This is a genomic window from Kitasatospora sp. NPDC032150 (assembly GCF_055579945.1).
Window position 1 is genome coordinate 1 of sequence record NZ_JBVIMH010000043.1, and the last position, 51999, is coordinate 51999.

Annotated in this window: 54 protein-coding genes and 1 pseudogene; 27 read left to right on the forward strand and 28 right to left on the reverse strand. The window is 72.2% G+C overall.

All coding sequences use genetic code 11. The features are described from left to right. Positions 1 to 190: 190 nt before the first annotated feature. Positions 191 to 919: a 4'-phosphopantetheinyl transferase family protein gene (locus ACZ5ON_RS31925; protein WP_465599978.1), complete on the reverse strand. Its 729-nt coding sequence runs from the start codon at positions 917 to 919 to the stop codon at positions 191 to 193. Between the two features lie 185 nt (positions 920 to 1104). Here ACZ5ON_RS31925 and ACZ5ON_RS31930 point away from each other — a divergent pair, with 185 nt between their 5' ends. Next, positions 1105 to 2004 (forward strand): alpha/beta fold hydrolase, encoded by a 900-nt coding sequence (locus ACZ5ON_RS31930; protein WP_465599980.1) that lies wholly within the window; start codon positions 1105 to 1107, stop codon positions 2002 to 2004. Between the two features lie 86 nt (positions 2005 to 2090). On the opposite strand, the gene ACZ5ON_RS31935 is transcribed toward ACZ5ON_RS31930, so the two are convergent. Beyond that, positions 2091 to 2495 carry a VOC family protein gene (locus ACZ5ON_RS31935; protein ID WP_465599982.1) on the reverse strand — a complete coding sequence of 135 codons (405 nt, stop codon included), beginning with the start codon at positions 2493 to 2495 and terminating at the stop codon, positions 2091 to 2093. Positions 2496 to 2553: 58 nt separating this feature from the next. Between ACZ5ON_RS31935 and ACZ5ON_RS31940 the strand changes: the two genes are divergently transcribed. Further along, positions 2554 to 2991, forward strand: a complete 438-nt coding sequence (locus ACZ5ON_RS31940; protein ID WP_465599984.1) for a MarR family winged helix-turn-helix transcriptional regulator — start codon at positions 2554 to 2556, stop codon at positions 2989 to 2991. A gap of 58 nt (positions 2992 to 3049) precedes the next feature. On the opposite strand, the gene ACZ5ON_RS31945 is transcribed toward ACZ5ON_RS31940, so the two are convergent. After that, positions 3050 to 3616: a type 1 glutamine amidotransferase domain-containing protein gene (locus tag ACZ5ON_RS31945; protein WP_465599986.1), complete on the reverse strand. Its 567-nt coding sequence runs from the start codon at positions 3614 to 3616 to the stop codon at positions 3050 to 3052. Between the two features lie 231 nt (positions 3617 to 3847). Here ACZ5ON_RS31945 and ACZ5ON_RS31950 point away from each other — a divergent pair, with 231 nt between their 5' ends. After that, the gene (locus ACZ5ON_RS31950; protein ID WP_465599988.1) at positions 3848 to 4417 is read left to right on the forward strand and encodes a ferritin-like domain-containing protein; all 570 of its coding nucleotides are present in this window, start codon (positions 3848 to 3850) and stop codon (positions 4415 to 4417) included. A 67-nt stretch (positions 4418 to 4484) separates the two neighbouring features. Here the strand turns inward: ACZ5ON_RS31950 and qcrB are convergent, their stop codons facing one another. Beyond that, positions 4485 to 6176 carry a cytochrome bc1 complex cytochrome b subunit gene (gene qcrB, locus ACZ5ON_RS31955; protein ID WP_465599990.1) on the reverse strand — a complete coding sequence of 564 codons (1692 nt, stop codon included), beginning with the start codon at positions 6174 to 6176 and terminating at the stop codon, positions 4485 to 4487. An 893-nt stretch (positions 6177 to 7069) separates the two neighbouring features. Here qcrB and ACZ5ON_RS31960 point away from each other — a divergent pair. The 4 genes from ACZ5ON_RS31960 (at position 7070) to ACZ5ON_RS31975 (ending at position 9692) form a co-directional block, all read left to right on the forward strand. Next, on the forward strand, positions 7070 to 7237 hold the full coding sequence (locus ACZ5ON_RS31960) for a hypothetical protein (protein ID WP_465599992.1): 168 nt from the start codon (positions 7070 to 7072) through the stop codon (positions 7235 to 7237). Beyond that, entirely contained in the window at positions 7234 to 8433 is a 1200-nt protein-coding gene (locus tag ACZ5ON_RS31965) for an AI-2E family transporter (protein WP_465599994.1), read from the forward strand. Before ACZ5ON_RS31960 ends, ACZ5ON_RS31965 begins: the two co-directional genes overlap by 4 nt. Before the next feature lie 71 nt (positions 8434 to 8504). Next, complete coding sequence (locus ACZ5ON_RS31970) at positions 8505 to 9020, forward strand: DinB family protein (protein ID WP_465599996.1); 516 nt, start codon at positions 8505 to 8507, stop codon at positions 9018 to 9020. Between the two features lie 165 nt (positions 9021 to 9185). After that, on the forward strand, positions 9186 to 9692 hold the full coding sequence (locus ACZ5ON_RS31975; RefSeq protein ID WP_465599998.1) for an MFS transporter: 507 nt from the start codon (positions 9186 to 9188) through the stop codon (positions 9690 to 9692). Here the strand turns inward: ACZ5ON_RS31975 and ACZ5ON_RS31980 are convergent. Then, positions 9634 to 10299, reverse strand: coding sequence for an SDR family oxidoreductase (locus ACZ5ON_RS31980; RefSeq protein ID WP_465600000.1), 666 nt, complete (start codon positions 10297 to 10299; stop codon positions 9634 to 9636). The two genes, ACZ5ON_RS31975 and ACZ5ON_RS31980, sit on opposite strands and share 59 nt — an antisense overlap. A 250-nt stretch (positions 10300 to 10549) precedes the next feature. Continuing rightward, complete coding sequence (locus ACZ5ON_RS31985) at positions 10550 to 11116, reverse strand: DJ-1/PfpI family protein (protein WP_465600002.1); 567 nt, start codon at positions 11114 to 11116, stop codon at positions 10550 to 10552. A gap of 429 nt (positions 11117 to 11545) precedes the next feature. On the opposite strand from ACZ5ON_RS31985, the gene ACZ5ON_RS31990 reads away from it, so the two are divergent. The 3 genes from ACZ5ON_RS31990 (at position 11546) to ACZ5ON_RS32000 (ending at position 14575) form a co-directional block, all read left to right on the forward strand. Further along, complete coding sequence (locus tag ACZ5ON_RS31990; RefSeq protein ID WP_465600004.1) at positions 11546 to 12340, forward strand: tyrosine-protein phosphatase; 795 nt, start codon at positions 11546 to 11548, stop codon at positions 12338 to 12340. A 195-nt stretch (positions 12341 to 12535) separates the two neighbouring features. Then, positions 12536 to 13000, forward strand: a complete 465-nt coding sequence (locus ACZ5ON_RS31995; RefSeq protein ID WP_465600006.1) for a helix-turn-helix domain-containing protein — start codon at positions 12536 to 12538, stop codon at positions 12998 to 13000. 87 nt (positions 13001 to 13087) lie between these two features. Further along, positions 13088 to 14575: an MFS transporter gene (locus tag ACZ5ON_RS32000; protein ID WP_465600008.1), complete on the forward strand. Its 1488-nt coding sequence runs from the start codon at positions 13088 to 13090 to the stop codon at positions 14573 to 14575. Positions 14576 to 14653: 78 nt separating this feature from the next. Here ACZ5ON_RS32000 and ACZ5ON_RS32005 read toward each other — a convergent pair whose 3' ends face one another. The 3 genes from ACZ5ON_RS32005 to ACZ5ON_RS32015 form a co-directional block, all read right to left on the reverse strand. After that, entirely contained in the window at positions 14654 to 15193 is a 540-nt protein-coding gene (locus ACZ5ON_RS32005) for a hypothetical protein (protein WP_465600010.1), read from the reverse strand. A gap of 130 nt (positions 15194 to 15323) precedes the next feature. Then, entirely contained in the window at positions 15324 to 16754 is a 1431-nt protein-coding gene (gene purB / locus ACZ5ON_RS32010; protein ID WP_465600012.1) for an adenylosuccinate lyase, read from the reverse strand. 11 nt (positions 16755 to 16765) lie between these two features. Next, on the reverse strand, positions 16766 to 16999 hold the full coding sequence (locus ACZ5ON_RS32015; protein WP_465600014.1) for a hypothetical protein: 234 nt from the start codon (positions 16997 to 16999) through the stop codon (positions 16766 to 16768). 440 nt (positions 17000 to 17439) lie between these two features. On the opposite strand from ACZ5ON_RS32015, the gene ACZ5ON_RS32020 reads away from it, so the two are divergent. After that, complete coding sequence (locus tag ACZ5ON_RS32020; RefSeq protein ID WP_465600016.1) at positions 17440 to 17829, forward strand: SCO5389 family protein; 390 nt, start codon at positions 17440 to 17442, stop codon at positions 17827 to 17829. A gap of 27 nt (positions 17830 to 17856) precedes the next feature. Here the strand turns inward: ACZ5ON_RS32020 and kdpC are convergent, their stop codons facing one another. From kdpC to kdpF, 4 genes are read right to left on the reverse strand one after another with little or no spacing between them, the layout of a single operon-like run. Next, entirely contained in the window at positions 17857 to 18492 is a 636-nt protein-coding gene (gene kdpC, locus ACZ5ON_RS32025) for a potassium-transporting ATPase subunit KdpC (protein ID WP_465600018.1), read from the reverse strand. 19 nt (positions 18493 to 18511) lie between these two features. Next, entirely contained in the window at positions 18512 to 20605 is a 2094-nt protein-coding gene (kdpB, locus tag ACZ5ON_RS32030; protein ID WP_465600020.1) for a potassium-transporting ATPase subunit KdpB, read from the reverse strand. After that, positions 20605 to 22266: a potassium-transporting ATPase subunit KdpA gene (gene kdpA, locus ACZ5ON_RS32035; protein ID WP_465600022.1), complete on the reverse strand. Its 1662-nt coding sequence runs from the start codon at positions 22264 to 22266 to the stop codon at positions 20605 to 20607. Before kdpA ends, kdpB begins: the two co-directional genes overlap by 1 nt. 1 nt (position 22267) lies before the next feature. Further along, the gene (kdpF, locus tag ACZ5ON_RS32040) at positions 22268 to 22357 is read right to left on the reverse strand and encodes a K(+)-transporting ATPase subunit F (RefSeq protein ID WP_465600024.1); all 90 of its coding nucleotides are present in this window, start codon (positions 22355 to 22357) and stop codon (positions 22268 to 22270) included. 344 nt (positions 22358 to 22701) lie between these two features. Here kdpF and ACZ5ON_RS32045 point away from each other — a divergent pair, with 344 nt between their 5' ends. Continuing rightward, positions 22702 to 23454, forward strand: coding sequence for a DUF4118 domain-containing protein (locus ACZ5ON_RS32045; RefSeq protein WP_465600027.1), 753 nt, complete (start codon positions 22702 to 22704; stop codon positions 23452 to 23454). 147 nt (positions 23455 to 23601) lie between these two features. On the opposite strand, the gene ACZ5ON_RS32050 is transcribed toward ACZ5ON_RS32045, so the two are convergent. Together ACZ5ON_RS32050 and ACZ5ON_RS32055 are read right to left on the reverse strand one after the other, a co-directional pair. Next, entirely contained in the window at positions 23602 to 23814 is a 213-nt protein-coding gene (locus tag ACZ5ON_RS32050; RefSeq protein WP_465600029.1) for a hypothetical protein, read from the reverse strand. A gap of 44 nt (positions 23815 to 23858) precedes the next feature. Further along, a complete protein-coding gene (locus ACZ5ON_RS32055) occupies positions 23859 to 24494 on the reverse strand; it encodes a DUF4360 domain-containing protein (protein WP_465600031.1) in 636 nt (211 codons plus the stop codon). Positions 24495 to 25077: 583 nt separating this feature from the next. Here ACZ5ON_RS32055 and ACZ5ON_RS32060 point away from each other — a divergent pair. From ACZ5ON_RS32060 to ACZ5ON_RS32090, 7 genes are all read left to right on the forward strand, one after another. Next, on the forward strand, positions 25078 to 25212 hold the full coding sequence (locus ACZ5ON_RS32060) for a hypothetical protein (protein WP_465600033.1): 135 nt from the start codon (positions 25078 to 25080) through the stop codon (positions 25210 to 25212). Positions 25213 to 25638: 426 nt separating this feature from the next. Continuing rightward, a complete protein-coding gene (locus ACZ5ON_RS32065) occupies positions 25639 to 25953 on the forward strand; it encodes a type VII secretion target (RefSeq protein WP_465600035.1) in 315 nt (104 codons plus the stop codon). Further along, the gene (locus ACZ5ON_RS32070; protein ID WP_465600038.1) at positions 25950 to 27686 is read left to right on the forward strand and encodes a WXG100 family type VII secretion target; all 1737 of its coding nucleotides are present in this window, start codon (positions 25950 to 25952) and stop codon (positions 27684 to 27686) included. The genes ACZ5ON_RS32065 and ACZ5ON_RS32070 overlap by 4 nt, the downstream gene beginning before the upstream one ends. A gap of 558 nt (positions 27687 to 28244) precedes the next feature. Next, positions 28245 to 29072: a hypothetical protein gene (locus ACZ5ON_RS32075; RefSeq protein ID WP_465600040.1), complete on the forward strand. Its 828-nt coding sequence runs from the start codon at positions 28245 to 28247 to the stop codon at positions 29070 to 29072. A 231-nt stretch (positions 29073 to 29303) separates the two neighbouring features. Then, complete coding sequence (locus ACZ5ON_RS32080; RefSeq protein WP_465600042.1) at positions 29304 to 29720, forward strand: SRPBCC family protein; 417 nt, start codon at positions 29304 to 29306, stop codon at positions 29718 to 29720. Further along, positions 29720 to 30148 carry a MarR family winged helix-turn-helix transcriptional regulator gene (locus tag ACZ5ON_RS32085; protein WP_465600044.1) on the forward strand — a complete coding sequence of 143 codons (429 nt, stop codon included), beginning with the start codon at positions 29720 to 29722 and terminating at the stop codon, positions 30146 to 30148. Before ACZ5ON_RS32080 ends, ACZ5ON_RS32085 begins: the two co-directional genes overlap by 1 nt. A 465-nt stretch (positions 30149 to 30613) precedes the next feature. Then, entirely contained in the window at positions 30614 to 30844 is a 231-nt protein-coding gene (locus ACZ5ON_RS32090; protein WP_465600046.1) for a GntR family transcriptional regulator, read from the forward strand. A 203-nt stretch (positions 30845 to 31047) separates the two neighbouring features. Here ACZ5ON_RS32090 and ACZ5ON_RS32095 read toward each other — a convergent pair whose 3' ends face one another. Continuing rightward, positions 31048 to 31668 (reverse strand): hypothetical protein, encoded by a 621-nt coding sequence (locus ACZ5ON_RS32095; RefSeq protein ID WP_465600048.1) that lies wholly within the window; start codon positions 31666 to 31668, stop codon positions 31048 to 31050. A 153-nt stretch (positions 31669 to 31821) separates the two neighbouring features. Between ACZ5ON_RS32095 and ACZ5ON_RS32100 the strand changes: the two genes are divergently transcribed. Further along, positions 31822 to 32298 carry a hypothetical protein gene (locus ACZ5ON_RS32100; RefSeq protein ID WP_465600050.1) on the forward strand — a complete coding sequence of 159 codons (477 nt, stop codon included), beginning with the start codon at positions 31822 to 31824 and terminating at the stop codon, positions 32296 to 32298. A 92-nt stretch (positions 32299 to 32390) separates the two neighbouring features. On the opposite strand, the pseudogene ACZ5ON_RS32105 reads toward ACZ5ON_RS32100, so the two are convergent. Together ACZ5ON_RS32105 and ACZ5ON_RS32110 are read right to left on the reverse strand one after the other, a co-directional pair. Next, positions 32391 to 32678, reverse strand: a pseudogene (locus ACZ5ON_RS32105) (MFS transporter); the annotation flags it as partial. 94 nt (positions 32679 to 32772) lie between these two features. Next, positions 32773 to 33732, reverse strand: coding sequence for a phosphatidylinositol-specific phospholipase C (locus ACZ5ON_RS32110; protein ID WP_465600052.1), 960 nt, complete (start codon positions 33730 to 33732; stop codon positions 32773 to 32775). 438 nt (positions 33733 to 34170) lie between these two features. Between ACZ5ON_RS32110 and ACZ5ON_RS32115 the strand changes: the two genes are divergently transcribed. Then, positions 34171 to 35700 carry an SDR family NAD(P)-dependent oxidoreductase gene (locus ACZ5ON_RS32115; RefSeq protein WP_465600054.1) on the forward strand — a complete coding sequence of 510 codons (1530 nt, stop codon included), beginning with the start codon at positions 34171 to 34173 and terminating at the stop codon, positions 35698 to 35700. A gap of 65 nt (positions 35701 to 35765) precedes the next feature. Next, on the forward strand, positions 35766 to 36215 hold the full coding sequence (locus ACZ5ON_RS32120) for a nucleotide triphosphate diphosphatase NUDT15 (RefSeq protein WP_465600056.1): 450 nt from the start codon (positions 35766 to 35768) through the stop codon (positions 36213 to 36215). Positions 36216 to 36803: 588 nt separating this feature from the next. Here ACZ5ON_RS32120 and ACZ5ON_RS32125 read toward each other — a convergent pair. Then, the gene (locus ACZ5ON_RS32125) at positions 36804 to 37064 is read right to left on the reverse strand and encodes a hypothetical protein (protein WP_465600058.1); all 261 of its coding nucleotides are present in this window, start codon (positions 37062 to 37064) and stop codon (positions 36804 to 36806) included. 202 nt (positions 37065 to 37266) lie between these two features. Between ACZ5ON_RS32125 and ACZ5ON_RS32130 the strand changes: the two genes are divergently transcribed. Next, complete coding sequence (locus ACZ5ON_RS32130; protein WP_465600060.1) at positions 37267 to 39066, forward strand: ABC transporter ATP-binding protein; 1800 nt, start codon at positions 37267 to 37269, stop codon at positions 39064 to 39066. A 1-nt stretch (position 39067) separates the two neighbouring features. Here the strand turns inward: ACZ5ON_RS32130 and ACZ5ON_RS32135 are convergent, their stop codons facing one another. Both ACZ5ON_RS32135 and ACZ5ON_RS32140 read right to left on the reverse strand, forming a co-directional pair. After that, positions 39068 to 40009, reverse strand: a complete 942-nt coding sequence (locus tag ACZ5ON_RS32135; RefSeq protein ID WP_465600062.1) for a hypothetical protein — start codon at positions 40007 to 40009, stop codon at positions 39068 to 39070. 117 nt (positions 40010 to 40126) lie between these two features. Continuing rightward, a complete protein-coding gene (locus tag ACZ5ON_RS32140) occupies positions 40127 to 41122 on the reverse strand; it encodes a DUF4190 domain-containing protein (RefSeq protein WP_465600064.1) in 996 nt (331 codons plus the stop codon). Between the two features lie 236 nt (positions 41123 to 41358). On the opposite strand from ACZ5ON_RS32140, the gene ACZ5ON_RS32145 reads away from it, so the two are divergent. Together ACZ5ON_RS32145 and ACZ5ON_RS32150 are read left to right on the forward strand one after the other, a co-directional pair. Then, positions 41359 to 41604, forward strand: a complete 246-nt coding sequence (locus tag ACZ5ON_RS32145) for a ribosomal protein L7/L12 (RefSeq protein ID WP_465600066.1) — start codon at positions 41359 to 41361, stop codon at positions 41602 to 41604. A 90-nt stretch (positions 41605 to 41694) separates the two neighbouring features. Next, positions 41695 to 42282 (forward strand): hypothetical protein, encoded by a 588-nt coding sequence (locus ACZ5ON_RS32150; RefSeq protein ID WP_465600068.1) that lies wholly within the window; start codon positions 41695 to 41697, stop codon positions 42280 to 42282. A 125-nt stretch (positions 42283 to 42407) separates the two neighbouring features. On the opposite strand, the gene ACZ5ON_RS32155 is transcribed toward ACZ5ON_RS32150, so the two are convergent. Continuing rightward, on the reverse strand, positions 42408 to 43580 hold the full coding sequence (locus tag ACZ5ON_RS32155; RefSeq protein WP_465600070.1) for a TerD family protein: 1173 nt from the start codon (positions 43578 to 43580) through the stop codon (positions 42408 to 42410). A 334-nt stretch (positions 43581 to 43914) separates the two neighbouring features. On the opposite strand from ACZ5ON_RS32155, the gene ACZ5ON_RS32160 reads away from it, so the two are divergent. After that, complete coding sequence (locus tag ACZ5ON_RS32160) at positions 43915 to 44781, forward strand: universal stress protein (protein WP_465600071.1); 867 nt, start codon at positions 43915 to 43917, stop codon at positions 44779 to 44781. 67 nt (positions 44782 to 44848) lie between these two features. On the opposite strand, the gene ACZ5ON_RS32165 is transcribed toward ACZ5ON_RS32160, so the two are convergent. Next, positions 44849 to 48442 carry a hydantoinase B/oxoprolinase family protein gene (locus tag ACZ5ON_RS32165; RefSeq protein WP_465600072.1) on the reverse strand — a complete coding sequence of 1198 codons (3594 nt, stop codon included), beginning with the start codon at positions 48440 to 48442 and terminating at the stop codon, positions 44849 to 44851. Here ACZ5ON_RS32165 and ACZ5ON_RS32170 point away from each other — a divergent pair. Then, entirely contained in the window at positions 48387 to 48860 is a 474-nt protein-coding gene (locus tag ACZ5ON_RS32170) for a hypothetical protein (protein WP_465600074.1), read from the forward strand. The genes ACZ5ON_RS32165 and ACZ5ON_RS32170 overlap by 56 nt on opposite strands. Positions 48861 to 48952: 92 nt before the next feature. On the opposite strand, the gene ACZ5ON_RS32175 is transcribed toward ACZ5ON_RS32170, so the two are convergent. The 5 genes from ACZ5ON_RS32175 to ACZ5ON_RS32195 all read right to left on the reverse strand — a co-directional run bounded on the left by ACZ5ON_RS32175 (position 48953) and on the right by ACZ5ON_RS32195 (position 51839). Then, positions 48953 to 49579, reverse strand: a complete 627-nt coding sequence (locus tag ACZ5ON_RS32175) for a PhoU domain-containing protein (RefSeq protein WP_465600076.1) — start codon at positions 49577 to 49579, stop codon at positions 48953 to 48955. Positions 49580 to 49581: 2 nt separating this feature from the next. After that, entirely contained in the window at positions 49582 to 49965 is a 384-nt protein-coding gene (locus ACZ5ON_RS32180; protein WP_465600078.1) for an avidin/streptavidin family protein, read from the reverse strand. Between the two features lie 185 nt (positions 49966 to 50150). After that, entirely contained in the window at positions 50151 to 50867 is a 717-nt protein-coding gene (locus ACZ5ON_RS32185) for a maleylpyruvate isomerase family mycothiol-dependent enzyme (protein ID WP_465600080.1), read from the reverse strand. A 67-nt stretch (positions 50868 to 50934) separates the two neighbouring features. Further along, a complete protein-coding gene (locus tag ACZ5ON_RS32190; RefSeq protein ID WP_465600082.1) occupies positions 50935 to 51108 on the reverse strand; it encodes a hypothetical protein in 174 nt (57 codons plus the stop codon). A gap of 128 nt (positions 51109 to 51236) precedes the next feature. Beyond that, positions 51237 to 51839: a hypothetical protein gene (locus ACZ5ON_RS32195; protein WP_465600084.1), complete on the reverse strand. Its 603-nt coding sequence runs from the start codon at positions 51837 to 51839 to the stop codon at positions 51237 to 51239. Positions 51840 to 51999: the final 160 nt, after the last annotated feature.

Below are 51999 nucleotides of genomic sequence, written 5' to 3' on the forward strand. Positions count from 1 at the left end.
CCTGCCGCCGCCCAGAAGTACACCCTCCACGCCGAGGTCGTGATCATGGAAGACGGGCTTGTGCCCCGGCCGCGACGATAAACGCAGCGGCGTTGCTCATCACCGTGTGCGGCGGTCATCGGAGTGACCACGAAGTCAGCCACGGCCATCCTCCCCGGGGCTCAGCGTCTTCCGCCAACCTACCGCGCCGTCAGCCGACCAGGTCCGCGAGTTCCGCCAGGTCGATCGCCCGAGGTTCGTCCAGGCTCACCACGGCCGCCGTGGCCTGGTACTTCTCGTCGTCCCAGTCGAGCAGGTGCAGTTCCTCGTAGCGGCTGCGCAGCGGCACCCCGTCGACGGCGGCGAGCGGCAGGGCGGAGAGGTCGACCGCGCCCATGGTGTCCAGGGTGAGTCGGCCGATCTTGATCAGCGCCTCCTTGCGCACCCACTGGCGCAGGAACGCCCGCTGCGGGTCCGCGTGCTTCTCGACCAGCCGCAACTCGCCCTCGGTGAGCACCCGTTCCAGCACGTCGGGGTGCGTCCCGGTCCGCTCCGCCAGCTCCACGTCGACCCCGACCTCCCGGTGGCCGGCGGCCGCGGCGACCACGCCCTTGGTGTGCGAGATGCTGACGTGGACTCCGGGGTGGTCCGGCAGGTACGGCTTGCCGTGGTCGGCCTTCCCGCACCCGGGGCAGGACTGGGCCAGCGTCACGTCGGCGGCGGTGGTGCCGATCAGCCGTGCGGCGCACAGCCGGACCAGGATGTGCGCCGCCACGAAGTCCCGACGGGTGGCCTCCTGCCGGAACCGTGCCGCGCGCTCGCGTTCCCCGTCCGTGAGCAGGCGCTCGTCGGTCCGGGGGTGCCGCAGCACCTCCGCGCTGGCGGCGACCACAGCCAGCGGGCCGCCTCCCCTGCGGTCCGTGTCCGTGCCGTGCTGCATCCCGCCGCCTCTCGTCGTCCGCCCCGGCACGCTGCCGAGGGCCGAGGGACAACCTATGAGGCGGCGCAGGCACGGATCAATCCGTATCCGCCACACCTCTCGCTCACTAATGCATTTCTAGCTATTGACGCATTAGCAACGGCCTCGATAGAACATCCTCGACACCCAGCCACCAGGAGGCCGCCGTGGCAGTCCCGACCGTTCCCCGCGTGCTCCACCACCACCTCGACGTCGACGGCGTGCGCGTCTTCTACCGCGAGTCGGTTCCCACCGGGGCTCGCGACGACGCACCGACCATGCTGCTGCTGCACGGCTTCCCCTCGGCCTCGCACCAGTACCGCCGCCTGATCGACGCCCTCGGCTCCCACTACCACCTGATCGCCCCCGACTACCCGGGCTTCGGCCACAGCGACGTGCCCGCCTCGACCACCGACGGCGGCGTCTTCAGCTACACCTTCGACCACCTCGCCGACATCACCGAGCGCTTCGTCCAGGAGCTCGGCCTCACCCGATTCGCGCTCTACGCCTTCGACTTCGGCGCACCCGTGGGCTTCCGACTGGCCTCCCGCCACCCCGAGTGGATCACCGGACTGGTCATCCAGAACGCGAACGCGTACGAGGAAGGGCTCTCCGAGGCGGCCAGGTCGTTCATCGCGCTGCGCCCGGAGACCGGGGGCGCCGAGCGGACCATCCGCGAGCTGCTCACCCTCCCGGCCACCCGGGGCCAGTACGAGGGCGGGACCACCGATCCCCGTCTGGTCGCACCGGACGGCTGGACGCTCGACCAGCACTTCCTCGACCTGCCGGGCCGCACCCGCCCCCAGCTGGACCTGGCCTTCGACTACCACTCCAACGTCGCCCGCTATCCCGAGTGGCAACAGTGGCTGCGCACCCACACCCCACCGGCCCTGATCCTCTGGGGCCGCAACGACCCTTTCTTCCCCGAGCCCGGCGCCCGCGCCTACCTCCGCGACCTCCCGGACGCCGAGCTCCACCTCTTCGACACCGGCCACTTCGCACTGGAGGAGAACCTGCCCGAGATCGCCCCGCTGATCGCCGACTTCCTCGACCGCCTGGATCCCTGAACCCGTCGACCCGGTGCTGGGACCCTGCTCGCCGTCCCGACCCACCGTCGACCCTCCTGCCCCGCAGCGCCTACACCCAAATCCTCTCAGTACGACTGGAGTTCGAGCAGACTGCCGTCCGGATCGCGCAGGTGCGCGGTCCGCATGCCCGGACCCCACTCGGGCCGGTCGGCGGGCACAGCCACCGCCAACCCGCCGTGCCGCAGGCAGAGTTCGAACCCGGCGTCCACATCGACGACCCGGCTGACCAGCATCGCCCGGTCCTGGGCCGCCGCCTCGGCGGGCAGCCCCGCGGCACCGACGACCTCGGCCATCGCCCCCCGGTCGAAGATCCGCAGCACCCCCTCATCCCCGACGTCCCAACTGGCGTACGGGCCGGCCTCGGTGCCGCCGGTCCGCCGGGCACCGATAAGCGCAGTCAGCACGGCGTCGTAGAAGCGGAAGCAGTCCGCGAAGCGGTGCACCAGCAAGCGCGTGTGAAGGGCATCCATCCATGCCTCCAAATTAGTAGGTGAAGACCCATCATTGGCGCGAGCCTACAATATGCCCGTGAGCGACACCGAGACCCCGCCGAGCCTGACCGCACTGACCACCTACCTGCTCTCCAAGGTCGGCAAGACCGCCCGCACCCGGCTCGCCGAGCGGCTGGCCGAACACGGGCAGCGCCTGTGGCACATGGCGGTACTCGCCGCCCTCGCCGACTTCGGCCCGGCCGCGCAGCGCGACCTCGCCGCCCGGCTCGGCATCGACCCGAGCGACATGGTCAAGATCGTCGACGAGCTGGCCGCCGCCGGACAGGTCGAACGCAACCGGGACCAGGCCGACCGCCGGCGCGTCTCGGTCACACTCACCCCTGCCGGACGGAGCGCGCTGGCCGCCCTCACCACCGAGGCCAACGCCGTCCAGGACGCCGTCCTTGCCCCGCTCACCGAGCGGGAGCGCGCCCAGCTGCACGCCCTGCTGACCCGTGTCCACCAGGGTGGCTGAGCCCGGCCGCGCAGAGACCTGACCGGCGTCTGACCACCCCACCGCCCCGCCGCAACCGTCAGCGACCCCCGCGTTCCCGGGCGAGCACGGTCACCAACGCGTCCTCGAACAGCGGCAGGTCGGCCGGCCTGCGGCTGGTGATCAGGGTGTTCGGGCCGTCGGCGCAGATCCGCACCTCCTCGTCGACCCAGGTGGCCCCCGCGTTGACCAGGTCCGTCCGCAGGCTCGGCCAGGAGGTGAGCGTACGGCCGCGGACCACGCCGGCCTCCACCAGCAACCACGGGGCGTGGCAGATCGCCGCGACCGGCTTCCCCCGGGCGAAGAAGTCCCGCACCAGGTCCACGGCCGCCCGGTCCAGACGCAGGAAGTCGGGGTTGGCCACACCACCGGGCAGCACCAGTCCGGCGTACGGCTCGGCGGTGACCTCCGCGACCGTGGCGTCCACCGCGAAGGTGTCCGCCTTGTCGAGGTGTCTGAAGGCCTGGACCCGCCCCGGTCCGGTCGAGATCAGCCTGGGCGTGCCGCCGGCCTCCAGGACGGCCTGCCACGGCCCGGTCAGCTCGCGCTGCTCCGCCCCCTGCCGGGCGACCAGGAAGGCGACGGTGAGTCCCTGCAGTGTGACCATGGCGACTCGCTCCTCTCCGGGCCCCTCACTACCGAAGGGGCACCCGTATCAAGGGTGCGCAATGACGCGCCCGGCGGCAGCCGCTCCGCCGGCGGGGCCCGCTCATCCCGCGCCGTCCGGTTTTGACGGCGGACACCCGGACATACCTTCTGCCATGACCTCGGCGGGCCCCGGCCCGCACCGGCACCCGCCCGAAACGCCGCCGCCCGACCCCGCGAAGGAAGGACGCCCATGACCGCCAGCCTGGCCCTTGACGTGGACCGGATCCGCCGAGAGGCCCAACGGACCATCGACGCCGGACCGGTACGGAGCGCGTACGGGCCGGACATCGAACGGGTGATCAGCGTCCTCAACAACGTGGTGGCCGCGGAGGTGGTCGGCTGGCTCCGCTGCACCCGGCAGGCGATCCTGGCGCAGGGTACCGCCCCCGCCGGCGCGCTGTTCGACGCCCAGGCGGACCGGAAGATGCGCCACGCGGTCGCGCTGGCCGACCGGATCGTCCAGCTCGGCGGGCAGCCCAACTTCGACCCGGCGACCCTCGCCCAGCGGGCCCAGACGGACTACTCCACCGCGGACGACGCCGCGCTGCGCGCCATGCTGGAGCAGAACCTGCTGGCCGCCCGCGTCGTCGTCCCCACCTATCGCCAGATCGCCGGCTGGCTCGGCGACCGCGACCCGGCCAGCCGCCGGCTGATCGAGTCGGTCCTCGCCGACGAGCAGCAGACCGCCGCCGACCTCGCGGCCCTGCTCGAAACCCCGGCGCCCCCGACCGCCCCGGCACCCCGCCCCGCCCCACGGTGACCCCGGGCCGCTGACCCGACGAGTGAGGGCCCGTCACGGACGACGGGCCCTCACTCGAACTCGGCGGTCAGTGATGGCCGCTGGTCACCTTGTGGTACTCCTCGGCGCTCGGCCTGGCGATCTGGCCGTACGAGCCGAAGTAGTACTTCGACAGCCTGGCCCGCAGCCGGGTCGTCCGGCTCAGCTTGCGGGCGACCCCGTTCTCGTCCACCTCCGGGGGCAGCTCGATCGGGGCGTACTGCTCGTACGCCGTGTACGTGTACCGCTGTTCGGGCGTCAGCGGCGTGTGCACCTCGATGAACTCGCCGTGCGGCTTCCGCACGATGATGCCGCTCTCCCGGCCGTGCAGGACCTTCTCCCGGTCACGGCGCTGCAGCCCCAGGCACCAGCGCTTGGTGATGAAGAAGATCACCACCGGGACCACGAAGAAGCCGATCCGGCAGGCCCAGGAGATCGCGTTGAGCGACACGTGGAAGTGCGTGGCGAACAGGTCGTTGCCACCGCCCACCAGCAGCACCACGTACAGGCCCATCCAGGCGGCACCGAACGCGGTCCGCACCGGCGCGTTGCGCGGCTTGTCCAGGATGTGGTGCTCGCGCTTGTCACCGATCACCCAGTTCTCGAAGAACGGGTACAGCCAGATCGACAGCAGTACCAGCGGGAAGACCACCAGCGGGATGAACACGCCCAGGTTCAGCGTGTGTCCCAGGAACCGGATCTCCCATCCGGGCATCAACCGGATCAGCCCCTCGGAGTAACCCATGTACCAGTCGGGCTGGGCGTCGGTGGACACCTGGTCCGGCCGGTACGGGCCGTACCGCCAGATGGGGTTGACCGTGGCGATCGCGGAGATCGCCGAGACGAGGCCGAACACCAGGAAGAAGAACCCGCCGGCCTTGGCCATGTAGACCGGCATCAGCGGCATGCCGACCACGTTCTTCTCGGTGCGTCCGGGGCCGGCCCACTGGGTGTGCTTGTGGTAGAAGACCAGGATCAGATGGGCCACCAGCAGCCCCAGCATGATGCCCGGGATCAGCAGGACGTGGACGGTGAACAGCCGGGGGATGATCACGGTCCCCGGGAACTGCCCGCCGTAGAGGAAGAACATCAGGTACGTACCGATGATCGGTACCGCCAGGATCGCGCCCTCCATGAACCGCAGACCGGTACCGGAGAGCAGGTCGTCCGGCAGCGAGTACCCCATGAAGCCGTCGAACATCCCGAGGATCAGCAGACCCGCGCCGAACAGCCAGTTGAGCTCGCGCGGCTTGCGGAAGGCCCCGGTGAAGAAGACCCGCATCATGTGGACGTACATCGACGCGACGAAGAGGATCGCCGCCCAGTGGTGGATCTGACGGATCAGCAGGCCGCCGCGGATGTCGAAGCTGATGTCCAGGGTCGAGGAGTACGCCTCCGACATCCGGATGCCGTTCAACGGCAGGTACTTCCCGTGGTAGACGGTCTCGCCCATGCTCGGGACGAAGAACATCGTCAGCCACACCCCCGTCAGGATGATGATGACGAAGGTGTAGAGCGCGATCTCGCCCAGCATGAACGACCAGTGGTCCGGAAAGATCTTGCGCAGATTGGCCTTGGCGAGGGAGTAGATGCCGAGCCGGCCGTCGGTCCAGTCGGCTGCCGCCTCCCACTTGTTGTCGGGATCGGCCCTGGAACCCGGTGCGTCCGCACTGGTACTCGTGCCCGAGGGCGCGCCCGCCTTCCTGCGTGCGCCGGGCGGGGGGCTGGTTTCGGCGCTCATGCGCTGCACCCCCGGGCGGCCGTGGCCGGGGGGCGGGGGGCGGGGCGCGGGGCTGGCGGAGGGATCATCGGGGCTCTCTCGGTGTTGGGCGGTCAGATGCGCAAGGCCGACGAGAGTGAACCGACTGGCTCGGCGGCCGGATCGTGGTGGAGGACGGCCGGTGACCACCGGACGGGGCGGGTGCGGGGTCGTCGACGGTGCCCTCGACTTCGGATTCTCGTTGCGAACCGCGCTGCCCGCCCGTCCACCGAGGCGGACCGGGCCTCCACCGCAGAGTCGGGCCGTCACGGCGACGGACCTCCCGGACCGGCTTCGGGCACGGCACTGCTGGACCATGCTGCCGGGCGGCCGACCGGCTTGCACGTCCATCCGGTCCGCCCGGACGTGTCGTTGGGCCGATGGGGGTACCCCCGGCCGCCGCCGGCCGACCGGTGGGGACGCCGTGGGGCGACGGCCCCGTACGCTGTCCGCCGACCGGTGCAAACCTCCTGGGCCCGCGGGTGCGGATGCCGCGCGACCTGCCTAGCGTGATCCCGTGACCGAGCAGCCGACCAAGACCGGGCGGACAGCGAATCAACTCCCGCGCCGGATCGCGGTCCGGTTTCCCGAACGGCCGGGGCCACGGCGATGAACGCCGTGTCCGGACCGCCACGCACCGCCGGGTGGTCACCTGGCAGGCCGTCGGTCGGTGTCGAGGAGGAGCACCTGCTCGCCGATGCCGGCACCCGTGAAGTCCCTCCGGACGGGGCAGCGGTGGTCGAGCGTGCGGCGGTGGGGCTCGGAGAGCGGGTGTCCCCGGAGCTCCCCCGGTTCCGGGCCGGGGCGAGGCCCCGGCCGCGCGGCGCCGAACGGTAGCTCGTTCCGGAGGACTCGTTCGGGACTGGGAGGTCCGGATGCCCATCTCTCGCCGACGACTGCCGGCCGCCGCGACCCACCCGCTGCTGGCCGGCTGCGCCGCCGCGCCATGGACGGCGGGCACGCGGAACACCTCGAGCGCGCTGCGGATCGGGCCGGAGCACGGCCCCGGCGATGGCCGCTCGCATCCGGGCGCCGCACGGTGACCCCGGACGACGGCCGCCCGTCCGGCCCACCGCCGGACCGCCGCCTGGACACGGACGCGGGGACCGCCCGGCCGCGCCGCCGCGCGCGGCCGGGCGGCCGGGTCCGGCGGACCGTCACCCGACGGGTGCGCCCGCACGCCCCGTCCCCGCACGTCCGGGGCGAAGGGGTGGTCTCCCCCGGACTGCGCCGGGCGGCCGGGTACGCGTGGCGGCTGCTGGTCCTCGGGGTGGCGGGCTACGCCGCGTTCACCGTACTGGAGCGGCTCCAGCTGCCGGCCGTCGCGATCTTCCTCGCCCTGGTGGTGACCTCCGTACTGCGGCCGGTGGCCGATCTGCTGGACCGGGCGGTGCCCCGGCCGCTCGCGGTGCTGATCGCCCTGCTGGGCGCCGTCCTGCTGCTGGCCGGTCTGTTCACCCTGGTCGGGGAGGTGGTGGCGAGTCAGTCGGCGCAGCTCGGGAGGGAGTTCCACGGCGGGATCGGGCGGATCGAGCAGTGGCTCGAGGGGCCGCCGCTGAACATCGACCCCGCGACGGTCGCCGGTCTGCAGGGGAAGATCGCCGACTTTCTCTCCAGGCACCGGTCGATGCTGATCAGCACGGCGGTCACCGGGGCCAGCCGGCTGGTGGAGGCGGCCACGATCGCCGCGCTGGCGCTGTTCCTCTCGGTCTTCTTCATCCACTCGGGTGACCGGATGTGGGGCTGGTTCCTGCGGCTGCTGCCCGCCGGCAGCCGCACGACCTGCTCGCTGGCCGGCCGGGTGGCCTGGGGGACGTTCGCCGGCTACACCCGGGGCATCGTCATCGTGGCGGCCAGCAACGCCGTCCTGGTCGGGCTGGCGCTGTGGGCGCTCCGGGTGCCGCTTGCCCTGCCGCTGACGCTGCTGGAGTTCTTCGCCACCCTGGTTCCGCTGGTCGGGTCCCCGATCGCGATGACGATCGCCGCGGTGGTGGCCCTCGCGACCCGGGGGCCGGTCACCGCGCTGATCGTTCTCGGCCTGATCGTGGTGATCGGCCAGATCGAGGGGCACCTGCTGCACCCGCTGGTGATGAGCTGGGCGGTCCGGATCCACCCGGTGGCGGTCGCGCTGTCGGTGACGGCCGGGGCGGTGCTCGCGGGCGTGATCGGCGCGGTTGTGGCGGTCCCGCTCGTCTCGGTCGCCTGGGCGGTGGTCAGCGAACTCCGCAGCCGTACCTGAGCCTCGCCGCACACCGGATCTCCGCAGAAAAGGGGTCGCTAGGCGGCTCCGGAGCGCGGGATCATCATCGGATGACCTGGACAGCACCTGAAGTCACCCGTGTCGCGGGCTCTCTGGTCGCCGGCGAACGCGAGATGCTCGAAGGCTATCTCGCCTGGCAGCGCACCACCCTGCTGCACAAGTGCGCCGGCCTGACGGGCGAGCAGCTCGCCGACCGCACCGTGCCCCCGTCGAACCTCTCCTTGCTCGGACTGCTGCGGCACATGGCCAAGGTCGAACGGATCTGGTTCCGGGAGCGGTTCGCGGGTGAACAGGTGGAGCGGCTGCACGACACCGCCGACTCCAAGGCCGCCGACTTCGCCGCGCTGGACCCGTCCCGCGCCGCCGAGGACTACGCCCGTCTGGCCGAGGAGTGCCGCCTCGCGGACGCCGCCGTCGCGGGCGCGAAGCTGGATGACACCTGTACGCACGACGGCGAGGTCCTCTCGCTGCGCCTGATCTACCTCCACATGATCACCGAGTACGCGCGCCACCTCGGGCACGCCGATCTGCTGCGGGAGCGGACGGACGGTGTCACCGGCGGCTGACGCCCGCTCCATCGAACGCAGTGACGCACCATCACCGACCCGACCGGGTTCCGCCTGCCGGATCGAGGAATATCCTCCGACCATGAGAGAAACCGCGACCGCCCCTGACCGTTCCACGGCCCGGTCCGCCGAGTCGGCACGGCGTCCGGTCCTGGCGGTGCCGTCTTGAACGCGGCCAGCAGGAAGGTGCTGACGGTCTGTCTGGCCGGTGGCCTCACCACCATGCTGGACAACTCGGTTCTCAACATCGCGGTACCGGCGCTGCGGAGCTCGCTGCACGCCGGTGCCACCCAGGTGCAGTGGCTGGTCGCCGGGTACTCGCTGGCCTTCGGGCTGGCGCTGGTACCCGGTGGTCGGCTCGGCGACGAGCGCGGCCGCAAACCGTTCTTCGTCGCGGGCATCGCGGTGTTCTTCACGGCCGGGCTGCTGGCGAGCACCGTGCGAATACCCGAACTCCTGGTACTGCTAAGGCTGTTGCAGGGCGCCGGGGCCGGCCTGGTCAACTCACAGATGATCGGGACCATCCAGGACGTCTTCACCGGTCCGGAACGCACCCGGGCGCTCGGCCTCTACCAGGTGGTCTGCGGGGTCGGCGTGAGCGCGGCGGGCGCGGTCAGCCGGTGGAGAGCACCGCTCTCAGGGCTTCGGTCACCGACTCACTGCCCGAGGTGAGTTCGAGGGTGCGCCCGGCCGAGGACGGGGTGTCCAGGAGGGCGAGCAGCACCTGGGCGACGTCGTCGCGCGGTACGGAGCCGCTGGGCAGCGGCGGTGCGGCCAGGCGGACCAGCCCGCTGCCCTGCTCGTCCGTCAGGCGACCGGGCCGCAGGATCGTCCAGGCCAGGTCGCGGTGGCGCAGCTCCTCCTCGGCGAGGGCCTTGGCCCGGAGGTAGGCGGCGAACTCCGGTTCGGTACCCGGGTCGTCGGCGCGGTCCAGGCCCATGGTGCTGATCATCAGATAGCGGCCGACCCCGGCGAGGCCCGCGGCGTCGGCGAGCAGGACGGCGGCGGCCCGGTCGACGGTCTCCTTGCGCGCGCTGCCGCTGGCCGGGCCCGCGCCTGCGGCGAAGAGCACCGCGTCGGCACCGTGCAGGTGTTTGGCGAGATCGGCCGCCGGGGTCCATTCCAGATCGCAGACGACCGCCTGGGCGCCCAGCGACTCCAGGTCGTGGACCTGTTCGGGATTGCGGATCAGCCCGGTCACGGTGTCGCCGCGCTCGGCGAGCAGGCGTTCCAGGCGACGGGCGATCTGGCCGTGTCCACCGGCGATGACGACATGCATAGCGGCGACGGTACCGCCGCACCCAGGACGCGCCGCTGACCGACACCGATGCCTTTCGCAGAGCGCCGCTTCGCATCGAGCTCCGGGCGAGGCGGCGCCGGCGCGGGGGCCGCACACCTCCCTGGCGTGCCGGTCGCACGGCCCCCGGCCGCTGCCCGAGGCAGCGGCCGTCAGCGGTAACCCGCTTCCGTCTGGGCCAGTTGATGTCACAGCAGGCCACCGAGGGGCGCTGCCCGGCCGGAACCGCCCGTCAGTCGACCGGTGCCTTCTCGCGGAGGACCTCGACGAAGGCACGCATCCAGCCCGGGTGGTCCGGCCAGGCCCGGGCCGAGACCAGGACGCCGTCCACCACCGCGTCCCCGTCCCGGTAGTCGGCGCCGCCCGCCTTCACGTCCGGCTCCAGCGCGGGGTAGGCCGCGCTGCGGCGGCCTGCCAGCGAGCCGGCGGCCAGGGTGATCAGCGGCCCGTGGCAGATCTGGGCGACCGGCTTGTCGGCCTCGAGGAAGTGGGCCACGATCCGTTTCACCTCGGCGTCGTTGCGCAGGTACTCGGGGGCCCGGCCGCCGGGCAGCACCAGGGCGGCGTACTGCGCCGGATCCACCTCCGCGAAGGCGGTGTCGGCGTCCCAGGTGTAGCCGGGCTTCTCGGTGTAGGTGTCGAAGCCCTCGACGAAGTCGTGCACCACGAACTGCAGCTTCTTGCGCGCCGGCGCCGCGATGTGGACTTCGTAGCCCTCCTCCAGCAGCCGCTGGTACGGGTAGAGGACCTCCAGCGACTCCGCCGCGTCGCCGGTGATGATCAGGATCTTGGGTGCCATAACGGGTTGGGTCCCCCTCCGTCCGCCCACCTGCTGGGGGGCCATGCACACCCTGCCGTCCGACCGGCGGTCCGGGCAATCCGCCACCGGCTCCGCACCTGGTCTGCGCCCCCGGGGTGCCCCCGTGCGCCCGGATGCTCCCCCACCCACCTGCCGGGGTACCGGATCAGACCGACCGGACGTACTCCGCGCGCGTCCGCGCCATGGTCGGCCTACGGTGCTGACGAGGCTGGTCAGTGCCCTGCAGAGGGACCCGACCCGGTCCGGCGCCACATTGCCCGGGAACCGTGCCGACCGGCACCCCGGGGGTGTCCGGCATCCCGCGTCACGCCGGCACGAACGCCGGGCGACCCGGACACCGCCCGGCACCCACATCGCTCCCATCGGATCCATCGCGTGCAGCGAGACCATCACGCACAGGAGGTTGCCATGCCGAACTCCCAGGTCGTCGAGTCCGCAACCGTCACCAACTTCAGGGACCTCGGCGGTATATCCCTGCCCAACGGCGGCCGGGTGCGCCCCCGAACCGCCTTCCGCTCCGGTCAGCTGGACCGGTTGGACCTGCGGGGCGATCCCGCGGTAGCGGCGCTCGGAATCCGTACCGTGGTGGACCTCCGGACGGCCTTCGAACGCGCCTCCCGCCCCGACCGGGTCCCGGCCGGGGCGAACCTGCTGGTCGCGGACGTGATGGCGGACACCTCCGGCGCGGGCGCCGCCAACCGGCTCGGCGCCGCCATGGCCGATCCCGCCACTGCCAACCGCACCCTCGGCGGCGGCCGGGCCCGGCAGGCGCTGGAGAAGGACTACCGCGGCTTCGTCACCAGCGCCTCCGCCCGCGCCGCGTACAAGCAGCTGCTGACCGCGCTGGCCCGGCCCGAGGGCGGTCCGGTGCTCTTCCACTGCACGGCGGGCAAGGACCGTACCGGCTGGGGCGCCAGCCTGATCCTGCTGCTGCTCGGCGCGGACCGGCAGACCGTGCTGGCCGAGTACCTGGCCGCCGGACCGGCGGTGCGCGCGGCCTTCGCCCCGCAGGTCGCGGCCTTCACCAGCGCCGGCGGCGACCCGGAGATCGCCGACGCCGTGATCGGCGTCCACCCGTCCTACCTGGAGGCGGCGATCGAGACCATGACCGACACGTGGGGCGACGTCGAGAGCTACGCCCGGGCCGGCCTGGGCCTCAAGGACGAGACCGTCGACGCGTTGCGCGCCCGGCTCACCGCCTGACCGGACCGCCCCTCCGACACCGCCGTCCGTACCCGTGGCCCGCGACCGCCCCCGGGGTACGGGCGGCGCACGGCTGCCCCGCCCCGAATCCCCTTGCGGGCAGGGCGGTTTGACCGGCTCGACATTCCGGGGATATCTGTCCATGACAACCCGCTGCGAGGCTTCTGACGGTCCGTCCACCCCACTGGAGGTCCCGTGTCCCTCAGCCCGCACATGCCCGGACTCCCCCTGTACGAGCGGCAGTCGGCGGCCTCCGCGCACGCCAGGTTCGGCGACCGGCTGCGGCACTGGCGCCGCCTGCGCGGACTGAGCCAGGCTGAGCTCGGCCGCCGGCTCGGCTACCACGACTCGCACATCAGCCGGGTCGAGACCACCCGCCGCTGGCCGCCGGCCGGGATGGCCGAGCGAACCGACCAACTCCTGGAAACCGGAGGCGAACTGAGCGTCCTCTGGCCGGCCGTGGAGCGCGAGCGGCGGTCCCAGCGCAGACGGCGGAGCACCGACCGCGTCCCGCCGCAGCCGCTGGAGCAACTGCTCGACGCGGCCCGGCTGGCGGGCTGGAGCCCGCTCGGTGCGAACGAGGCCCCGCACGGGCAAGTGATCGGCACGGTCATGGAGTTGCTGGGCGACGGCGCCCGGCGGGGACCAGCCGTCGGATAGCTACGGCCGCACCGTGACCGGCGGAATTCCGGGAAGACCGCGCCACGCGGGGGTGCGCCGGCCCCCGTACTGGCGGAGGATCGGGACGTGACCACGGATGACACCGCCGGCACCCTGCGCCTGGGCACCGCACAGGGCCGGTGGGTAGTTCTCGCAACGGCCCTCGGTTCCGGTATGGCGTTGCTCGACGGCACGGTGGTGAACGTCGCGCTCCCCCGGATCGGCGCCGACCTCGGGGCCTCGTTGGCGGCCCTCCAGTGGACGGTCAACGCCTACCTGCTCACCCTGGCCGGCCTGATCCTGCTGGGCGGCTCGCTCGGCGACCGCTACGGCCGGCGCAGGGTCTTCCTGATCGGCGTCTGCTGGTTCGCCGCGGCCTCCGCCGCCTGCGCTGCCGCGCCCGGCATCGAGCTGCTGATCATCGCCCGCGCCCTGCAGGGCATCGGCGGTGCCCTGTTGACCCCCGGCTCGCTCGCGATGCTGCAGGCGTCCTTCCGTCCCGACGACCGCTCGGGGGCCGTCGGCGTCTGGTCGGGGCTCGGCGGGGTGTCGGCCGCCGTCGGGCCGTTCCTCGGCGGCTGGCTGGTGGGCGGGCCCGGCTGGCGCTGGATCTTCCTGCTGAACGTACCGCTGGCCGTGGTCGTCACCTGGGTGACGCTCCGCCACGTCCCCGAGAGCCGGGACGAGTCCGCCACCGGCCGCTTCGACGTCCGGGGTGCGGCGCTCGCCGCGTTCGCCCTCGGCGGGGTGACGTACGCGCTGACCGAGGGCGGCCGCGGCCTGTCCGGCATCGCCGGCGCGGTCGGCCTGCTGCTCGGTGTGCTCTTCGTGCGGGCGGAGCGGCGCAACCCGCAGCCGATGCTGCCGCTGGAGCTGTTCTCCTCCCGCCTGTTCACGGCGGTCAACCTGGTGACGCTCTGCGTGTACGGGGCGTTCAGCGGGATCTTCCTGCTGCTGATGGTCCAGCTGCAGACGGTGGCCGGGTTCGAACCGCTGGTGGCGGGGCTCGCACTGCTGCCGACCACGCTGCTGATGCTGGCGTTCTCCGGCCAGGCCGGGAGGCTGGGCCGCCGGATCGGTCCCAGGATCCCGCTCTTCGTCGGGCCGCTGGTCTGCGCGGGCGGCGTCCTACTGATGCTGCGGATCGGCCCGGGCGCCTCGTACTGGGCCGACGTGCTGCCCGCCGTGGTGCTGCTGGGCCTGGGGATGACCACCCTGGTGGCGCCGCTGACGGCGACCGTCCTGGCGGCCGTCGAGGTACGCCGGGCCGGCATCGCCAGCGGGGTGAACAACGCCGCCGCCCGGGCCGCCGGCCTGCTCGCGGTCGCCGCCCTGCCCGCACTCTCCGGTCTGAGCGGCGATGCCTACCGGGTGCCGAGCGAGGTGGACGCCGGGTTCCGTACCGCGATGCTGATCTGCGCCGGCCTGCTCACCGCGGGCGGTCTGCTGGCCCTGGCCACGGTCCGCGGCGACGCCCTAGCCCCGGACCGCCCGAAGGCCGAACCCGACTGCGAGTGGTACTGCGCCCCGACCAGTCCCCCGATCGACCCGGGCCACGAGCCGAAGTCGCCCTGAGCGGTCGGCTCACCGCGGCGAGCGCCCCGGGGCGCCACCCTCGGTCGACCGCCGATCCGCCGTCGGCCCCGGCCCGGGTCAGCCCACGATCGCCTTCATCTGCACCATGCCCAGCCGGGCGAAGAGCACCGACACCGGCAGCTCCTTCGCCCCGCTCGGAACGTTCAGGTGCTGCAGCACGACGTGGTACCCGTCCGCCGTCCCGAAGGTGACCGGGCTGCCCGGCGGCAGCAGCACCCCCACCGGCGGCACGGTTGCGGCGCTGCCGGGCGCCTTGAGCACCGCGCGGCCCGTCGCGGTGGACGAGACCATCACCAGGTGCTCCTGGATGGTGCTGTCGTTGCGCACCACCATCGCCAGCTCGCCCTCACCGTCGGCACCCGGGTGGACAGTGGCTCCGGTGATCGTGATCGCCGGCATGTCCTCCGTGCTGCCGGTCCTGATGCTCAGCTGCCCGGGGGCCGAGGACTCGTGCACCTCGCGCGCGGGCACCGGCCTGTGGTCTCCTTCGGAGCAGCCGGTGGTGACGAGCGCGGCCACCGCCAGCACCGCCCCAGCCCGTACGGCGCGCGCCGTCTTGGTCCGCCCCTGCCACAAACGCGCTCGCTGCGCCCGCATGAAAACCTCTCCTCTGACCGATTCCTCTGCATCGTAGGCGTCCTTATGCCTGCGACACGCGAAGGGCCCCACCGGAGCGGGGCCCTTTCGGCTCGGATCCGCGAGCGGGTCCGTCACAGCATGGGGACCGTTACAGGATGTCGCCCGGCGCGTACTTCGCCGCGGCGGGGTGGGCGGCCGCGACGGCCTCCACCCGGCGGACCACCTCGGCGACCTGCGCACCGGCCGCACCGGTGAAGGAGAGCCGGTCGGCGAGCAGCGCGTCCAGCTCGGCGCGGTCCAGCGGGATCCGGCCGTCGGCGGCGAGCCGGTCCAGCAGCGCGTTCTCGCGGGCGCCCTCGCGCATCGCCAGCGCGGAGGCCACCGCGTGCTCCTTGATGACCTCGTGCGCGGTCTCCCGGCCGACGCCGGCCCGCACCGCGCCCATCAGCACCTTGGTGGTGGCCAGGAACGGCAGGTAGCGGTCCAGCTCCGCCTCGACCACGGCCGGGAAGGCGCCGAACTCGTCGAGCACGGTCAGGAAGGTCTCCAGCAGGCCGTCGAAGGCGAAAAAGGCGTCCGGCAGCGCGACCCGGCGGACCACCGAGCAGGAGACGTCGCCCTCGTTCCACTGGTCGCCGCCCAGCTCGGCGGTCATCGACGCGTAGCCGCGCAGGATCACGGCCAGGCCGTTGACGCGCTCGCAGGAGCGGGTGTTCATCTTGTGCGGCATGGCCGAGGAGCCGACCTGGCCGGCCTTGAAGCCCTCGGTGACCAGCTCGTGACCGGCCATCAGGCGGATGGTCTTGGCCAGGCTGGAGGGCGCGGCGGCGAGCTGGACCAGGGCGGTGACCACCTCGAAGTCCAGCGAGCGCGGGTAGACCTGGCCGACGCTGGTGAGCACGTTCTCGAAACCGAGGTGGCCGGCCACCCGGCGCTCCAGATCGGCCAGCTTGTCGGCATCGCCGCCGAGCAGGTCCAGCATGTCCTGGGCGGTGCCGACCGGGCCCTTGATCCCGCGCAGCGGGTAGCGGGCGATCAGCTCCTCCAGGCGCTGGAAGGCCACCAGCAGCTCGTCCGCGACGGTCGCGAAGCGCTTGCCGAGGGTGGTGGCCTGCGCGGCGACGTTGTGCGAACGGCCGGCCATGACCAGCTCCGCGTGCTGCGCGGCCAGGCTGCCGAGGCGGACCAGGACGGCGACCGTACGGTCCCGGACGTGCTCCAGGGACTGCCGGATCTGCAGCTGCTCGACGTTCTCGGTGAGATCCCGGGAAGTCATGCCCTTGTGGATCTGCTCGTGCCCGGCGAGTTCGCAGAACTCCTCGATCCGGGCCTTCACGTCGTGCCGGGTGACCCGCTCGCGGGCGGCGATGGAGCCGAGGTCGACCTGGTCGACCACCCGCTCGTAGTCGGCGACGGCCTCGGCCGGCACCTCGATGCCCAGGTCCTGCTGGGCCTTCAGGACGGCGAGCCACAGGTGGCGCTCGAGGACCACCTTGTGCTCGGGGGACCACAGCTGGGCCAGGGTCGCCGAGGCGTACCGAGAGGCCAGGACATTGGGAATCTGGGGCTTCGCGCTCACGCTTCGCTAGCCTAACAGCCGAGGTCAGCCGGATCGGCAGGGCGGCCGTCCGCCCGACCGTCGGCCAGGCGTCCGAGCACCGCGGGCAGCGGACCGCTGCGCACGACGCCCAGCCGTTGGGTGGCCCGGGTCAGCGCGGCGTAGGGATCGCCGAACCCCCGCGGCGATCCGTCGGCGATCCCAGCCGGCTCCACCACCAGGACGGCGTCGGACCCCAGGCCCTTTGACTGCTTCGGGCTGAGCACCACGACCGGGCTCGGCGCCTGAGGTCCTCACCGATCCGGGCGGTCGTAACGGCTGCGGTCACGGCGTCGCCCAGCTCGGCCAGCCTCGCCTCGGGCACGATCACCGCCAGCCGCCGCCCTTCCGGCCCGGCGGCCTCCCCGGCCGCGATCTCTCCCAACCGCCACGGCAGTTCGACCGACCCGACCTCCCAGCACCGCGGGTGGACGCCGGTGGCCCGGACCGACCGCGGCACCTGGAAGGCCGCGTCCAGGCCGACCGGTGCGTCCGCGGCGACCGCCATGACCTCAGCCGGCAAGCACACCTGTTCGACGCACCTTCGCCGCGAACGCCGGGGTGCGCCCCGAGCCCCCCATTCCACTCCGCAGGGAACTTGACAAAGCATCAGCCGCTATCGCTAATGGTTTTCATCTTCGTTAAGTCCTTCCGAAGGGATCCCGCCATGTCACTCGACGTCTCCCCCGCCCTCCTCGCCAAGGCCGAGAACGGCACGGTCGACGAGGCCGACTTCATCGAGACCGTACGCACCTCGCTCCCCTACGCCTACCGGGTGGTCGCCGGGCTCAGCACCGAACTCGCCTCCTCCGCCGCCGAGTTCGCCGACGACAACACCACTCCGACCGACCAGGAGCGCGCCCAGCTGTTGCGCGCCCTGGCCAGCAACGCCATCCGCGGCAGCCTGGAGCGGCACTTCGGAGTGCGGCTCGCCTTCATGAACTGCCACCGCGTGGCCGCCTTCCGCCCCGGCACCGAACAGGGCGACGCCTACCGGGAGTTCACCTCGCTGCGCGCCCAGCTCCTCAACCAGACACCGGAGCTGCGCAGCTGCTGATCCCGCCCCGGTGCACCCCGCCGCTGATCAACCGAGCCGCGAGAGCGCGAGGTTGAGGGCGAGGACGTTCACCCGGGGCTGCCCCAGGAAGCCCAGGACGCGTCCCTGGACGTGGTCCTCGACCAGTCGCCGGACCACCGCCGGGTCCAGACCGCGGGCCGTTGCGACCCGGTTTACCTGCTGGTGGGCGTAGGCCGGGGAGATCTGCGGGTCGAGCCCGGAGCCGCTGGCCGTGACCGCGTCCGGGGGGACCTGTTCGGGCGTCACGCCGTCGAAGGCGGCGACGGCCGCGCGGCGGTCCCTGACGCTCGTGGTCAGGCCGGCGTCGTCGGGACCGAGGTTGGAGGCGCCCGAGGCGGTCGGGTCGTACCCGCTGCCCGCCGCAGAGGGCCGTGGCTGGAACCACCTGGCATCGGGCCTGGCCGGCTCCTTCGGATCGGCGGGGTTGCGTTTGGGCAGGTCGAAGGTCTGGCCCAGCAGGCGGGAGCCCACCACCTGCCCGTCCCGCTCCAACCGCGATCCGTTGGCCTGCCCGTCCAGGGCCAACTGGGAGAACCCGGTGATCAGCAGCGGGTAGGCCAGCCCGCAGAGCACGGTGAAGACGAGCAGCAGCCGCAGGGCGGCCAGGTGCAGCCGGATCTGCACCAGCAGTGGCGTCGGCACGTGGGCTCTCCTTCCGTCGTCAGCTCAGCCCGGGCACGAACTGCACCAGGAGGTCGATCAGCTTGATCCCGATGAACGGCAGGACCAGACCGCCCGCGCCGTAGACGCCGAGGTTGCGCCGCAGCAGCGCGGAGGCCGAGGAGGGGCGGTAGCGCACGCCGCGCAGGGCGAGCGGGATCAGCGCCACGATGACCAAGGCGTTGAAGATGATCGCCGAGGTGATCGCCGAGGTCGGGCTGTGCAGCGCCATGATGTTCAGGTGTCTCAGGCCCGGGTACGCACCGGCGAACATCGCCGGGATGATCGCGAAGTACTTGGCGACGTCGTTGGCGATCGAGAAGGTTGTCAACGCCCCTCGGGTGATCAGCAGTTGTTTGCCGATCTCGACGATTTCGATCAGCTTGGTCGGGTTGGAGTCCAGGTCCACCATGTTCCCGGCTTCCTTGGCGGCCGAGGTCCCGGTGTTCATCGCCACTCCGACGTCCGCCTGGGCCAGGGCCGGGGCGTCGTTGGTACCGTCCCCGGTCATCGCGACCAGCTTCCCCGCGCCCTGCTCCTGCCGGATCAGGGCCATCTTGTCCTCGGGGGTGGCCTCGGCCAGGAAGTCGTCCACCCCGGCCTCGCCCGCGATCGCCCTGGCGGTCAGCGGGTTATCCCCCGTGATCATGACGGTCCGGATGCCCATCCGGCGCAGGTCGTCGAACCGGTCCCGAATGCCGTGCTTGACCACGTCCTTGAGGTGGATGACCCCCAGGACCCGGGCCGGCTCGCCGCCGTACTGGACGGCCACCACCAGCGGCGTACCGCCCGCCCCCGAGATCCCGTCGACGAGCGGACCGAGCTCGCCGCCGGGGCTGCCGCCGTGCTCCTCGACCCAGCGGACGACCGCGCCGAACGCCCCCTTGCGGATCCGCCGGGTACCGCCGTCCTCCTGCAGATCCGCACCGCTCATCCGGGTCTGCGCGGAGAACCCGATCCACTCGCCGTGCCCGATCTCCGCCTGGGTCCGGGCGCGCAGCCCGTACCGCTCCTTCGCCAGCACGACGATGGAGCGTCCCTCCGGCGTCTCGTCGGCGAGGCTGGAGAGCTGTGCGGCGTCGGCCAGTTGCCGCAGGTCGGTCCCGCCGACCGGGGTGAACTCCGCCGCCTGCCGGTTGCCGAAGGTGATGGTGCCGGTCTTGTCCAGCAGCAGCGTCGAGACGTCGCCGGCGGCCTCGACCGCGCGGCCGGACATCGCCAGCACGTTGCGCTGCACCAGCCGGTCCATGCCGGCGATGCCGATCGCGGAGAGCAGCGCGCCGATGGTGGTCGGGATCAGCGCCACCAGCAGCGCGACCAGGACCACGATCGGCTGCTCGGCACCGGCGAAGGTCGCCATCGGCTGCAGGGTGACGACGGCGAGCAGGAAGATGATGGTCAGCGAGGCCAGCAGGATGTCGAGCGCGATCTCGTTGGGCGTCTTCTGCCGGGCGGCGCCCTCGACCAGCGCGATCATCCGGTCGATGAAGGTCTCCCCCGGCCTGGAGGTGATCTTCACGATGATCCGGTCGGAGAGCACCGTGGTGCCACCGGTGACGGCGGAGCGGTCCCCGCCGGACTCGCGGATGACCGGGGCGGACTCACCGGTGATCGCCGACTCGTCCACCGAGGCCGCGCCCTCGACCACGTCGCCGTCACCCGGGATGAGCTGCCCCGCCTCCACGATCACGTGGTCGCCGAGCCGCAGCTCCGCCGCGCGCACGGTCTCCTCCGGCGGCCGGGCCAGGCCGGGGCGCCACTGCGTGGTGATCCGCCTGGCGACGGCCTCGGTCCTGGCCCGGCGCAGGGTCTGTGCCTGGGCCTTGCCCCGGCCCTCCGCCACGGCCTCGGCCAGATTGGCGAAGAGCACCGTGAGCCAGAGCCAGGCGGTGATCACCCAGGCGAACACACCGGGGTGCCGGACCGCCGAGTAGACGGTGAGCAGCGCGCCGATCTCCACCACGAACATGACCGGGTGGCGCACCATCACCCGGGGGTCGAGCTTGCGCAGCGCGTCGGGGAGGGAGAGCAGCAGTTGCTTCGGGTCCAGCACCCCGGCCGAGACGCGGTGCGCCTGGTGCGCGGGCGGCGGCATCAGCGCAGCCCTTCAGCCAGCGGCCCCAGGGCCAGGGCCGGGAAGTAGGTGAGCCCGACGACGATCAGGACCACGCCGAGGAGCATCCCCACGAACAGCGGCCGGTGGGTGGGCAGCGTCCCGGCGGTCGCCGGCACCGGGCTCTGTCCGGCCAGGGATCCGGCGAGCGCCAGCACGAAGACCATCGGCAGCAGCCGGCCGAACAGCATGGCCAGGCCGAGCGCGGTGTTCCACCAGGTGCTGGTGGCGGTGAGGCCGGCGAAGGCCGAGCCGTTGTTGTTGGCCGCCGAGGTGAAGGCGTAGAGCACCTCGGAGAAGCCGTGCGGGCCGGTGTTCAGGATGCCGGCCCGTCCCGCCGTGAGGGCGATCGCCGTACCGGTGCCGACCAGTACGATCGCCGGGGTGGTCAGGATGTAGAGGGAGGCGAACTTGATCTCCCGGCCGCCCAGCTTCTTGCCCAGGTACTCGGGCGTGCGGCCGACCATCAGCCCGGCCACGAACACCGTCACGACGGCCAGGATCAGCATGCCGTAGAGGCCCGAGCCCACGCCGCCGGGCGCGATCTCACCGAGCATCATGTCCAGCAGCAGCACGCCGCCGCCCAGCGGTGAGTACGAGTCGTGCGCGGAGTTGGTCGCGCCGGTCGAGGTGAGCGTGGTCGAGGCGGCGAACAGGGTGGAGCCGGAGATGCCGAACCGCACCTCCTTGCCCTCCATCGCCGCACCGGCCGCACGCAGGGCGCTGCCGTGGTGCTGCCACTCGAACAGCGTCAGCAGGCCGGCGGAGCCGCTCCAGATCAGCGCCATCACGGCCGCGATCGCATGGCCCTGGCGCCGGTCGCCGACCATCGTGCCGAAGGTCCGGGGCAGCGCGAAGGCGATCACCAGCAGCAGGTAGACCTCGAGCCAGTTGGTCAGCGGGTTCGGGTTCTCGAAGGGGTGCGTGGAGTTGGCGTTGTAGAAGCCGCCGCCGTTGGTGCCGAGTTCCTTGATCACCTCCTGCGAGGCGACCGGGCCGCCGGTGATGGTCTGCGAGCCGCCGTTCAGGGTGGTGACGGCCACGGGAGCGTGCAGGTTCTCGATCGCTCCGGCCGCCACCAGGACGATCGCGAAGACCACCGACACCGGCAGCAGCAGCCGTACCGTCACCCGGACCACGTCCACCCAGAAGTTGCCCACCCGGTCGGTCCGGCTGCGGCCGAAGCCCCGGACCAGCGCCGCCGCCACCGAGATGCCCACGGCGGCGGAGAGGAAGTTCTGCACCGCCAGGCCGGCCATCTGCACCAGGTGGCCCATGGTCGACTCGCCGGAGTACGACTGCCAGTTGGTGTTGGTGATGAAGGAGACCGCGGTGTTCCACGCCGTCGCCGCGGGCACGGCGGGGAAGCCCAGCGACAGCCAGAGGTGGTTCTGCAGCCGCAGGAAGGCGTAGAGGAAGAGCACCGAGACGGCCGAGAAGGCGAGCACTCCGCGCAGATATGCCTGCCAGGTCTGCTCGAAGTCGGGGTTGACCCCGATCAGCCGGTACAGGCCCCGTTCGATCCTCAGGTGCCGCCGGCTGGTCAGCAGGTGCGCCAGGTAGTCGCCCAGGGGCCGGTACGACAGCGCGAGCGCCGCCGCCAGGGCGAGCGCCTGCAGCAGGCCCGCGAGGCCGGGGCCCACCTCAGAACCTCTCCGGGTGGATCAGCGCCAGTACCAGGTAGACCACGATGACGCTGGAGACGACCAGTCCGACGATGTTGTCCGTGCTCATCCCCTCCTCCGCTCCGGTCCGGCCGGACCGGCCTGCCGGCTGCGGGCGGCCCGGCCGTTCACAGGCGTCCCACTCCCCTGGTGACCAGGGCGAGGACGGCGAACGACAGCACCGTCACACCGACATAGGCCAGGTCCATCATGCCGACCACGCTCCGCCACTCACCGGGTCACACTCGGTCACGGCGATTCTCCGGCGGCGCGCCGCGGCATGGTGACTTTTCCTAGGCCGTCAGGGGCCTGCGCCGGGGCGGTCGCGCTCGACCGCTAAGGCTGCGTCAACGGTTGGGCTCAGCACTTGCGCCGGGCCATCGGGCTGCTACACCGGAAGCCAGGAGGTGCGTCATGCTCCGGTACCTCACCAGGGATACGCTCTCGCTGGTCGCGGCGGTCCTCGGCCCGGCCGCTCTGTGCGCGGTGCTGCTGCCGCTTCGCGACCGGCTGGCGAACACCAATGTCACGCTGCTGCTGGTGGTGGTGGTCGTCGCGGTGGCCGCGCTGGGCCGCCGGCTGGCAGGGGCGCTCGCCGCGGTGTCCGCCGCCGTGTGGTTCGACTTCTTCTTCACCCCGCCGTACGAGCGCTTCGCGATCAGCAAGTCGTCCGACCTCACCACTGCCGTCCTGCTGCTGCTCGTCGGCCTGGCGGTCTCCCAACTGGCCTTCCACGCCCGCCGGTTGCAGGTCGTCGCGATCACCGACGCCGACTACCTGGCCCGGATCCACGCCACCGCCGTACTCGCCCGCTCGGCCAACTCGGCCATCACCGTGGTCGACCACGTCCGGGACCAGCTGATCGAGCTGCTCCGGTTGCGCGACTGCCGGTTCGAGTACGGCTCCCTGCTCGGCCACCCGCCGCGCCTGGAGCACGACGGCTCCGTCGTCATCGGCCGCAGGCCCTGGGACGCGGACCGTCTCGGCCTGCCCGACCAGGACGTGGAGCTGCGGCTGTTCGGCAACGGCAAGTACATCGGCCGCTTCATGCTCGAACCGACGCCCGGCACCGTGCCCTCGCGCCAGGCCCGTCTCGTCGCGGTGACCCTGGCCGACCAGGCCGGCGCAGTCCTCGACTCGCTGCGACCCCCGGCGCACACCGCCTGAACCCCGACGGTCGGCGCCTCGCGAGGTGGCGAGGGCTGACGGCCCGTCGGCGCCGCCAGCACCCTCTCGGCGGGGCGGCCCGGAGCCGGGCGCACGCCGAGCGGGCGTGCGCCCGTCAACGGCCCGGCATGGTGGGGGTGCCAGGCCTCACGGGGCCGGCATGTGGGCCGCTCCCGGAAGACACCCGGTCATGCCGAGGCGGCGGTGGGTCGCGATGGCGGGCGCGTTGTCGGCGGGTGCCATGAGCGCGGCGCGCCCGTACCGGCGGACGAAGTCGTCCACGGCGATCCACAGCGATCCACAGCGCAGCGACGGCGGCCGTACGGGGTCCGTGCCGCCGGACGCGGCGGCGCCCTCCACTCCGGATGCGGAGGGGAGGGCGCACCGGGCGTTCCGAGGGGAACTCAGGGGCACTGCTTCCAGGCCAGGTGGTAGGTGGTGTTGATGTTGCCGTCGGTGGAGTCCATGGTCATGAAGCTGGTCGTCTTCGTCGGGTCGGAGGTGCCGGCACTCACTCGCAGTTCGGTGTTGATGTTGAAGTTGCGCTCCTCACCGCAGGGTGCGAAGACGAGGGCCGCGACGTCGACCGCGTCGGTGGCCTGCCAGTTGTTGTCGTACCCACCGTTGAACCGGTGGCTCTTCGAGGTGGTCTGCGACTGTCCCTGGAAGTAGTAGCTCGCCTGTTGGACGCCGGTGGCCCCCGACTCCAGGTGGGCGTAGCCGCGGTAGTCGGCGGAGGCGATCGCGTAGGTGAAGCCCTGGGGGACGTGGACGTTGAGGTCGAGCTGGCAGTTCTTCCGGAAGTCGGTCGGCTTGGCGCCGACGCCCACCTGGGCGAGGTAGTCGCTGTACGTCACGGTGAAGGCCGTGTTGTCCGGCGAGACCGCGACGGCGGCGGTACCGGCCGGGCAGCCGGAGCCGTTGACCGTCGCCACGTCGATGACGATCTTGTCCGGCGGCGGAGTCATTCCCCAGGCGAAGCCCGAGGAGCCGAGCAGCGACACGGCGACGCCGCCGACGGCCAGCATGCGTGACAGCATGACTTTCCCTTCCGATCGCCCACGGATCCCGTGGGATGCGTCAGTGTTGTGAGCGGTGGTGATTCGGGAGGAGACTTGGCGCGTCCATGTCACCACAGCCGCACGCCCGCGTACAGAGGCGCGACAGCAATTTACTGACGGTAAATCAGGGCGCCTGATAGCGACGGCAGTTACGGCCGAGGATCACCCGTTCAGCAGCTTCGCGCGGAGACCGCCGACGACGACGGACAGCTCGAACCGGAAAGCCTCGTCCCGCTGCTCCACCGGAATCCGGCCGACCTTGCGAGCCTGCTCATCCAGGACGAGGCTTCCTGCCGGAGGGGGTCGGGCCGGCGCCGGACGACTGGGCGGCGACGCGAGAGCGGCTGCTGGAGCTCCTCGACGGCTGGCACCCGGATCTGGTCGAGCTGGTCCGGCGGTCGGACGTGGTGAACAGCACGCCCATCACGATCCGCCGGGCCAAGCCGGTATCGCACTGGGGCACTCGCCCGGCCACCCTGCTCGGCGACGCCATCCACGTCATGCCGCCCAGCGGCGGCAGGGCGCCAACACCGCCTTCCGGGACGCCGCGTTGCTCTGCCGCATGCTCACCGCGGCACACCGCGGCGAGGCCGAGCTGCTGACCGCAGTGGAGCGGTACGAACGGGAGATGCTCGACTACGGCTTCGCCGCGGTGGAGGAGAGCGTGGCGAAGCCGCCGGTCTTCGCCGCCCGATGAAACGTCCGCCGGAGCCGACGGCCTCGGCCTGACCGCACCTGCCATACCGTCAGCGTCCGGTCAACATTCACGATCTTGCGCATTGTCCCGACAGTCGTCCCCGGCTCTCCTCAATTCCGCCACGAGCAGCCTCGTCGGCCGACCATGGACCGGAAGCGAATTGAAGTCAACATAACTGAAATGTAGGGGATTTCACGGAACGCCCGCACTCCAGACGAGTCGGCGGGTACGGATCCGGCCGATCAGCGGCCGTCCGTCCCGGCGGGCCGCCCGACGAAGTCTTTACCTTCCCGGTCCCGGCTCCGCCAAGGATGCGTCCTCCGCGCGCTGTGGGCCGGCTCCAGAAGTGGTCCTGGGTAAGGCCGTTCGACGCCGCGTCAGTAGGATGAGCCGCTCAACGAGCGGTCATAACGAAAGGCCAAGACCATGGGGGACAACGGGTTTCGGGTTCAGCCCGAAGCTCTAGGTCGGTATGCGTCGACGACCAGCGAGCAGCAGGAGCAGCTCGCCCGGGTCCAGATGACGATATCCAGCATTACCATCTCGTCCGACGCCTTCGGCCACCTGCCGAACGCACAGAACCTGGCGCAGAGCTACCGGGAACACGCCGACGCGAGTCGGCAGAACCTCGCCGACCTCATGGAGGCGCTCTCGGGGACCGCCGAAGGGCTCAACGTGACGGCGCAGAACTACGCCCAGCACGACAGCACCGTCAGCGCCGACCTCGGGGGTGGACAGTGAGCAGCGGCTCCAGCGGGCACTCGTCGAGCCACGGCACGTCGTCCGGCGGCCACCACCAGAACCCGGCACCGGCGCCGCACCCCACACCTGCGCCGCATCCGGCCCCGCACCCCAGCCCCGCGCCGGCACCCCACCCCGGGCCCGCGCCGGCACCGCATCCGGGACCGGCCCCTGCGCCGCACCCCGGACCCGCGCCTGAGCCGCACCCCGGGCCCGCACCGGCACCGCATCCGGCCCCCGCCCCCGACCCCGACAACGGCGGGGAGCAGCCGTCGGGCGAGGACCCGCGGTCGAGCTGGCTCGGGGACTTCGCCCGCAAGACGGGTGAGCACATCAAGGACAAGGGCTCCGAGGCGATCGGCGACTGGGCCGTCGGCAAGGCCAAGGACGCACTCGGCATCAAGGATCAGGAAGAGTCCAAGGGCGGCGGCGAGGGCTCGACCGGAGGCGAGAACCCGGCCGGCGGCGGCGAGGGCGGCGAGTCCGGCGGAGGGTCGACCGGCGAGGCCATCGGCGCGGTGGCAGGCTCGGTCGCCGGTTCGGCCTTCGGCCCGGGGGCCGGTTCGGCGTTCGGCGGGTCGGGGGAGGTGACCACCGGCCTGACCCGGCTGACGCCCGGCACCCCGAGCCCGTACGGCGGCGGGCCCGGCCTGTCGCTGGCCGGAGGCGCGGGGATGTCCGGCGGCTCGTCGGCGTACTACTGGGCGCAGAACAACAACCCTGCCCCGGCGGACTCGCTCACCCCGGCGGAGCACCCGTCCAGGCACGGCCTGGAGGGCTCGCTGGACAAGGCGGTCGTGTACGCGATCGAAAAAGTCGGCCTGATGAAGGAGCTCGAGAAGGTCACCGGGAACCTCGCCGAGCTGAACGCCGCCGCCGAGGAGTGGCAGGCCCAGGCCAAGGCCGTGCAGAGCGTCGCCGAGCAGCTGCGCGGCAACGTCATGCCGCTGTCCGCGCAGTGGGAGGGAACCGCCTCCGACTCCTTCGGGCGCCACATGGGCGAGGTTGTCGATGCCCTCGACTCCACCGCCGAGGGCATGCTGCAGACCGCCCAGCTCATCAACCAGGCGGCCCAGGAGTGCGCGCTCGCCGAGAGCATGATCATCGAGATCATCAGCGACGCGATCGAGGCACTCATCGTCTCACTGGCGGCAGAGGCGGTGATCGCGGTTCTGACGGCGGGCATCGGAGTTATCGCCGACGCGCTGATCACCGAGGCGGAGATCGCGGTGTTCGTCGCCCGGGTCGCCAAGGTGTCCACCGAGCTGGCCGAGAACCTGGAGAAGATCCTCAAGGCCCTCAAGGAGCTCGGCTCCGCGGTCAAGGCCGTCCGGAAGCTGGAGCACGCCAAGGCGCTCGCGGGCGACATCAAGAAGGTCAAGACGGCGGCCCAGGGCCTGCGGGAGTTCGAGCAGGGGGCCGGTAGCGGTCTCAAGGACAAGGCGGTCCGCAAGGCCGTCGGCTGGGCCGACGGCAAGGTGACCGACTACGCCAAGGGCCAGTTCGCCGACGCCCTGGGGATCGACAAGGACGACGTCAGGACCGGGAACCCCGGCAAGGCCGCCTGGGAGGCGGCCCGGGACCGGGCCAAGGGGGAGTTCAGCGGCGATGACAGCAACAAGGATTTCTGGAAAAACGCCGCCAAGAGCGAGGTGACCCACGACCTGGGTATGGACCACGACCCCGGCCCGTACCGGGTCGATCGCTCCCGCATCGAGCAGGCCTTCGGCTGATCCCGCCACGGCGTGACAACGGCCCGACGGGGCACCGTGCCTGACATGGTGCCTCTCGGGCTGCTCGGGCTGCTCGGGCCGTTCAGGTTGGTTCGGTGGACCGCTCCGGCTGGGCGTCGGCTCCCGCCTCGTCAATCCGGCAGGGCCGGCTGGGCCGGCAGCCGCTGCGTCAGGTGACGAGCGTTCGGCAGCTCCCTTGACGCGTCGCCCGAGACGCTGATGCCCGAGACCCTCGACCGAAGCCGCGGGGGCCGGTCGCCCTGGTCACCGGCCACCGACACATGACCGATGGCGTCAGGGTGCGGCTGAAGCCCTGTATCGCCCATGGCGCGTGTCCTTCCTGACCGGGTGTTGAGCAGCTCGACCGACTGACGTGCTCGCGGGCACGGCGGGCGGAAAGCGGGTTCAAGACGCGGTGAGTGAGCGGGGAGCCGCCAGGGATGCCCGCCCCGGCCGGAGGCGGGCGTCCCTGCGATAGGTTTTCCCGCGCATCAGTTCGAACTTCTCGCGCCGCAGTCGGATGCCGCACCGGTCATCACATGATCTAGGAGATCCTTTTTGAGTAGCCTCAGACTCATCGTCATCGGCATCCTCGTGGTCCTCGGGGGTGCCCTCGTCGTGCTCGGCATGATGAGGGACTCCGGCGAGGACGAGTCTTCCGACCAGTACCCCGTGCCGGGTGTCAACCCTGCGGCAGTCGGCCCCCGGGCGCTGATACAGACCGCGGCTCCGCATCTGCTCCCGGGCGAGACGCTCCTCGGCGTGTTCGCAGTCGACCTGGATCCCCTTCTGCCGCTCTACTTCCACCGGGAGTACTTCAAGGAACAGATCGCCCTGCTTCCCCTGAGGATCCTCTGGGACATCGTGCGCGCGACCTGGTCGGTGATCTGGAGGACGCTCTCGCCCAAGTGGCTGGTGGAACTGCTCTCCACCGACGTGCGGTACCGCCGGCGGCACAGCTACGGGCTGAGTCCGGTCCGGCGGTCGTACCGGGCAATCAGGCGGCCGCTCCACGGCGGCTCCTGGAGCGGCGGCAAGGAGAGCATGGCAGGACACCTGTGGAAGGCCGTGCGGACCGCACCCAGCCGGTACCTCAGGGTCGACCAGCGCGCGTTCACCCTGGTGCTGACCGACCGTCGGATGCTCATCCTGAGCTGGGAGACACACCCGAAGAACGAGCCCTTCGCGGCGGCGCCCTTGCTCCAATGGCCTCGCGGCACGTTCGGGCTGCGCCGCGAGACGCCCAACTCGTGGTTCACCTACCGGCTTGACCTGGCCTTCAGCGACGGCTCGTGGATCGCACTCAACGCGCACGAGAAGGTTCTCCGACTCGACAGGGACACGGCCCTGAAGAAGGTGAAGCAGATCTCCGCCATGCTGGGCTGATACCGCCGTGGCGTGACAACGGCCGGAGGGGGCACCGCACTTGACACGGTGCCCCCTCCGGCCGTTCTCGCACCCTCGACCCGGCAGGGCCGGCAGTCGCCGCCCGTCTCCCGTCCGCCCGTTCTCCGCCGGCCCCGCGGACGGGGCATTGGATGCCGACAGGCCATGGACAGACAGTCTTCGCGGAGATAATCTTCCCGCAGACAGTGTTTCCGACCGGGGAGGTCACTCATGTGGGTGTACGAGCACAGTGTCGACACCACCGCCGCGCCCGAGGCGATCTGGCGGCTGTGGGCCGACGTGGAGAACTGGGGAGACTGGAACCCCGGCATCGAGAGCATCCGGATCGACGGCCCGTTCGCGGCCGGTACCGAGTTCACGATGACCCCGCCCGGACAGGACCCGGTGCGGCTGCTCATCTCCGAGGCGAGCACCGGTGAACTGTTCGTCGACGAGGCCCGGATCGAGGGCCTGGTCCTTCGCACCATCCACCGGATCGACCGCCTCGACGACCGGAACGCGCGGGTGGTGTACCGGATGGAGATCACCGGTGCCGCAGCCGACGAGGTCGGTCCTCATCTCGGCCCGGACATCACCGCCGACTGGCCCGAGACCATGGCGGCGCTGGTCGAACTGGCAGGCGCCTGATGGCTCTCGGCCCGGGCGACAGCCCCGGGTTCCTGCTCTGGCACGCCACACTGCGCTGGCAGCGCGACATCGCGTCGGCCCTCGGCCCGCTCGGCCTCACCCATGTCCAGTTCGTACTGCTCGCCTGCACCTGGTGGCTCAACTCACAGGGCGAGCACCCCAACCAGCTGGCCCTGGCCCGCCAGGCCGGCACCGATGTCAAGATGACCTCCCAGGTCCTGCGCGCGCTGGAGAGCAAGGGGCTGATCGAGCGCGAGACCGACCCCGCCGACACCCGCGCCAAGCGCCTGCGGGTCACCGACGCCGGGACCGAGCTGGCTCCTCTCGCGATCGCCGCCGTCGAACAGGTCGACGAGTCCTTCTTCGCGCCCGTGGCCCGTGCGGAGGCGCTCGCCCTGCTCGGCCGACTGGCTCATCCGGAGCACTGAGCCACCTGACTCGGCCATCGTCTTCTCCCAAGCCCGCAGGTCGGCATCGATTGCGGCCGCCCAGGCATGTTCCCACCCATGCCTGGGCGGTGAAGTCACCAGCCAGGCAAGGGCGATGATGGTGCGCGGTGCCCGCGGCAGGAGCGCGGGGCCGGCAGGCAGAGTTGACAGCGCGGGGAGCATGACGACTCACGGGGCGCCGACAGCGGCATGGTGCATGAACTTCCCTTTCTAGCGGAAGAGTTGTTCCACAGCTCAACAGGCCGCCGGCTGAGCATCCACTGCCTGGTGCCGCACGGACGGGTGGACGCCCTACTTGGACCGACGGCAATAGGGCCCGCGGCGTCGCGTGCCGATAGCTCTCTCTCCCTCCTTGCCCGCCATCGGGCGGGGATCCCCCGGGCCGTCGGGCTGGGGGAAGAGCCCCCGCACGATGCGGCTGGCCTTCAGGGCTATGGTCGAGGGGTGTTCGAGTTCAGCCCTGCCTGCTCAAAGTGGGAACAGATTGCCGAGATCGTCACGGAGCGGATCGCAACCGTGGAACTCCGCCCGGACGACAAGTTGACCGAGGAATTCGACGTGGACCGCAAAACGGTCCGCACGGCAGTTGCCGCCCTCCGCGCCGACCGCTTGGCACTCACTCGCACCGGCATGGGGAGCTTCGTCACCCATCTGACCGCCCGCAGCGACAACTAGGCCACGCCGTAACGGAGTTCACCAGCAGGACGGGGCCACAGAGGCACAGGTAGGCATGGACCGTCGCTCCAGCCCTCCGAAGTGCCCTGATGAGGCTGAGGTGATGCTCAACCGTCGCAACCCGTAGGTCCAGCGTCCCTAGGGTCTGTGTCGGCCAATTCGGAGGGCGGTCAACGTGGTTGGTGACATCCTTCCGGCTTGGGTCAGGCTAGGACGAGTTCGGTGGCGCGCTGGCCGAGGTCTGCGGCGCCGGGGATGCCACGTCGGGACCAACTCGTCATTGTGGTACGGACGTTGTGAAGGTCCTTCTTGTGCCGGCCAGAGGCGACGCCGTCCATGAAGTCCAGGGACTGGCTCCAGATCCCCACGGCTTCGTCGTGGCGGCGCTGGGCGGCGACGGACCGGGCAAGGTTGCCAAGCGTCAGGGCGTGAATGCGCCGGAACGCCTCGGGGTCGCGACCCGCGAGGGCGGCGCGGTGGTGGCGTTCGGCTGCCTGGTGGTCTTCCAGCTCGGCCAGAGTCTTGGCGGTGTGGGAGGCGACGGTGGCCGCCACCGGCCCAGTGGCCGCCGTGAAGGACGCGGGCGGCGCCGCGGTGTCGAGCATGGCGTCCTCGGCCGCGAGAAGCGCCGCTGCGGCCTTCTGGCCGTTCCCGGTGGCCCCGTACGCCCTGGCGCTCGTGATCAGCGGCAGGGCCTCGGTCTGCGGGTCGACTTTCCCGCGCGCCCGGCGCAGGGACTCCTCTGCCAGTTCGACACAGAACTCCGGTTGCTTGAGGCAACGAGTTCTACGTCGAGACCGAGCGGGCGGGCGGACGGCGGTCACCCTGCCAGCGGTGGCGGCGGCCCAGGTGTCCGCGGACGGTCGGACGCGTTCAAGCGATTGTCGGGAGAGCGTCTGAACCGCCCGGTCTCCGGTGATCGGGTGATGGCTGGCTCCGCACCGGTACACCCAGGGTGACGGCTCGTTGCACAGAGCATGACCAGTCCAGGGGGTGAACGAAGGGGACCGACGCCGGTCCTGTGGGCGTTCGTCGTCCGCGAGTCCGCGCCGGGAACGCCGCCGTCCGCAGAGGCGATCGTGGAGATCGGCCCGGCGCAGTACCCGCAGTTGCTGGAGGACGCGATGGCCAGCGGCTTCACCATGGCCGTCGGTGAGCCGCCACTGACCACCGCCGAGATCCACGTCCGTGACGGCCTGCTGACCGAGCTCAGTCTGGTCGGTGGTCACCGGGTGTGGGAGCCGGCACCGCCCGCACCGGTCTCACCCGAATGGGTGTCGGCCGCCGTGGGGCGGTCCGGTGTGCTGGTCATCCTCGTCCCGCCCGGTACCTGGCCCGAGGACGCGCGGGACCTCGGACCCGTCGACCTCGCGGAGGCGTTCACCGCCAATCTGCGCGAGGCCCGGGCGGACGGCCTGGTCCAGCACGGCGCCGCCCAGTTGGTCCTCCGTTGAGACACCGGCCGCCGGACCACGCCCTCCCGACGGCGCCGCCGGCCCACGAGCCAGGCCCACAAGCCCGTCGCGCGGTACGCCCTGCCGGTTCGTCAGCCGTCGTGGCCGGGCGGGACCCGAGCGGCGGACTGCCCGCGGTGTGCTCCGCCGGTGGCGGCCTCGGGCAGGTCGGGCTCGGGCAGCCGGCGCAGCAGGAGCCAGTCGAGGGCGGGCAGGACGATCAGCGGTGCGAGGCCGGTCTGCAGCGAGGTGACGTCGGCGACGGCACCGATGACGGGGCTCGCGACGCCACCCACGCTGACCGCGAGGCCCAGCGTGACACCACTGGCGGTCCCCACCCGCCGGGGCAGGTAGTCCTGGCCGAGGGTGACGTGCGTTGACATCCTCCCCGTGCTTCAGCGCGGGGATTCCGGCCGCGCCTGCGGCCCGGGGCTTGTGCCCCGTACCGTTGGCGTTCCCGGCCTCGTGCGGCCATCAGGGTGCGCCCTGGGCGTTCCAGTTCAGCAGGGTCGAGGTCAGCGCGGGCGCGTGACGTTCGGGGAAGTCCATGACCAGGACGCCGAGCGGCGGGTGACCGTGGCTCGCGGCAAAGGAGCCGAGGTAGTCCTGGACGTGCGGGTTGACATAGGCCGCGCAGTCGGTGGGGAAGCAGCCCGCGCTCGAACCGCTCAGGAAGTTGACGGACAGCGGGCCGCCGGAGCCGGTGGCGGCCGCCCGGTTGATCTGGTTGACGACGTCCTGGTACTTGCGCGGACGGTCGAAGAGCGTGGGAACGGTCCAGTTGTCCTGGAGGTCGAGCTGGGAGCTCCACCAGCCGACGGCCGGCAGGGTCGGGACATCGGAGATCAGCACCACCCGACCCCTGGCCGCACCGAGCGCGGGCAGGGCGTCGCCCAGGTGGAACAGGCCCCGCCAACCCCGCTTGTCCAGGTAGTCGTTGAAGACGGCGAGGAAGTCCGCGTCGCTCGCCTGCGAGTACTCCTGCTTCACCCGCATCAGGACGGTCTCGCCCGGGTGAGCGGCCAGGAAGGCGGCGCAGGCGACGAGTACGTCACCGAACATCTGCTGCTGGTACACCGGGCCGTGGTGGATCGCGAAGGAACCGTCGATGGAGCGGCAGCGGATGTCGAGGAAGCGGATACCCGACTCCAACTGCTGTGATATGGAAAGAGTCTGACACTCAGTCAGCGCTCCGCCGTAGCGCGCGCAGGACTCGTGAGTGCCCGGGATGGCAAGCCGGGACAGCGGCACGGCGTCACCGAGTGCGGACATCCAGTCGCCCGGCGCGGTCGCGGCCGCCGGCGCGATCCCGACCGCGGCCCCGGTCGCGGTGCCGGTCGCGGCCGACGCCGGTGCGGCGGCCCGCCAGGCGACCGCACCGGCGGCCGCCGCCGCGAGCGATGCTCTCAGGAACCCCCTGCGGTCGACCCTCATCTGCCCTCCACCTGTCCGGCGCCGACATCCACTCGCTGTTCTACCGGACTTCGGGGCCTCGGCCCAGCCCCTGCGCACCGGCTCCAGCGGACAGCCCGCTGGACTCGAAGAGCTCGCGGACGCGCCGCCACGCGTCGGCTGCCGCGGCCGAGCCGGCCGGCTTCTCTTGGCAGGTACCACTGCTGTTGGCGGTCCCAGCTGCGCTGCCAGGCATTCCAGCGCTGCGCGTCGACGCTCACGGCCATACCCCACCCCTTGACATTGGCAATGGACCGCCTCGGTGATCGGCCCATTACCGATGTAGGCAGAGCCGGTAAGCAGTGCAATGCTTATAGACCCATTACATCTCGGCCGTCTTTCGCCCCTCGCCCGTGCTCTCACGTAGAGTTCGCCGGTACGGCTGATACGGGCAGGACGAGCGGGAAGCAGTAATCGGGCATGACGGCGGGAGCGGCCAAGCAGGTGGAACAGCAGGCGGACGAGCGGGCGGCAGGGGCTGCGGGCGAGCAGGAGGAGATCGAGTTCGGTCCCGGCATCGACCCCGAGCGGCTGGAGCTCTGCCTGAGCGTGCTCGCCGAGCTCGACGAGCTCCACGTGGACCACCCGGACGCGATCACCGTCCGCAAGGCCGTGGGCGGCATCTTCCGTACGCTCAAGCAGCGCCGCCGCCAGGAGACGCGCGCCCGCAAGACGGCCAACGACCGGAAGGTCACCGCTCGGACCGCCACCGGCGCGCCCGGCCGGATAGACGACGAGACCCGGGGTGTGTTCGGCCTGAGCACGGTCACCACGACCGAGATCGCCGGGATACTCGAGCGCCCGCGCAGCTGCTACACCTGCAAGGATCGCTTTGTCGAGGTCGACGCCTTCTACCACCAGCTCTGCCGTCAGTGCGCCGAGTTCAACCACACCCGCCGCAACGCCCGGACCGATCTGACCGGACGCCGCGCCCTGCTCACCGGCGGCCGGGCCAAGATCGGCATGTACATCGCGCTGATGCTGCTCCGCGACGGTGCGCACACCACCATCACCACCCGCTTCCCGAACGACGCGATCCGCCGCTTCAAGGCGATGCCGGACAGCGCGGACTGGCTGCACCGGCTCAAGATCGTCGGAATCGACCTGCGCGACCCCGCGCAGGTGGTGGCGCTGGCCGACGAGGTCGCGGCCGACGGCCCGCTGGACATCCTGATCAACAACGCGGCGCAGACCGTCCGCCGCACCCCCGGGGCCTACCGCGAGCTGGTGGCGGCCGAGTCCGCGCCGCTCCCGGCCGGTGAACTGCCGTCGTCCACGGTGATCGGCCGCTTCGGCAGCGGCGGCGTCGAGCTTCGCGCGCTGCCCGGCCAGGCCACCACCGGCAGCGAGCGGCTCGCCCCGGAGGACGTCACCGGCCTGGCGCTGGTCAGCGGCTCCGCCTCGCCCGCCCGGATCGAGGCCGGCACCGCGATCGACGCGGGCGGCCTGGTGCCGGACCTCGCGGCCAGCAACAGTTGGATCCAGACGGTCAACGAGGTCGACCCGGTGGAGCTGCTGGAGGTCCAGCTCTGCAACTCCACCGCGCCGTTCATCCTGATCAGTCGCCTGCGCCCGGCGATGGCCGCCGCCAAGGCCCGCCGCAAGTACGTGGTGAACGTCTCCGCCATGGAGGGCGTCTTCAGCCGCGGCTACAAGGGAGCCGGCCACCCGCACACCAACATGGCCAAGGCCGCGCTCAACATGCTCACCCGCACCAGCGCGCAGGAGATGCTGGAGACCGACGGCATCCTGATGACCGCCGTCGACACCGGCTGGATCACCGACGAGCGCCCGCACCCGGACAAGATGCGGCTCGCCGACGCCGGCTTCCACGCCCCGCTCGACCTGGTGGACGGCGCGGCCCGGGTCTACGACCCGATCGTCCGCGGCGAGCTCGGCGAGGACCTCTACGGCTGCTTCCTCAAGGACTACGCCAAGGCCGCCTGGTAGACCCACCGCGGCCGGCGTCCCGGCCGCGATCGAAACGGACCATGGACAACCAAGGGGCGGGAACCATGACAGCACCCGTGCTCGGAGTCGGCGTGATCGTGCCCAGCACGGACGGACGGGTCCTGCTGGGTCGGCGGATCACCGCGGGCGAGTCGCCGACCTGGGGCCTGCCCGGCGGCAAGGTGGACCAGGCCGGGGAGTCCTTCGAGCAGGCCGCCGCCCGGGAGCTCGCCGAGGAGACCGGGATCGTCCTGCCGGCCGGGCGGCTGCGGGTGCTGGCCGTACTGCTCGACCACCAACTGGGCCGCCCCCGGCTCACGGCCGCCGTCCTGGCGCCGCCGACCGACGCCCCGGCGGATGTCACCGAGCCGCACGCCTGCGCGGGTTGGGAGCGCTTCCCGCTCGACGCGCTGCCCGAGCCGCTCTTCCACCCGTCGGCGCTGGTCCTCAGCAGCTGGCTGCCCGGCTTCGCCGCACCGGCCGGTGGGTTCGGCTACCCGGTCGTCAGCAGCTGACTCCAGCCGACTTCCACCACCTGACGGTACGTCAAGTTACTTTGCCGTGACGGCAGCGGGCGATTCGCCGTGGCCGCGGGCAGCCGGTCGGCCCGCCCTGCCCGCACCGCTGCCCGTCAACGCCGCCCCCGGACCCGCGAGTAACCGCCGAACCGGCCGCCCGACAGGCTACTGCCGGCCGCCCGACAGGCTGCTGCTGGCCGCCCGGTAGGCCGTCGCGCCCTTCGTCGCGGAGCCTTTTCGCGGCTTGGTTCCGGGCCCGCTCCCCGGATGGGTGCATCGAGAAGTCACCTGTCTTGCCGCACCCCGACCCGAATGCTCAACTGGGTTCTGGCAGGGCGGATCGGACCATTCCGATCCCATCACCCCTCTTCTGGAGATCGAGGCGACTGCGGCAGAAGAACTGTGCGCAGCAGTCACGGCAGTACCAGCAGGAGAACCTGCCATTCGAGTCCTCCGAGGGCCGAAGCACCCCGAAAGGGCGGCCACTTGGATGACCGACAACAGGTGCCCGTTTTTCGATGGGCGTCACGTCCGCGGCGTGCGATCCCCGCGGCGTCCGGCATTTGGGACCGGGCACCGGCACCGTCAACCCCTTCCGTATCCCAGTGCTACCGGATTCTCCACCGAGCCTTCGGGCTCGTGTGGGGACACGGCGGCATGCCGATACGCAGAAAGGAAGTCGTCATGAGCGTTTTCAGCAGTTTCGGAGGTCGTGGCCGCGGTGACCGCGGCGAGGGCGGCGAGGGCCGTCGTCGCCGCCACCACCGTCACCACCACCACCACCACCATCACCACCACCGCCGCCACCGCCGGTGAACCCGGTTCGTGGACAACGGCGTTGAGCATCGCTCGATCGCAATAGGAGGAAGTCATGAGCGTTTTCAGTAGCTTCGGAAGTCGCGGCCACGGTAACCGTGGCGAGGGCCGTCGGCGTCGTCGTCGCCACGGTCGTCGGCGCCACCACCGCCGGTAGTCCGCGGCACTCGTAGGCCGGGGGCCGGCGGGTAAACCCGCCGGCCCCCACATCCTTGAAGGGCAAGCACTGCGCATGGAGACTGCGACGTTTCCGGATCCGGCGTACTCGGACCCGGTGGCCGAGCCGGACCCGTCAGCCGGGGAGTCCGATCCGGAGGGACCGGTCGCGGCCGCGCCCCCCATCCGACCGCGGGAGGCGTTCCGGCGCTTCTGGCCGTGGGTCCGCCAGGACCGGCTGTGGCTGCTCGCCGCGATCCTGCTGCTGCTCACCGGCGCGTTCGGCGAGGTGGTGTCGGTCTGGCTGTTCAAGGACTTGATCGACCAGGTCCTGGTACCCCACCGGTTCTCCGCCTTCTGGGCACCGGCCGGCACGATGGCCGCGACCGCCGTGCTCTCGGCGCTGCTCGTCTTCGCCGGCAACTACACCATCACCTGGGTGGCCGAGCGTTTCATCCTGCGGCTGCGTACCTCCGTCGTGGCCCACCTGCACGGCCTCCCGCCCGACACCCTGGACCGCCGCAAGCGTGGTGATGTGGTGGCCCGGCTCACCGGGGACATCGCCGCCATCGAACAGCTGGTGGCCACCGGGGTGGTCGAGGCCGGCTCCGCGGTGCTGAGCCTGCTGCTGTTCGGGGCCGCCGCGCTCTACCTGAGCTGGCAGCTCGCGCTGGCCGCGCTGGCCGTGGCCCCGGTCTTCTGGCTGTCCGGACGGTTCTTCGGCAACCGCATCCTGGTCCGCGAGCGGGAGGCCAGACGCCGCGGCGGCGCGGTCACGGCCGTTCTGGAGGAGAGCCTGCGCAACGCCGCCATCGCCGGCACCTGCAACCAGGAGCGCCGCGAGGTCTCGAAGGTCCACCGGGCCGGCCGGGCGCTGCTGGATTCCGAGCTCTCCATCGCCCGGTACGCCGGTCTGTACCCGCCGTTCCTGAACATCCTGGAGGTCCTCGGCGGCCTGACGGTCGTCGGCATCGGCGCCGTCGAACTCGACCGGGGTGTGCTGAGCCTCGGCGGTCTGCTGGCCTTCGCCGCCTTCATGGCCCAGCTCTTCGAACCGGCCCAGCGGATCTCGGAGCTCTTGCCGGTGGCAGGCGCGGCCGGTGCCGCGGGCGAGCGGGTCCTGGAGCTGCTGGACACCCCGTCCCCGGTGGTGGAGCATCCCCACGCCCACGGCACCGGCTCGGTGGCCGGTCGGGTGAGCTGCGAGGACGTCCAGGTCGGCTACCCCGGCCAGGACGGCCGGCCGGTCCTGGAGAACCTCAGCTTCGACATCGGCCCGGGGACGATCCTCGCGGTCATGGGCCCCAGCGGCTGCGGCAAGTCGACCCTGGCCAAACTGCTGGTGCGCTTCCTCGACCCGGACTCCGGCACGGTACGCCTCGACCAGCACGACCTCAGGGACCTCAGGCTGGCCTCGCTGCGCCGGGCCGTCACCCTGCTCCCCCAGCAGGCGCCGCTCTTCCACGCCACGATCCGCGACAACATCGCCTACGGCAGGCCCTCGGCCTCGTTCGACGAGGTGGTGCAGGCCGCGAAGGACGCGGACGCCCATGAGTTCATCACGGCCCTGCCCGAGGGGTACCGGACCGAGATCGGACGGGACGGCTTCCAGCTCTCCGGCGGACAGACCCAGCGGATCGCCATCGCCCGGGCCTTCCTGCGGGCCACGCCGGTACTGATCCTCGACGAGCCGACGACCGGCCTCGACGAGCAGTCCGCGGCGAACGTCATCGTCCCGCTGCGCCGCCTGATGGCCGGGCGGACCACCATCCTGATCACCCACGACCAGAAGCTCGCCCGGATCGCCGACGCCGTCCTGATGCTCGGCGCCGCCGGGAAGTCGGGGCGGCCCGGCAGCATCCAGCCGGTCAGCTGAGCTACCGGTGCGGGGAGGCCGCCGGGCCGGGTCCGGCGGCCTCGTCGCTCCCGGCCTTGTCGAGGCTCAGGTTGCCGGTGCCGGCACCGTCGAGCCCCGCGCGGCCGGACTCGGTGCCGCCGGGGATGCCCGCGCCCGGCAGCTCCGCCGGCTCCGGGTCCTCCTCCTGGAGCCGGCGCAGCAGGCGGGCGACGGTGTCGGTGCGTTCGCGCAGCGTCTCGACACGGGCGATGCGGTCGTCGGGCCGTTCGGCCGGGCGGACCGGGATGCCGTGCTGTCCGGCGGTGGCGATCAGGCTCTCGCCCGCCTGTCCGACGAGGACCAGGCCGGCCGTGGCGAACAGGCCGCCGTCGAGCGTGCGCGTGCGGCCGAGCAGGCCGCGGTGGACGATCTCGGAGGGGACGGTCAGGGCGTCCAGGCGCTGCTCGACCGCGCCCTGTTCGAGCGCCGCCAGCACGACGGTGGCGACGGCCTCGGCCGCCCTGGTGACGACCCACTTGCGACCGGGAACCGGCGGCAGGAACTCGCGGATGCGGTCGACCTCGTGCTCCAGCGCCGACGTGGTCATCACCTCGAAGGCGCTGCGGGTGCGGATCTCGACGACCTTCCCCCACTCGATCTCCTCGCCGTCGAAGCCCACCCGCTCGGGGCCGAGGTGCACCGCGCCGAACCCGTCCAGCAGGCCGAGGAGCTTGTGCACCACGGCCGGTGTGCGCGGGTGGCGTCCGACGAGCGCGCCCAGTGACAGCTTCCACGGCTCGGTGGCGGGCACCTGCGGCGGGGCGAGGGAGGTGAGTGCGCCGTGCACCCACTGACCGCCCGCCACCGTCCCGCCGGCCACCGTCCGGCCGCCGCGCAGCACCGCCTGCCGTCCGGCCTCGCCCAGCTGGGTCGCCGTCCCCACCAGCTTCCCGAGCCCGCCGGGCCAGCCGCCCGTCCCCATCCGCCCCACCACTGTCCGATCCAGCCACGCTTGACGATCCGTGAACACCGACATGCTACGGGTCCGGTGTTCGAGCACGGCTGTCGGCGGCGCTCCCGGAGCGACGGCTGCCGGCGCCTACACGCCGAGCTTCGCGCTCTCGTCCGACCGGGAGCTCGGCGAGGCACTCGGCGAGGCGCTCGCGGTGGCGTCCGGGTCACCGTCCTGAGCCGGTCCGACCCACTCGGCACGGTCGTACTCGGCGCCCGGGTAGACGGTCAGTCGCAGTTTCCCGGCCCCCTTGGGGGAGACCGAGTACGTGAACTGGCCCTCCGCCTTCTCGCCCGGCTTCAGCGTGCCGGAGAACAGCTTCGTCGGGTGGGTTGTGTCGTAGATGCTGGCGACCTGCGCGCCGTCTGCGTCCTTCACGAACGGCAGCATGCCGGCGAGCGGGACGGGTTCGTGACTGCCGTTGACGATCGTGATCCTCACCTGGATCGCCAGGTCGCCGTCCTTGTGCCCGATGGCGTAGCGGCCCGGCTCGAACGACTCCGGCTTGCCGACCGTGATCCGGAGTCCGTCCTCGTACTCCCAGGCCTCACCGAACGGCACCGGCTCGTCGGCCTTGGGGGCCTGCGGGGCGGCGGAGTTGGCGGGACCGGTGGAGGAGGCACTCCTCCTCTTCTCCTCGACGTCGTCGGCGACCTTTTTCACGACGACCACGGTGACGACCAGGCCCACGATCGCCAGCAGCATCGCCGCGCCGCCCAGGATGCTCCCGGCGAGGGCCATCCCCTTGTTCGTTGCCTGGCCCCGGCGGGCCCGGCCGTGCCCGACCAGACCGAGGATCAGCGCGGCAAGCCCGAGCGCACCCGATATCCAGAACAGGAACGGGACGATCCCGAGGAGCGCACCGATGATGCCGAGCACCAACGCCGCCACCCCCAGGCCGTTCTGGGGCTGCGGCACCATTCCGTACGGCCCCGGGAAGCCGGGCGGCGGGCCCCACCGGAGCGGCTGCGGAGCGTTCTCGGCCGGCGGCGCCCAGGGGGACGGGGCGGGCGCGTGCGTCGGAGCGTTCTCGGCCGGCGGCGCCCACGGGGACGGGGCGGGTGGTTGCTCGGGGGTGTTCATGCGCTGTCCTTCGGAGTTCGGCGACAGATCACCCTAGCAAGGCGTTTACCCCGCCTTTACTCGTAACGGAGTCCCCGATCCGCCTTCTCTCCGGGCGATCTGACACAGGGCCACCACGCTTGCCGCAGCCGTCCGGCCGGCGGGCGCCACCGCGGCGGCACCGGCGGATCCGAGCCACCCGGCGCCGACCGGGGGTGTTGATCACCGGCCGGAACGCAGCGGCTAGGGTGCTGCACATGGAACCCATGGACGACGCGGCGCTCGCACAGCGGCTGAGCGCGATCGAAGCGAAGCTCGACGCGATTCTGGCCCACCTCGACACCCCCCGAGGGCCGGAAACGGACGCCCGCCGGATGCCCGAGGTGCTGGAGCTCGTCCAGGCCGGCAAGAAGATCCAGGCCATCAAGGTCTACCGGGAGCTCACCGGCCTCGGCCTGAAGCGGGCCAAGGACGCCATCGACCGGGCGGCTGGCGGATTCTGACGTAACGTCAGAACGTTCGTTCGCGGAGTCGCTCCCGGCCGCCGGCCCGAGGTACCGCGGTTCCCGGGCAGGTCCGGCTAGCCTGGCCGGATGTCAGCCCACGGCTTCTCGACCACCGAGTTCCAGCTGGTGCTGCTGCGACGGATGGCCGACTTCAACCCCGAACTGGTCGAGCAGGCGGTACGCCGGCTCGACTCGTCACGGGCCGTGATGCGGGAGGCGAACAAGCGCTGGCAGACGATGATCCGCTCAGCCCGCTTCCCGCACGGGGCGAGCCGTTACCGCGCGGTGCTCGGGCCGCCGCAGGCGGTGCTCCCCCGGCGGATCGGCGACCTGGTCTGCACGGCCCAGCAGTGGGCACTGCCGCTCTGGCCCGAGCTGCGCTTCGAGATCCTGGTCGGTCCGGGCGACAGCGGCCCGGTCTGGAACGAGTGGCTGGTGCGGGCCGCCGACTCGCCGCCTCCCGTGCTGCGCACCCTCGCCGATCTGAGGCCGTGGAGCTGCGTCGTCTCGGACGTCGCGGCGGCCTTCCCGCCAGCCCTGCCACGCGAGGGCAGTGCCCCGACCCGGTGGCAGCTCGACTTCACCGCCCCGGGCGCGGCCGGCGAACCGCGGGCCTGCACCGCGGACTTCACCTGGGGACTGCTCCAGGAGGTCCGGACCGGCGAGCCCGGTTGATGCTCCCCCGGCCCGCCGGTGCCCACGGCAGCGCTGGGCATGCGGGGACGAGCAGGTGCCCGGGACGCGCGGGCGCCCGCCCCACAGCCGTGGAGCGGGCGCCCGGACGGTGCATCGACGATCTGTTAGAAGAAGTCGCCGTCGCCCTCGTAGTAGTTGTTGACGATCACCTCGGGCTCGTCGTCGTCCAGCGCCTCGGCGAGCAGGGCACCACCGATGAGGCCGGCCGCACCGGCACCGATCAGCGCGCCCGTACCGTACCGCCGCTGCTGGTCCGGCTGGCCGACGCCGGGCTGCGCCTGCTGCGGGTAGCCCTGCTGGACCGGCTGCGGGTAACCGGCCTGCGGGTAGCCGGCCTGCGGATAGCCGGCCTGAGGGTAGCCGGCCTGCGGGGTGTAGAACGGCGGTGGCGTGGTCTGCACCCGCTGGGCACAGGCGGCGCAGGCCTGGATCTGGCGCGGCACACCCCACTGCGGGGACCACAGCACGGGGGTCAGGCCGGCACCGTGGCCGGGGTCGAAGAAGCACGTCACGGAGGAACTCCCTGGGATCTGTTGTGGTGCGGGGGTGGAACCCGGGACGACCGCCGGGGCACCGGCGGCGGCCGTCGGTGCCGGCTGGACGGACTCCCGCACCGGCTGCCCGGACTGTGCGGGCACCTGGGCGGCCTGTACGACGACCTGGGCCGGAGCGGGCCCGCTGGCCTCGGCCGGCTCGGCCTCCTGCAGCACGGTCACGCCGAAGTCCCGTGCGATGCCCGCGAGTCCGGAGGCGTAGCCCTGGCCGACGGCGCGGAACTTCCAGTCGGTGCCGTTGCGGTACAGCTCGCCGAACACCATCGCAGCCTCGGTCGAGGCGTCCTGGCCCAGGTCGTACCGGACCAGCTCGGTGCCTCCGTCCCGGTCGGCCAGCCGGATGTAGGCGCCGCGGACCTGCCCGAAGTTCTGGCCGCGCTCCTTGGCCTCGTAGATGGCGACCGGAAAGACGATCTTCTCCACCCCGGCCGGGACCGCGGCGAGGTCGACCAGGATCTGCTCCTTGTCGCCCGCGCCGCCCGAGAGGCCGCTGCCCGCGTGCCGGACCGAACCGTCCGGGCTGCTCAGGTTGTTGAAGAAGACGAAGTGCTGCTCCGAGAGGACCTTTCCGGAGCGGTCGCAGAGCAGCGCGCTGGCGTCCAGGTCGTACTCGGCACCCGTGGTGCCGGCCACCTGCCAGCCGATCCCCACCAGGATGCCGGTGATACCCGGGGCTTGCCTGCTCAGCGACACGTTCCCACCCTTGACCAGGGTCGCGCCCATCGAGCTTCCTCCGCAGTTGTACTGACTTGCCGTGTTCCTCTGGCCACAACGCGGCGACGCGCCGAACGGTTCCCGTCCCGCGCCGGCCGTTCGGCCGGCGGCCGGGCCCCGTGCTTGTCCGGCCCTCGGGGAGCGCCCGTGGCCCGCGCGACCTCGGCGGCTGGGAGGTGCCCCCGGCTCCGGCACTCTCCCCCAGCACGGGAAGGCGGCACCGCCGCGCGCGGACGCTACGCGCGAACGGGCCATCCGGCGCTGCCGCCTGGGCCCCGCCGCGCGTAGCGTGCAGACAGGGCCGGGTGAATCCGGCAGCGCCACAGCACCCGGTGGAGGAGCAATGACAGCCCCCAGCGAACGCCGTCCGATCGTGCTGGGCGTCGACGCCCTGGACCGGGGCCCGCTCACGGCGGCCTGGGCGGCCGACGAGGCCGCCCGCCGGCACCTGCCGCTGCGGCTGCTCCATGTCATCGCGCCGCGGTTCAGGGACCCGCGCGGCTACGACGAGTCGTTCCACGCGGAGCTCTGGCGCGCCGGCCACCAGTTGGTCGAGAAGGCCGCCTTCCTCGCCCTGGAGCGCCAGCCTGAGCTGGAGGTCTCCACCGACGTCGTGGACGGGAACGCGGGCCACGTGCTGGTCCGGGAGTCGGCGCACGCCGAGCTCGTCGTCCTCGGGTCGCGGCGCCTCTCCCGGCTGGAGGAGGTGCTCAGCGCCCACTCGGTGACCGTGCCGGTGAGCGCCCGGGCCGAATGCCCGGTGGCCGTGGTCCGCGAGGCGGAGCACGTCACCGAGGACCCGCCGTACGTGGTGGTCGGGGTGGACGGCAGCCCCTCTTCCGCCGCCGCGGTGGACTGGGCCTTCGGCCTCGCCGCGCGGCGCGGGGCCGCACTGCGGGCATTGTGGGTCTGGCACCCGCTGCCGTTCCTCCCCGTCGACGAGGAGGCCACCCTCCAGCGGCTGCGCGGGATGCTCCACGAGGCCACGTCCGGGCAGAGCGAGCGGTACCCGGAGGTCGAGCTCCTCCAAGAGGTGGTTCGCGGCCACCCGGTGGAGGAGCTGGGCAGGGCCTCCACCCACGCGCTCGCCCTGGTGGTCGGGCGGCGCGGGCACGGCGGCTTCACCGGCATGTGGCTCGGCTCCGTCCCGCACGGGTTGCTGCACCGCGCCCACTGCCCCGTGATCACCGTGCCGTCCCCGCCCCGGTGACCGCGCCGCCGCGCGCACCGCCCGTCGGGCCCGTCGGGGCGGCGGGGCGGCGGGGACGGACGCCGGCTCAGGCGCGGCTGCCGTAGCCGCCGCCTCCTGGGGTCTCCACCACCAGGACGTCGCCTGCCGCCAGCTCGACCGAGTCGCAGCCCGCCAGCCGCAGGACGGTGCCGTCCGCGCGCTCCACCCGGTTGGCGCCGAGCGCACCGGGCTCCCCGCCAGCCAGCCCGTAGGGCGGGATCCGGCGATGGCCGGACACCACGCTCACCGTCATCGGCTCGCGGAACCTCAGTCGGCGCACCGCCCCGTCGCCACCGCGCCAACGGCCCCCGCCGCCGGTGCCCGGCCGGACGGCGAACTCCTCCAGCAGCACCGGCAGCCGCCATTCCAGCACCTCGGGGTCGGTCAGCCGGGAGTTGGTCATATGGGTCTGCACCACCGGGGCCCCGTCGAAGCCCTCGCCCGCGCCGGAGCCGGACCCGACGGTCTCGTAGTACTGGTAGCGCTCGTTGCCGAAGCTGACGTTGTTCATCGTGCCGGAGCCCTCGGCCTGTACCCCGAGCGCCGCGCACAGGGCGCCGACCAGGGCCTGGGAGGTCTCGACGTTGCCGGCCGCCACGGCGGCCGGGGGGCTCGGCGCCAGCATCGAGCCGGGCGGGACGATGATGCGCAGCGGCCGCAGGCAGCCGTCGTTGAGCGGGATGTCGTCGGCCACCAGGGTGCGGAAGACGTAGAGCACGGCGGCGGTGGCGACGGAGGAGGGGGCGTTGAGGTTGCTCTCCAGCTGCGCCGAGCTGCCGGTGAAGTCCACGGTGGCGCACCGCTGCCCGTGGTCCACGGTGACCCGGACGAGGATCACCGCGCCGGAGTCGGTCTCGTACCGGCAGGAGCCGTCGCGGAGCCGGTCGGTGACCCGCCGCACGGCCTCCTCGGCGTTGTCCTGGACGTGCCGCATGTACGCCTGCACCACGTCGAGGCCGAAGTGGTCGATCATCGCGCCCAGTTCCTCGACTCCCTTGCGGTTGGCGGCGATCTGGGCGCGCAGGTCGGCGAGGTTGGCGGCGGGGTTGCGGGACGGGTACGGCGCCCCGGTGAGCAGGCGCAGCGTCTCGGCCTCGCGCAGCCGCCCGGCCTGGACCAGCGGCCAGTTGTCGAAGAGCACGCCCTCCTCCTCGATCCTGCGGCTGTCGGCGGGCATCGAGCCGGGGGTGAGGCCGCCGATCTCGGCGTGGTGGCCGCGCGAGGCGACGAAGAACAGGATCCGCTCGCCCACCTGGTCGAAGACGGGCGTCACGACGGTGATGTCGGGCAGGTGGGTGCCACCGTGGTAGGGGTCGTTGACGGCGTAGGCGTCGCCGGGCCGCATCGAGGGCCCGCGCCTGCGGATCACCTCCTTGACGGTGGTGCCCATCGAGCCCAGGTGGACGGGGATGTGCGGGGCGTTGGCGACCAGGTTGCCGTCCGGGTCGAAGAGGGCGCAGGAGAAGTCCAGCCGTTCCTTGATGTTGACCGACTGCGCGGTGGACTCCAACCGCACGCCCATCTGCCGGGCGACGGACATGAAGAGGTTGTTGAAGATCTCCAGCAGGACCGGGTCGGCCTCGGCACCGGCGCCGGCTCCCGGCGGGGCGGTCGCCCGTTCCAGCAGCAGGTGGCCGAGTTCGCCGACCGTCGCCCGCCAGCCCTCGTCCACCACCGTGGTGGCGCCGGCCTCGGTGACGACCGCCGGTCCGGTGACCGCCTCGCCAGGCCGCAGCGACTGCCTCCGGTACAGCCCGGCCGGGTGCCACCCGCCGTCCCGGTAGAGCCGCACCTCGCCCGGCGACTCGGCCTCGCCGCCCTCCGCCGCGCCGAGCGGGGCCAGATCGGGCTGCCGGGTGAGCCCGGTCGCCTCCACCGACAGTGCCTCGACGGTGATCTGACGCTCCATCAGGAACGAGTACAGCTGCCGGTGGATCCGTTCGAAGGCCGCGGTCATGGTTTCCGGGTCCGCCAGGTCCACCGGGACGACGGTGTCGGTGCCGTCATAGCGCAGCTGCGCCCGGCGGACGATCCGGATTCGGTCCTCGGGTACGTCCTCGGCCAGCAGTTCGGTGCGGGCCGAGGACGCCAACTCCTCGACGACGCGGTGGATCCGGTCCATCGAGGCGGTCTCCAGCGGGGCCTCCACCGACTGCTCGCGCATCACCGTGGTGTCCGCCAGCCCCATGCCGAGCGCGGAGAGCACCCCGGCCATCGGCGGCACCAGGACGGTCCGGATGCCCAGCGCGTCGGCGACCGCGCAGGCGTGCTGGCCGCCTGCGCCGCCGAAGGTGGTCAGCGCGTAGCGGGTGACGTCGTGGCCCTGCTGCACCGACACCCGTTTGACCGCGTTGGCGATGTTCTCCACGGCGATCCGCAGGAAGCCCTCCGCCACCTGCTCGGGCGAGCGGTCGTCCCCGGTCCTGGCCCTGATCTCCTCGCCGAGTCCGGCGAACGCCCGTTGGACGGTGGCCAGGTCGAGCGGCTGGTCGCCGTCCGGTCCGAAGACCTGCGGGAAGTGGGCGGCCTGGATCCGGCCGAGCATCAGGTTGGCGTCGGTCACGGTGAGCGGCCCGCCGCCCCGGTAGCAGGCGGGGCCGGGGTCCGCGCCGGCGGAGTCGGGGCCGACCCGGTAGCGGCTGCCGTCGAAGTGCAGTACCGAGCCGCCGCCCGCCGCCACGGTGTGGATCGCCAGCATCGGTGCCCGCAGCCGCACTCCGGCCACCTGGGTGGTGAACACCCGCTCGTAGCGGCCCGCGTAGTGCGACACGTCGGTGGAGGTGCCGCCCATGTCGAAGCCGATCACCCGGTCGTACCCGGCCAGTCGGGACAGCCGCGCCATGCCGACGATGCCGCCGGCCGGTCCGGACAGGATCGCGTCCTTGCCCCGGAAGTGCCCGGCCTCGGCCAGCCCGCCGTTGGACTGCATGAACATCAACCGTACGCCCGTGAGTTCGCCGGCCACCTGCTCGACGTAGCGGCGCAGCACCGGCGAGAGGTAGGCGTCGACGACGGTGGTGTCCCCGCGTGGTACCAGCCGCATCAGCGGGCTGACCTCGCTGGACAGCGACACCTGCGGAAAGCCGGTGGCACGGGCGAGTTCGCCGATCAGCCGCTCGTGCGCCGGGTGCAGGTGGCTGTGCAGGCAGGCCACCGCGACCGCCCGAACGCCCTGCCGGTACGCCTCGCGCAGCTGCTCGGCGAGGGCGTCGAGGTCGGGTTCGCGAAGCACCGTGCCGTCGGCGGTGATCCGCTCGTCCACCTCGATCACCCGCTCGTACAGCAGCGAGGGGAGGACGATCTCGCGGGCGAAGATGTCCGGGCGGTTCTGGTAGCCGATCCGCAGTGCGTCCCCGAACCCGCGGGTGATCACCAACGCCGTCCGCTCCCCGGTGCGCTCCAGCAGGGCGTTGGTGGCGACCGTCGTCCCCATCCGCACCGCGTCGACCTGCACGCCGTCGAGCGGCTGGTCCGGCGCGAGGCCGAGCAGCGCCCGGATGCCCGCCACCGCGGGGTCGCGGTAGCGGCGGTCCTGGGAGAGCAGTTTGTGCGTGACGAGGCGGCCGTCCGGACGCAGCGCTACGATGTCGGTGAACGTTCCGCCGCGGTCCACCCAGAACTGCCAGCCCGGTCCTGCCACAGCCGCCTCCGACAAGGGAATCCGTGGATGCCGCGGCTTCGAGTATCCGGCCCGGCCGGGCCGGGACGCAAAAGGACGTACTTGGCGCATCCCTGCGGAGGGCGGCGAGGTGGCCGTGGCGGCGGTGACGCTGGGGGTCGGCCGTGAGACGCTTCCCGGGGAGCGGTGGGTGGCGCTGGTCCCGGAGTCGGTCGGGCCCGCGCTGGAGTTCGGTACCCGGGTGCTGGTCGAGACCGGTGCCGGGGCGGCAGCGGGTTTCCCGAGTTGCCCACGCCGTACGGGCCGCCCAGCCCGCTGGACGCGTTCGCCGCCCAGGAGTCGATCGCCGGTCACCGGGCCTTACTGCTCGCCGCCGAGCGGCTCGACCGCGAACTCGCCGGGCGCCCGGCCGACCCGGCCCTGGCCGGGCTGGTGCTGAGCCATGCGGGTGAACTGCGCAGCGAGGCCGTCCGGCGCTGCTCCTCCAGGCCACCGCCGCCGGCCGATGCCCTGACGGCCGGCCGGTTGCGGCTACGGCCGCACGGCGAACAGGCCGGCGTGCCTGGCCAGTGCGACCGCGTGGCTCGCGCAGCGCTCGAAGTAGCCGCTCAGCAGTACCGCGTCCACCACGTCCGTCCGCTCAAGCGGCTGTTCGAAGGACAGCAGCTGCCCGTACAGCAGGCGCTGGCGCTGGCCGATCTCGTTGAGCCCGGTGTGCAGGTCGGCGATGATCTCGGGTTCCGCCTTCTGCAGCGCATCGGCGGCCTTGGCGACCATCTCCAGGGCGAGCGAACTCATCCCGCCGAGGGGCTGCCGTGCGGGTTCCGGCAGCGGGCCCCTGGTGCGCCGGACCCAGGCGATCTCGCCGATCCGGCGGATGGCCTCGGCCAGTTGCTGCACCTCGGCGCCGACATGGGTGTCCGCGACCACGGACCGCACGTCCCCCGGTGTGGTCCCGTGCCCCGCCAGCAGCAGTGCGGCGTCGTCCTCGATCAGGTCGTCGAGCGGCAGCAGTGCCGCCTCGGCGGCCCCCAGTTCCTGGTCCGCTGCGGCGGCCACCGTTTCGAGCGCCACGTGCGACGCCCGGTTCAGGGCCGTCTCCGCCAGCCGGACCATTGCGACCAGGCGCTCGACCAGCGCCGCGTAGGTGTGCGCCATCCCTACGGCTCTCCCTCCTCGGACGCTCCCGGCCGCTGCCTGGTGAACACGTCCTGGCCGACCGTGGTCGCGTCCCAGACATCGGCCGGACCCGACGGCCGGGTCAGCAGCCAGGTGGCGAAGATCCGCTCCTCGCGCTCGAAGTACTGGCCGCTCCAGCTGGTCACGGAGTCCGGGTCGCGCTGCCGGTTGTGCCAGGCGACCGTCCAGCCGACCGCCGCTCCGCGCCCGGGCTGCGTGGACAGCTGGTAGCGCCCGGTGACCTCGTACTGCCCGGCCACCTGGCCGGTGCCCGAGGTGTAGGTGCCGCTGATGCCACCCGACGGGTCCGCCGTGAGGTGCATGTGCGAGCCGAACTCGTTGTACCAGTCTCCGGCGATGCTCATCGGTCGCCTCCCTCCGTCAGGGCGCAGCTTCCCCACCATGGTCGGTCTCTCCAGCCGCCTTCGCACCGCAGAGAGGGGGAAGTTCCGGTTCTACGTCCAGGACCGGCCGACCGGAGCGGCCGGCCCCGGACGCTCGCCGCACGCGGTCCGGGGCCGGATACGCGCGTCCGGCGAGCACCGGCCGCTCAGGTCCATCCGGGGACCGGAGGCTGCGGCCAAGCCGGCGGGTCCGGCAGCGGCTGGTCGGCGCCGATCCGGGTCCCGGGGGTGCGGCCGCTGAGCCAGCCGAGGACGGCGTGGCCGGGGCCCGTCACCGTGGGGCCGCTCCCGGAGAGGTGCCAGGACCGGCCGAGGTCGACGGCCTCGACCCGGGCCAGCGGGAAGTCGCGTGCGGCCAGTGCGGCGAGGGTGTCGTCGAGGGCCCACGCCACGTAGTCGCCTGGCCAGTCGGCCGTCCCGTAGCCGGTGTTCAGGTCGACGTGGTGGGTCTCAAGTTCGCGTCGGCAGCGGTGCAGGGTGTACCAGGCCGGGTGCCGCCAGCCGGCCAGGGCGGTGACCAGGGTGTCCCAGCGTTCGGCGGGCATCTCGGCGGCGGCTGAGGCCAGTTGGTCGAGCCGGCCGCGCAGATCGGCCGCGAGTTCGGTGGCAGGACGGCCTGCGCCCTCCTGGACGGCCCGGGTGAGCGCCGCGGCGGCGGCCCGCGGCCCGGGCTCGACACCGGTGCGGGCCACGGCGAGCAGCCACAGGTAGGCATCGACGCTGCGGGCCACATGGGTGATGACGTGACCGCGGCTCCAGCCGGGCAGGGCCGAGGGCGCCCGCACGTCCTCGTCGGTCAGGCCCGCGAGGCCGGCGGTGAACCGCGCGCCGGATCGGGCGACGTCCTCGATGATGCTCAGCACATCCGCACCGTAACACCGCCCAGCAGCACCGGGTTTGAGCGACCGGCCGGTGCCGTGGCCGGTGGGCTCAGCCGCCGAGCGGGTCCCCGACCACGGCGATGCCGGCCGCGATGGCGCGCTCGGGAACGTTGCCGAACCCCGGGACCAGCTGCGCCGGCGTCCGCACGGGCACCGGGCGGCACTGGCTCATCCCGTACAGGCCGACGGATCGGGCCCGGGCCGCAGTACCGAGGTCGTCCACCGCTCTGGTCGTCGCCGCCCTGTTCGTCCAGCCCGCGGCCGCCCGGCGCGACCGCGCGGCGGCCGGCTCTCCGGGGTCCCCCGGCTGACCGGCGGGCAGCGCGCGAGTGACGGTGATCTGGTGCAGCCTCAGCGCCCGCGTCCCGCCGGGATCGACCGCCGCTTCCGGTACAGCACCGCTGCCACCGCCGCGGCCACGACCACGACCGCGGCCACGGTGACGCCGATGACGGCACCGCTGCCTGCGGAGTGCGAACTCGTGGGCGCCGCCGCCTCCGGCGCCGCGCTGCCCCGGGCGGGCGCGGGAGCGATCGACGGCGCGGTGGTCGAGGGCGCGGCGGCCGACGGCGCCGGCCCCTCCGGCACGGCGGTCACGTCGGCCTCGGCCTCGCCGTGGCCGAGGTCGGGGAAGGCGGATTCCACGGTGACCTTCCAGTGGCCCGGGGGCAGCGCCTCGGCGGTGGTGTAGGCGGCCTGCACGCCGGCGACCGGGACCAGCTGCCACGGGCCGACCGTGCGGCCGTCCGAGGCGACCGCGCTGAGGGTCCCGGTGACCGGCTGGTCGACAGGGTCGTTGTCGTCGTCGTAGCTCGCGACGGCGCGGGTGTGCCCGTCGACCTGGGCCGTGATCACGAAGTGGATGCTGTCGCCGTGCGCGGCCGCCGGGAGGGCCGACCCGAGCACGGCGAGCCCGGCGAGCGCCAGGGCGGCGGGCAGAGAGGAACGACGCATCGGTGGACTCCTGAAAAAGAGGGGGGAGGTGGGGGGGGGGGGGGGGCCCCCCCCCCCCCCCCCGGGGGGGGGGGGGGGGGGGGCGGGGAGGGGGGGGGGGGGTGTAGTTTTTTTCTCCTCTTTTTTTTTTTTTTTTCTTCTCCCCTACCCCCCCCCACCC

What these genes read in the sequence shown, in the direction of transcription:
- ACZ5ON_RS32055 (WP_465600031.1), bottom strand. Translation starts at nt 24,494, where the DNA reads ATGCTGTCACGCATGCTGGCCGTCGGCGGCGTCGCCGTGTCGCTGCTC.
- ACZ5ON_RS32065 (WP_465600035.1), top strand. Translation starts at nt 25,639, where the DNA reads ATGGGGGACAACGGGTTTCGGGTTCAGCCCGAAGCTCTAGGTCGGTAT.
- qcrB (WP_465599990.1), bottom strand. Translation starts at nt 6,176, where the DNA reads ATGAGCGCCGAAACCAGCCCCCCGCCCGGCGCACGCAGGAAGGCGGGC.
- ACZ5ON_RS32180 (WP_465600078.1), bottom strand. Translation starts at nt 49,965, where the DNA reads ATGAGCATCGCCGGAGACTGGTACAACGAGTTCGGCTCGCACATGCAC.
- ACZ5ON_RS32170 (WP_465600074.1), top strand. Translation starts at nt 48,387, where the DNA reads ATGTCGGTGAACGTTCCGCCGCGGTCCACCCAGAACTGCCAGCCCGGT.
- ACZ5ON_RS32120 (WP_465600056.1), top strand. Translation starts at nt 35,766, where the DNA reads ATGACAGCACCCGTGCTCGGAGTCGGCGTGATCGTGCCCAGCACGGAC.
- ACZ5ON_RS31945 (WP_465599986.1), bottom strand. Translation starts at nt 3,616, where the DNA reads ATGGTCACACTGCAGGGACTCACCGTCGCCTTCCTGGTCGCCCGGCAG.
- ACZ5ON_RS32125 (WP_465600058.1), bottom strand. Translation starts at nt 37,064, where the DNA reads ATGCTCAACGCCGTTGTCCACGAACCGGGTTCACCGGCGGTGGCGGCG.
- ACZ5ON_RS32020 (WP_465600016.1), top strand. Translation starts at nt 17,440, where the DNA reads ATGTCACTCGACGTCTCCCCCGCCCTCCTCGCCAAGGCCGAGAACGGC.
- ACZ5ON_RS31925 (WP_465599978.1), bottom strand. Translation starts at nt 919, where the DNA reads ATGCAGCACGGCACGGACACGGACCGCAGGGGAGGCGGCCCGCTGGCT.
- ACZ5ON_RS32160 (WP_465600071.1), top strand. Translation starts at nt 43,915, where the DNA reads ATGACAGCCCCCAGCGAACGCCGTCCGATCGTGCTGGGCGTCGACGCC.
- ACZ5ON_RS32100 (WP_465600050.1), top strand. Translation starts at nt 31,822, where the DNA reads ATGACCAGTCCAGGGGGTGAACGAAGGGGACCGACGCCGGTCCTGTGG.
- ACZ5ON_RS32080 (WP_465600042.1), top strand. Translation starts at nt 29,304, where the DNA reads ATGTGGGTGTACGAGCACAGTGTCGACACCACCGCCGCGCCCGAGGCG.
- ACZ5ON_RS32115 (WP_465600054.1), top strand. Translation starts at nt 34,171, where the DNA reads ATGACGGCGGGAGCGGCCAAGCAGGTGGAACAGCAGGCGGACGAGCGG.
- ACZ5ON_RS32150 (WP_465600068.1), top strand. Translation starts at nt 41,695, where the DNA reads ATGTCAGCCCACGGCTTCTCGACCACCGAGTTCCAGCTGGTGCTGCTG.
- ACZ5ON_RS32175 (WP_465600076.1), bottom strand. Translation starts at nt 49,579, where the DNA reads ATGGCGCACACCTACGCGGCGCTGGTCGAGCGCCTGGTCGCAATGGTC.
- ACZ5ON_RS32145 (WP_465600066.1), top strand. Translation starts at nt 41,359, where the DNA reads ATGGAACCCATGGACGACGCGGCGCTCGCACAGCGGCTGAGCGCGATC.
- ACZ5ON_RS31935 (WP_465599982.1), bottom strand. Translation starts at nt 2,495, where the DNA reads ATGGATGCCCTTCACACGCGCTTGCTGGTGCACCGCTTCGCGGACTGC.
- ACZ5ON_RS32045 (WP_465600027.1), top strand. Translation starts at nt 22,702, where the DNA reads ATGCTCCGGTACCTCACCAGGGATACGCTCTCGCTGGTCGCGGCGGTC.
- ACZ5ON_RS31980 (WP_465600000.1), bottom strand. Translation starts at nt 10,299, where the DNA reads ATGCATGTCGTCATCGCCGGTGGACACGGCCAGATCGCCCGTCGCCTG.
- ACZ5ON_RS32155 (WP_465600070.1), bottom strand. Translation starts at nt 43,580, where the DNA reads ATGGGCGCGACCCTGGTCAAGGGTGGGAACGTGTCGCTGAGCAGGCAA.
- ACZ5ON_RS31985 (WP_465600002.1), bottom strand. Translation starts at nt 11,116, where the DNA reads ATGGCACCCAAGATCCTGATCATCACCGGCGACGCGGCGGAGTCGCTG.
- ACZ5ON_RS32140 (WP_465600064.1), bottom strand. Translation starts at nt 41,122, where the DNA reads ATGAACACCCCCGAGCAACCACCCGCCCCGTCCCCGTGGGCGCCGCCG.
- kdpB (WP_465600020.1), bottom strand. Translation starts at nt 20,605, where the DNA reads ATGCCGCCGCCCGCGCACCAGGCGCACCGCGTCTCGGCCGGGGTGCTG.
- ACZ5ON_RS32060 (WP_465600033.1), top strand. Translation starts at nt 25,078, where the DNA reads ATGCTCACCGCGGCACACCGCGGCGAGGCCGAGCTGCTGACCGCAGTG.
- ACZ5ON_RS31990 (WP_465600004.1), top strand. Translation starts at nt 11,546, where the DNA reads ATGCCGAACTCCCAGGTCGTCGAGTCCGCAACCGTCACCAACTTCAGG.
- kdpF (WP_465600024.1), bottom strand. Translation starts at nt 22,357, where the DNA reads ATGAGCACGGACAACATCGTCGGACTGGTCGTCTCCAGCGTCATCGTG.
- ACZ5ON_RS32195 (WP_465600084.1), bottom strand. Translation starts at nt 51,839, where the DNA reads ATGCGTCGTTCCTCTCTGCCCGCCGCCCTGGCGCTCGCCGGGCTCGCC.
- ACZ5ON_RS32135 (WP_465600062.1), bottom strand. Translation starts at nt 40,009, where the DNA reads ATGGGGACGGGCGGCTGGCCCGGCGGGCTCGGGAAGCTGGTGGGGACG.
- ACZ5ON_RS31960 (WP_465599992.1), top strand. Translation starts at nt 7,070, where the DNA reads ATGCCCATCTCTCGCCGACGACTGCCGGCCGCCGCGACCCACCCGCTG.
- ACZ5ON_RS31950 (WP_465599988.1), top strand. Translation starts at nt 3,848, where the DNA reads ATGACCGCCAGCCTGGCCCTTGACGTGGACCGGATCCGCCGAGAGGCC.
- ACZ5ON_RS32110 (WP_465600052.1), bottom strand. Translation starts at nt 33,732, where the DNA reads ATGAGGGTCGACCGCAGGGGGTTCCTGAGAGCATCGCTCGCGGCGGCG.
- ACZ5ON_RS32130 (WP_465600060.1), top strand. Translation starts at nt 37,267, where the DNA reads ATGGAGACTGCGACGTTTCCGGATCCGGCGTACTCGGACCCGGTGGCC.
- ACZ5ON_RS32005 (WP_465600010.1), bottom strand. Translation starts at nt 15,193, where the DNA reads ATGCGGGCGCAGCGAGCGCGTTTGTGGCAGGGGCGGACCAAGACGGCG.
- ACZ5ON_RS31970 (WP_465599996.1), top strand. Translation starts at nt 8,505, where the DNA reads ATGACCTGGACAGCACCTGAAGTCACCCGTGTCGCGGGCTCTCTGGTC.
- ACZ5ON_RS32085 (WP_465600044.1), top strand. Translation starts at nt 29,720, where the DNA reads ATGGCTCTCGGCCCGGGCGACAGCCCCGGGTTCCTGCTCTGGCACGCC.